This is a genomic window from Maribacter sp. (assembly GCA_020629415.1).
GTDB classification, from domain to species: domain Bacteria; phylum Bacteroidota; class Bacteroidia; order Flavobacteriales; family Flavobacteriaceae; genus Maribacter; species Maribacter huludaoensis.
Genome location: JAHDDL010000003.1, coordinates 1 through 57,671 on the forward strand (window position 1 = coordinate 1; position 57,671 = coordinate 57,671).

46 protein-coding genes and 1 tRNA gene (1 of these 47 running past the window's edge) are annotated in these 57,671 nt (G+C 38.3%); 21 read left to right on the forward strand and 26 right to left on the reverse strand.

Translation table 11 applies throughout. The annotated features are described in order from the left end of the window. Nucleotides 1-144: 144 nt before the first annotated feature. The 5 genes from QZ657_RS02105 to QZ657_RS02125 all read left to right on the forward strand — a co-directional run bounded on the left by QZ657_RS02105 (nt 145) and on the right by QZ657_RS02125 (nt 3,929). Nucleotides 145-855, forward strand: coding sequence for a heavy-metal-associated domain-containing protein (locus tag QZ657_RS02105; RefSeq protein WP_291964822.1), 711 nt, complete (start codon nt 145-147; stop codon nt 853-855). A 47-nt stretch (nt 856-902) separates the two neighbouring features. Continuing rightward, on the forward strand, nt 903-1,577 hold the full coding sequence (locus tag QZ657_RS02110; RefSeq protein WP_291964652.1) for a DUF2461 domain-containing protein: 675 nt from the start codon (nt 903-905) through the stop codon (nt 1,575-1,577). Between the two features lie 77 nt (nt 1,578-1,654). Beyond that, the gene (locus tag QZ657_RS02115) at nt 1,655-2,833 is read left to right on the forward strand and encodes an ImmA/IrrE family metallo-endopeptidase (RefSeq protein WP_291964653.1); all 1,179 of its coding nucleotides are present in this window, start codon (nt 1,655-1,657) and stop codon (nt 2,831-2,833) included. A 10-nt stretch (nt 2,834-2,843) separates the two neighbouring features. Then, nucleotides 2,844-3,320 carry a hypothetical protein gene (locus QZ657_RS02120; RefSeq protein WP_291964654.1) on the forward strand — a complete coding sequence of 159 codons (477 nt, stop codon included), beginning with the start codon at nt 2,844-2,846 and terminating at the stop codon, nt 3,318-3,320. A gap of 72 nt (nt 3,321-3,392) precedes the next feature. Continuing rightward, entirely contained in the window at nt 3,393-3,929 is a 537-nt protein-coding gene (locus QZ657_RS02125; protein ID WP_412759670.1) for a glutathione peroxidase, read from the forward strand. A 7-nt stretch (nt 3,930-3,936) separates the two neighbouring features. Here the strand turns inward: QZ657_RS02125 and QZ657_RS02130 are convergent, their stop codons facing one another. Together QZ657_RS02130 and QZ657_RS02135 are read right to left on the reverse strand one after the other, a co-directional pair. Then, entirely contained in the window at nt 3,937-4,572 is a 636-nt protein-coding gene (locus QZ657_RS02130) for a hypothetical protein (RefSeq protein ID WP_291964656.1), read from the reverse strand. A 24-nt stretch (nt 4,573-4,596) separates the two neighbouring features. Continuing rightward, nucleotides 4,597-5,073 (reverse strand): RNA polymerase sigma factor, encoded by a 477-nt coding sequence (locus QZ657_RS02135; protein ID WP_291964658.1) that lies wholly within the window; start codon nt 5,071-5,073, stop codon nt 4,597-4,599. A gap of 243 nt (nt 5,074-5,316) precedes the next feature. On the opposite strand from QZ657_RS02135, the gene QZ657_RS02140 reads away from it, so the two are divergent. After that, nucleotides 5,317-7,593, forward strand: coding sequence for an aconitate hydratase (locus tag QZ657_RS02140; RefSeq protein ID WP_291964660.1), 2,277 nt, complete (start codon nt 5,317-5,319; stop codon nt 7,591-7,593). An 89-nt stretch (nt 7,594-7,682) separates the two neighbouring features. Here the strand turns inward: QZ657_RS02140 and QZ657_RS02145 are convergent, their stop codons facing one another. Further along, complete coding sequence (locus tag QZ657_RS02145) at nt 7,683-8,183, reverse strand: GbsR/MarR family transcriptional regulator (protein ID WP_291964662.1); 501 nt, start codon at nt 8,181-8,183, stop codon at nt 7,683-7,685. Nucleotides 8,184-8,320: 137 nt separating this feature from the next. On the opposite strand from QZ657_RS02145, the gene QZ657_RS02150 reads away from it, so the two are divergent. Then, the gene (locus tag QZ657_RS02150) at nt 8,321-8,833 is read left to right on the forward strand and encodes a hypothetical protein (RefSeq protein WP_291964664.1); all 513 of its coding nucleotides are present in this window, start codon (nt 8,321-8,323) and stop codon (nt 8,831-8,833) included. 92 nt (nt 8,834-8,925) lie between these two features. Here the strand turns inward: QZ657_RS02150 and gcvT are convergent, their stop codons facing one another. Together gcvT and QZ657_RS02160 are read right to left on the reverse strand one after the other, a co-directional pair. Next, nucleotides 8,926-10,023, reverse strand: a complete 1,098-nt coding sequence (gcvT, locus tag QZ657_RS02155; protein WP_291964666.1) for a glycine cleavage system aminomethyltransferase GcvT — start codon at nt 10,021-10,023, stop codon at nt 8,926-8,928. Nucleotides 10,024-10,042: 19 nt separating this feature from the next. Further along, complete coding sequence (locus QZ657_RS02160; RefSeq protein WP_291964668.1) at nt 10,043-12,052, reverse strand: peptidylprolyl isomerase; 2,010 nt, start codon at nt 12,050-12,052, stop codon at nt 10,043-10,045. 77 nt (nt 12,053-12,129) lie between these two features. On the opposite strand from QZ657_RS02160, the gene QZ657_RS02165 reads away from it, so the two are divergent. After that, nucleotides 12,130-13,602 carry a hypothetical protein gene (locus QZ657_RS02165; RefSeq protein WP_291964670.1) on the forward strand — a complete coding sequence of 491 codons (1,473 nt, stop codon included), beginning with the start codon at nt 12,130-12,132 and terminating at the stop codon, nt 13,600-13,602. 97 nt (nt 13,603-13,699) lie between these two features. Continuing rightward, entirely contained in the window at nt 13,700-14,668 is a 969-nt protein-coding gene (locus QZ657_RS02170) for an AAA family ATPase (protein WP_291964671.1), read from the forward strand. A gap of 33 nt (nt 14,669-14,701) precedes the next feature. Here QZ657_RS02170 and QZ657_RS02175 read toward each other — a convergent pair whose 3' ends face one another. Both QZ657_RS02175 and QZ657_RS02180 read right to left on the reverse strand, forming a co-directional pair. Further along, the gene (locus QZ657_RS02175) at nt 14,702-15,352 is read right to left on the reverse strand and encodes a DinB family protein (RefSeq protein ID WP_291964673.1); all 651 of its coding nucleotides are present in this window, start codon (nt 15,350-15,352) and stop codon (nt 14,702-14,704) included. 285 nt (nt 15,353-15,637) lie between these two features. Beyond that, nucleotides 15,638-16,315 (reverse strand): hypothetical protein, encoded by a 678-nt coding sequence (locus QZ657_RS02180; RefSeq protein ID WP_291964675.1) that lies wholly within the window; start codon nt 16,313-16,315, stop codon nt 15,638-15,640. Between the two features lie 172 nt (nt 16,316-16,487). Here QZ657_RS02180 and QZ657_RS02185 point away from each other — a divergent pair, with 172 nt between their 5' ends. The 3 genes from QZ657_RS02185 to QZ657_RS02195 are packed head-to-tail and all read left to right on the forward strand — an operon-like array spanning nt 16,488 to nt 21,206. After that, nucleotides 16,488-19,229 (forward strand): transglycosylase domain-containing protein, encoded by a 2,742-nt coding sequence (locus tag QZ657_RS02185; RefSeq protein WP_291964677.1) that lies wholly within the window; start codon nt 16,488-16,490, stop codon nt 19,227-19,229. A 12-nt stretch (nt 19,230-19,241) separates the two neighbouring features. Further along, nucleotides 19,242-19,988, forward strand: coding sequence for a 3-oxoacyl-[acyl-carrier-protein] reductase (fabG, locus tag QZ657_RS02190; RefSeq protein WP_291964679.1), 747 nt, complete (start codon nt 19,242-19,244; stop codon nt 19,986-19,988). A 12-nt stretch (nt 19,989-20,000) separates the two neighbouring features. Continuing rightward, nucleotides 20,001-21,206: a hypothetical protein gene (locus QZ657_RS02195; RefSeq protein ID WP_291964680.1), complete on the forward strand. Its 1,206-nt coding sequence runs from the start codon at nt 20,001-20,003 to the stop codon at nt 21,204-21,206. A 317-nt stretch (nt 21,207-21,523) separates the two neighbouring features. Here QZ657_RS02195 and QZ657_RS02200 read toward each other — a convergent pair whose 3' ends face one another. After that, the gene (locus QZ657_RS02200; protein ID WP_291964682.1) at nt 21,524-24,625 is read right to left on the reverse strand and encodes a M4 family metallopeptidase; all 3,102 of its coding nucleotides are present in this window, start codon (nt 24,623-24,625) and stop codon (nt 21,524-21,526) included. Nucleotides 24,626-24,724: 99 nt separating this feature from the next. Between QZ657_RS02200 and QZ657_RS02205 the strand changes: the two genes are divergently transcribed. After that, the gene (locus QZ657_RS02205) at nt 24,725-26,629 is read left to right on the forward strand and encodes an AAA domain-containing protein (RefSeq protein ID WP_291964683.1); all 1,905 of its coding nucleotides are present in this window, start codon (nt 24,725-24,727) and stop codon (nt 26,627-26,629) included. Between the two features lie 695 nt (nt 26,630-27,324). On the opposite strand, the gene QZ657_RS02210 is transcribed toward QZ657_RS02205, so the two are convergent. The 4 genes from QZ657_RS02210 to QZ657_RS02225 all read right to left on the reverse strand — a co-directional run bounded on the left by QZ657_RS02210 (nt 27,325) and on the right by QZ657_RS02225 (nt 31,848). Continuing rightward, entirely contained in the window at nt 27,325-28,029 is a 705-nt protein-coding gene (locus tag QZ657_RS02210) for a DUF1573 domain-containing protein (RefSeq protein ID WP_291964685.1), read from the reverse strand. Between the two features lie 148 nt (nt 28,030-28,177). Then, nucleotides 28,178-29,080 carry a gliding motility-associated C-terminal domain-containing protein gene (locus QZ657_RS02215; protein ID WP_291964687.1) on the reverse strand — a complete coding sequence of 301 codons (903 nt, stop codon included), beginning with the start codon at nt 29,078-29,080 and terminating at the stop codon, nt 28,178-28,180. Nucleotides 29,081-29,996: 916 nt separating this feature from the next. Then, nucleotides 29,997-30,632 (reverse strand): DUF2490 domain-containing protein, encoded by a 636-nt coding sequence (locus QZ657_RS02220; protein WP_291964689.1) that lies wholly within the window; start codon nt 30,630-30,632, stop codon nt 29,997-29,999. Between the two features lie 10 nt (nt 30,633-30,642). Next, the gene (locus tag QZ657_RS02225) at nt 30,643-31,848 is read right to left on the reverse strand and encodes an acyl-CoA dehydrogenase family protein (RefSeq protein WP_291964691.1); all 1,206 of its coding nucleotides are present in this window, start codon (nt 31,846-31,848) and stop codon (nt 30,643-30,645) included. A 386-nt stretch (nt 31,849-32,234) separates the two neighbouring features. Here QZ657_RS02225 and QZ657_RS02230 point away from each other — a divergent pair, with 386 nt between their 5' ends. Beyond that, on the forward strand, nt 32,235-32,795 hold the full coding sequence (locus QZ657_RS02230) for a flagellar motor protein MotB (RefSeq protein ID WP_291964693.1): 561 nt from the start codon (nt 32,235-32,237) through the stop codon (nt 32,793-32,795). 95 nt (nt 32,796-32,890) lie between these two features. Here the strand turns inward: QZ657_RS02230 and QZ657_RS02235 are convergent. From QZ657_RS02235 to dnaE, 4 genes are all read right to left on the reverse strand, one after another. Continuing rightward, a tRNA-Asp gene (locus QZ657_RS02235) sits at nt 32,891-32,964 on the reverse strand. A 72-nt stretch (nt 32,965-33,036) separates the two neighbouring features. Then, nucleotides 33,037-33,966, reverse strand: a complete 930-nt coding sequence (locus QZ657_RS02240; RefSeq protein ID WP_291964695.1) for a DUF58 domain-containing protein — start codon at nt 33,964-33,966, stop codon at nt 33,037-33,039. A gap of 129 nt (nt 33,967-34,095) precedes the next feature. Next, nucleotides 34,096-34,413 (reverse strand): thioredoxin, encoded by a 318-nt coding sequence (gene trxA, locus QZ657_RS02245; RefSeq protein WP_024481982.1) that lies wholly within the window; start codon nt 34,411-34,413, stop codon nt 34,096-34,098. 179 nt (nt 34,414-34,592) lie between these two features. Then, complete coding sequence (dnaE, locus tag QZ657_RS02250) at nt 34,593-39,029, reverse strand: DNA polymerase III subunit alpha (protein ID WP_291964704.1); 4,437 nt, start codon at nt 39,027-39,029, stop codon at nt 34,593-34,595. A gap of 353 nt (nt 39,030-39,382) precedes the next feature. Here dnaE and QZ657_RS02255 point away from each other — a divergent pair, with 353 nt between their 5' ends. From QZ657_RS02255 to QZ657_RS02280, 6 genes are all read left to right on the forward strand, one after another. Next, nucleotides 39,383-39,946, forward strand: a complete 564-nt coding sequence (locus QZ657_RS02255) for a 30S ribosomal protein S16 (protein ID WP_276471454.1) — start codon at nt 39,383-39,385, stop codon at nt 39,944-39,946. A gap of 13 nt (nt 39,947-39,959) precedes the next feature. Continuing rightward, nucleotides 39,960-40,487, forward strand: a complete 528-nt coding sequence (gene rimM, locus QZ657_RS02260) for a ribosome maturation factor RimM (protein WP_276471455.1) — start codon at nt 39,960-39,962, stop codon at nt 40,485-40,487. Nucleotides 40,488-40,823: 336 nt separating this feature from the next. Continuing rightward, nucleotides 40,824-41,693, forward strand: coding sequence for a sensor histidine kinase (locus QZ657_RS02265; RefSeq protein ID WP_291964706.1), 870 nt, complete (start codon nt 40,824-40,826; stop codon nt 41,691-41,693). Beyond that, the gene (locus QZ657_RS02270) at nt 41,690-42,403 is read left to right on the forward strand and encodes a LytR/AlgR family response regulator transcription factor (RefSeq protein ID WP_291964708.1); all 714 of its coding nucleotides are present in this window, start codon (nt 41,690-41,692) and stop codon (nt 42,401-42,403) included. Before QZ657_RS02265 ends, QZ657_RS02270 begins: the two co-directional genes overlap by 4 nt. A 10-nt stretch (nt 42,404-42,413) precedes the next feature. Then, nucleotides 42,414-43,127: a tRNA1(Val) (adenine(37)-N6)-methyltransferase gene (locus tag QZ657_RS02275; protein ID WP_291964710.1), complete on the forward strand. Its 714-nt coding sequence runs from the start codon at nt 42,414-42,416 to the stop codon at nt 43,125-43,127. A gap of 55 nt (nt 43,128-43,182) precedes the next feature. Beyond that, a complete protein-coding gene (locus QZ657_RS02280; RefSeq protein WP_291961349.1) occupies nt 43,183-44,361 on the forward strand; it encodes an acyl-CoA dehydrogenase family protein in 1,179 nt (392 codons plus the stop codon). 139 nt (nt 44,362-44,500) lie between these two features. Here QZ657_RS02280 and QZ657_RS02285 read toward each other — a convergent pair whose 3' ends face one another. The 6 genes from QZ657_RS02285 to QZ657_RS02310 form a co-directional block, all read right to left on the reverse strand. Further along, on the reverse strand, nt 44,501-45,856 hold the full coding sequence (locus QZ657_RS02285) for a GH1 family beta-glucosidase (protein WP_291964711.1): 1,356 nt from the start codon (nt 45,854-45,856) through the stop codon (nt 44,501-44,503). A 16-nt stretch (nt 45,857-45,872) separates the two neighbouring features. Continuing rightward, nucleotides 45,873-46,871 (reverse strand): glycosyltransferase family protein, encoded by a 999-nt coding sequence (locus QZ657_RS02290; protein WP_276471461.1) that lies wholly within the window; start codon nt 46,869-46,871, stop codon nt 45,873-45,875. Then, nucleotides 46,868-47,731, reverse strand: coding sequence for a UDP-2,3-diacylglucosamine diphosphatase (locus QZ657_RS02295; RefSeq protein WP_291961344.1), 864 nt, complete (start codon nt 47,729-47,731; stop codon nt 46,868-46,870). The genes QZ657_RS02290 and QZ657_RS02295 overlap by 4 nt, the downstream gene beginning before the upstream one ends. A gap of 239 nt (nt 47,732-47,970) precedes the next feature. Then, nucleotides 47,971-50,268 carry an FdhF/YdeP family oxidoreductase gene (locus QZ657_RS02300; protein ID WP_291964713.1) on the reverse strand — a complete coding sequence of 766 codons (2,298 nt, stop codon included), beginning with the start codon at nt 50,266-50,268 and terminating at the stop codon, nt 47,971-47,973. Between the two features lie 82 nt (nt 50,269-50,350). Further along, nucleotides 50,351-50,716 (reverse strand): DUF7009 family protein, encoded by a 366-nt coding sequence (locus QZ657_RS02305; protein ID WP_276471464.1) that lies wholly within the window; start codon nt 50,714-50,716, stop codon nt 50,351-50,353. A gap of 263 nt (nt 50,717-50,979) precedes the next feature. After that, nucleotides 50,980-51,858 carry a nucleotidyltransferase family protein gene (locus QZ657_RS02310; RefSeq protein ID WP_291961338.1) on the reverse strand — a complete coding sequence of 293 codons (879 nt, stop codon included), beginning with the start codon at nt 51,856-51,858 and terminating at the stop codon, nt 50,980-50,982. A gap of 143 nt (nt 51,859-52,001) precedes the next feature. Here QZ657_RS02310 and QZ657_RS02315 point away from each other — a divergent pair, with 143 nt between their 5' ends. Then, entirely contained in the window at nt 52,002-53,354 is a 1,353-nt protein-coding gene (locus QZ657_RS02315) for a Gfo/Idh/MocA family protein (protein WP_291964715.1), read from the forward strand. A gap of 2 nt (nt 53,355-53,356) precedes the next feature. Here QZ657_RS02315 and QZ657_RS02320 read toward each other — a convergent pair whose 3' ends face one another. The 4 genes from QZ657_RS02320 to QZ657_RS02335 all read right to left on the reverse strand — a co-directional run. Continuing rightward, nucleotides 53,357-54,544 carry an AEC family transporter gene (locus tag QZ657_RS02320; RefSeq protein WP_291964716.1) on the reverse strand — a complete coding sequence of 396 codons (1,188 nt, stop codon included), beginning with the start codon at nt 54,542-54,544 and terminating at the stop codon, nt 53,357-53,359. 118 nt (nt 54,545-54,662) lie between these two features. Continuing rightward, the gene (locus tag QZ657_RS02325) at nt 54,663-55,853 is read right to left on the reverse strand and encodes a pyridoxal phosphate-dependent aminotransferase (protein ID WP_291964720.1); all 1,191 of its coding nucleotides are present in this window, start codon (nt 55,851-55,853) and stop codon (nt 54,663-54,665) included. A gap of 27 nt (nt 55,854-55,880) precedes the next feature. Next, nucleotides 55,881-56,384, reverse strand: coding sequence for a hypothetical protein (locus QZ657_RS02330; protein ID WP_276471469.1), 504 nt, complete (start codon nt 56,382-56,384; stop codon nt 55,881-55,883). Between the two features lie 28 nt (nt 56,385-56,412). Next, a protein-coding gene (locus QZ657_RS02335; RefSeq protein ID WP_291961332.1) for a TonB-dependent receptor crosses the window boundary here: on the reverse strand, nt 56,413-57,671 show its 3' portion. The gene runs 1,705 nt beyond the window's last position; only the last 1,259 of its 2,964 coding nucleotides appear in the window; its start codon lies beyond the right edge, outside the window — the gene reads right to left on this strand; it ends in the stop codon at nt 56,413-56,415.

Here is a 57,671-nt window from a genome sequence, read left to right on the forward strand (position 1 = left end):
AAGGCTTCTAATTTATATTTTTTCGCTTGGAAATTACCCTATGTGATGGCTATCGTTAATAATATATTCTAATACTGCACGGGCAAAGTTATAATGATATGATCACTCATAGAACTCCAAGACTTATCTGCGCGTTACAAGATGATGGAGTTACGGTATCAGATAGAAGGTATGACCTGCCAAAATTGTGTCAGAAAGGTCCAAAGTAAATTACAACAACTACCCGACGTGCTAGAGGCGCAGGTGCAATTATCTGCACCCCAAGCGACGATCTGGTTCCTAAAACAAACTGATCTGGATAAGCTCCAAAATGCTATACCAGCCTATCCTATAAAGGCATTCGAACAAACACCAACGCAAGAAACAGATCTACCTGCTCCAAGCCTCTCGACTTATAAGCCCTTGATATTGATCATCGGATTTATAGCTGGTGTTACCTTATTAGTGCAATATCCCTTTGACAGTTTTGATGGGATGCTATGGATGAGGCATTTCATGGCTGGATTTTTTATCGTTTTTTCTTTTTTTAAATTTTTGAATCTCTCAGGCTTTGCGGAGTCGTACAGTATGTATGATATCATTGCGGCTCGGTGGAAAGCGTGGGGATATATTTTTCCATTTGTAGAATTGGCGCTAGGGATAGCCTTTTTGATAGGCATCTATCCTCGCATGACATTATATATTACAATAGCTGTCGTGTCCATCGGCACTCTAGGCGTCATCCAAAGCAATCTTGATAAGAGAAAAATAAAATGTGCCTGTCTAGGAGATGTTTTTAATCTACCGATGACTAAGGTGACCATCATAGAGAATGTGAGTATGCTGATTATGGCTGCTATGATGTTAGTTCTTTGATTTACTTACTCGTTTAGTAACTTTATTTATTCTAAATAATTACGTGCATGTCTCAGCTATCTAAATCCTCATTTGACTTCCTCAAAAAACTTGAAAAGAACAACAATAGAGAATGGTTCAAAGAAAACAAACCAATGTACGATGCGGCAAATGAAGATGCCAAAGCCTTCCTCGGTGCTGTAGAGGATACACTCAATACTTTCGATCAGATAGAAAAGAAAAAGCTCTTCCGCATATATAGAGATGTTAGATTTTCTAAAGATAAAACACCCTACAGCACCAGCTTCAGAATGTCGCTGGGTCGGGAGGGTGCTTTCCGACGAGGTGGATATTATATCAAGCTAGAGCCTGGCGGAAGTATGATCGGTGGTGGATTTTATAATCCTAATCCTGGTGACATCAAACTAATACGCAGTCACATCGCTGCTGATGATAAGCCGCTCAGAAAAATACTGAAGTCCAAAAAATTTAAAGCTACCTTCGGCGAACTCATGGGCGATCAGGTCAAGTCCGCTCCCAAAGGTTTCTCCAAGGATCACCCCGCCATAGACCTGTTACGATATAAAGCGATGTACGTCTTCAAAGAGTTCTCTGATAAAGAAGTCCTTGCTCCGACTTTCCTCAAAGAAGTAAAAAATGTCTACAAGACCATACAGCCATTCTTTAATTATATGACAGAGATATTGACACATGATTTGGATGGGGTGCCTTTGTATAAATAGTTCAAATTAGGGTAAATTTACCTCGTATCTTTGATTGGAATTGTTTTTTGATATATTTTTAAGGTAAATTTACCTTTGTGAATATTGATGAACTTTTGAAGCAAAGCTTTAATGAGAAGAGATTATCTCTTAAATCACTTTTGATTAGTCAGTTAGAAGCCACTGGATTAAGTCGGACTCAATTTGAAAGATTGGTAAAAATTGAACGAAAGTCATTAGAGCACATTTTGAATAATACATCAAAGCAAACCGATGTTATTAAGCTTTTAAAAATTGGAGAGTTTTTAGGTTTATCTATTAACGAACTGCTTATTCTTTTTCTTCAAGACAGGCCAAAAGAAGAAATCTCCGAATTACAATCTGCACTTGAATTAACATTCATACACAAGTATTTCGATCTGAAAACTTTATCTGCAATTAACTTTATTCAAAGAGGAGATGATGTATCTACTATAAAGAATCGTATTGAAACTTTCTTTGGGCTTAGATCACTCTATGAATATGAAAGAGATTTAAACGAGGCTTTATATAGCAGAACTAAAAGATCTTTTGATGATAAAATGAAAGACTTCTGGATTAAGTCGTCCTACAAGTATTTCGAACTAATTGATAATCCTAATGAGTTTAATAGAGAAGCTTTGGTTGAACTTATACCAAAAATTAAACCGTATACGGCTAATATAAAAGATGGGTTGCTAACAGTTTTTAGAGCATTATTCTTTATTGGCGTAACTGTTGTATTCCAACCTTCACTACCAAAAACGCAGATTAGAGGGGCCACCTTCTTAGTTAATAATAAACCATGCATAGTGATAACAGACCTTTTGAAGAATTACGCTACGATCTGGTTTGCTCTTATTCATGAGCTTCATCATGTTTTGTATGATCTTGAAACAATATCGAAAACGCAATATCACCTAAGCGGTGAACCAGATCTATTCTTGATGCAAGAGGACAAAGCAAATTCATTTGCTAGAGAATATCTTTTTTCAGAGGATAAGCTAAAAAATATTGAGCCGTTTATCCACAACAGAATAATTGTTCAGAAGAAAGCAAAGCAATACAACGTTCATCCATGCATAATTTACGCTATGTTTCAACATTGGAAAAATGAACGTGGCGAGAATTATTGGGGAGCGTTTAAGAAGGAGTTTCCTAATTATGAAACTGCAACAAGATATTTGAATTATTCTAATTGGAATGCCGCAAGCATTAAAGAAACTGCGGATAAAATAAAGAATATACTAACAGTTTAAAATCAAAGGAATGGTAAAAAAAGTAGATAAAGAAAAGCTATCCAAAGAAGAAATGGAGAGGAGAGGGATTCTTGAAAAAGCTGAAGAGGCTAAAGAAGAACAACTTAAACTTGACATAGAAGAAGGAGTAGAGGCGGAAAATGAGTACTCGACATTGCTGGATAAAAGTATAGATGATCCAGTTCAAAAATTTCAATTGTACTATAAAGTTTTAAATAAGCTACTTAGGGCAAACTTGCCTAAAGGCAAAGAAAATGAGCCAATAAGGAGAATTATTTATGATGAAAAAAATATTCTAATAAATCGAGGGCATAAAAAGGATGAAAGAGGAATACGAGGAAGTGATGGAAGAATGGCATATATGGAAGATTTAGAACTTGCCATTGAAATTGTAATGAGTTGGATTTCTGCAAAAGGAACATTTCAGGATTTATATCTGGCATTTTGGAATAAGAACGAAGAGCTTAATTATGGACATCAAGACTGACATTTTTTTTGTTTCATTCAATTAAATAATTCATTGGGTTGAACATATAGACACATATTATCTTAATGTATTATGAAACTAATTCTATCATTACTCATCGGCATATCCTTCTTAGCATATAACAATATGATGGACACGATCTACGACTACCAGATACAAGCACTTAATAGCGAAGAAGTAATTGATTTCGCAGATTACAAGGGCAAAAAAATATTAATTGTCAATGTGGCATCTAAGTGTGGATTCACAGGACAATATGAGGGGCTGCAAAAACTGTATGAAGAGTATAATGAGGAATTAGTGATTGTCGGTTTTCCATGTAATCAGTTTCTATTTCAGGAATCTGGGTCTGAGAGTAAGATATCCACCTTTTGCCAGAAGAATTATGGCGTGACCTTTCCTATGACCACCAAGATAAAGGTCAAAGGAAAAGGTCAGCATCCCATATATAAGTGGCTCACCTCAGAAGAGCTCAATGGCAAAGGCGACTACAAAGTCAGTTGGAACTTCAATAAATTTTTGATCGATGAAAATGGAAAACTCATTGAGTATTTTGGCTCTAAGGTCAAACCACAAGACGAAGAGCTAGTGAGCCTGATAGAAGGGTAGTATACCTTTAGCTCAGTGTCTCCATCTTAGTAATATCCTCTTCTAATTTTTTAAGATTAGAGCCAAAAGCCTTTTCATTCATTTTATTACTGACAAAGTACATTAAGGGTACCAAGACGAATAGAGAAATTACCATGATTTTAAGTACTCTAGGATCAGTAAAACATTCTATGATGGATTCACCACGCATTACTCTTGCTATAAGTATTCCTAATATAACAGCTGGTATAAATGTGATCAGAGCCCAAGTTTGTTCCGCCGCCAGTACGCCACGGATTTGTTTATAATTGTCTTTCATGGATGTCAGTATGTCTTTGTCGCCGATGGCGGGGTTTATTTTTCTATAAGAGAATAACATCGCGATAGTACCTAAAATATAAGAGATGATACCTATACTAATGAGCTTAACCATTTCTGCATTATCCATCTGAAAAAGTAAGAATATTATAAGGCCCATTGTGATGGCGACCGCCCATCCGATCTTGATTTTAAGTCCTTTTTTAAGTTTGTTGATTGTCGATGTAGAATCCAATTTTATAGCTTCCATAATTTGTAATTTATCTTTTTGATTTTTGAATTTTTTGTCCTCTAATTGCTTCCATGCTTCTGCTAACACATTATCTAATTGTTCTTCTTTATTCATAAGTCCGATTTTGATCGAAAGTCATTATTGAGCGTCTTCTATTTTGAATCTTTCCGCAATGACCTTTTTTATTCTATATAATTTGACATTGATATGATTAGATGTCATACCCGTTATTTTAGCGATTTCTATATTTCCATAACCATCCAGATGGAGTGTGATGAGCATCTTATCGACTTCATTTAGTTCTTTTATTATGCTGTATAGTAATTCATGCTTCTCGGTGCTTTGATCTGATTCGTCTATGGTTTGGACCTCAGCTTGAGGTTTTTTCTTTTGATGATTGAGTACGGTATTAAGAGTCACTTTATATAGCCAGGTACTGAATTTTGATTGTCCCTTAAAGTGCGCATAGCCTTTCCATGCCTGACATAAGATCTCTTGTCGGACATCACGCTTGTCTTCGTCATTATCTATATAGAGACCAATAATCTTGTGGATAATGCCTTGATGCATCTCCACTTGATTTATAAATTCTCTTTCTTTTTCGTTTTCCTTCAAGTCTTTATCAATAGATTATCGAATACAACATATAGGTAGCGAATAAGCTCAAAAAATTACAGGCGATTCATATTATTTTTATCGTCACTTTTAATTAGTTGGTATTCAGATGATTATGGCGAAATTAATTTCTTTAAGAACTGCTTATTGGCATAGTTGTTATTATATATATAGCATCAGGGATATATAATATTTCTATCTTATTTTTGCACACATCAATTTTCAAAATAAAACTAACAGCACATGGCATTTGATATTGAGATGATCCGCAAGCATTACGATGCACTACCAGGAAAAATTCAAAAAATAAAAGACAAACTCCAGAGGCCCCTCACCTTATCTGAAAAAATTCTTTATGCGCACTTGCATGAAGATTCGCCTTTAGCTAAATATGAGAGAGGAAAGGATTATGTATTCTATGCACCTGATAGAGTAGCGATGCAAGATGCGACAGCTCAGATGGCTTTGTTACAATTTATGATGGCGGGTAAAAATAAAGTCGCTGTACCATCGACGGTCCATTGCGATCACCTTATCCAGGCCAAAATGGGCGCAGATGCAGATTTGCAAAATGCGATTAACACAAGTAACGAAGTATTCAATTTTCTAGAGTCTGTATCTGATAAATATGGTATCGGATTCTGGAAGCCAGGTGCGGGTATCATACATCAGGTGGTGCTAGAAAATTATGCATTCCCAGGTGGTATGATGATCGGTACGGATAGTCATACTGTCAATGCTGGAGGTCTCGGAATGGTGGCAATAGGTGTCGGAGGAGCAGATGCCGTAGATGTGATGGCAGGGATGGCTTGGGAACTCAAGAATCCTAAGCTCATAGGAGTGAAACTTACGGGTAAGTTATCGGGATGGTCATCTCCTAAGGATGTTATCCTTCGTGTAGCGGATATATTAACTGTCAAAGGAGGTACAGGTGCGATAGTAGAATACTTTGGAGATGGTGCGATTAACTTGAGTTGTACTGGTAAAGGAACCATTTGTAACATGGGAGCGGAGATCGGTGCAACGACCTCTACTTTCGGCTATGACGAAAGTATGGATAGATACCTGAGAGCAACAGATAGAGAGGATGTGGCTGATGCCGCCAAGGCAGTGGCAGAGCATCTGACGGCAGATCCAGAGTGTTATGAGAATCCAGAGAAATATTTTGATCAGGTCATCGAGATAAACTTATCAGAGCTAAAGCCATTGCTTAATGGGCCTTTCACACCAGATCTATCTACTGCTGTGGGTAGTAAGATGACAGAGAGAGCTAAAGAAAAAGGATGGCCACTTGAAGTAGAGTGGGGACTCATAGGATCATGTACTAATTCTTCTTACGAAGATCTTTCCAGAGCAGCATCTGTCGCAAAACAAGCTGTAGACAAAGGACTCAAGACCAAAGCAGAATTTGGTATCAATCCGGGCAGTGAGCAGGTCAGATTCACGACGGAAAGAGATGGTATATTAAAAATATTCGAGAATCTTAATGCGACCATCTTTACCAATGCTTGTGGTCCTTGCATCGGCCAATGGGCACGATATAACGATCCGATGAATGCACCTAAAAACTCTATCGTCCATTCATTCAATAGGAACTTTGCTAAAAGAGCGGATGGTAATCCTAACACACATGCCTTTGTGGCCTCTCCTGAAATGGTGGCTGCTATAGCTATATCTGGTCGATTGGATTTTAATCCGATGACTGATACCTTGACGAATGAGAAAGGAGAAGAGGTAAAATTGGATGAACCAACGGGATTCGAGCTACCACCTAATGGATTTGCCGTAGAAGATAGAGGATACAATGCACCCGCTGAGGATGGAAGTAGCGTAGAAGTCAAAGTTGACCCCAGCTCCGAGAGACTGCAATTATTGACACCTTTTACACCTATCAAACCATCAGATATGACAGAGATGCGTATACTGATCAAGGTGAAAGGAAAATGTACCACAGATCACATTTCTATGGCTGGTCCTTGGTTGAAATACAGAGGGCACTTGGAGAACATATCTGAGAATTGCTACACTGGAGCGATTAACTACTTTAACGAAAAGCCAAATCTTGTCATCAACTACGAGACAGGAGAATACGGCCCAGTACCTGATTCTGCCAGAACTTACCAAAAGGCAGGCATCGGTACAGTTGTCTTTGGCGAAGAAAACCTTGGGGAGGGTTCTTCTCGTGAGCATGCGGCAATGGAACCAAGATTCTTAGGTGTCAATGCTGTGATCGTTAAGTCTTTTGCACGTATCCATGAGACCAATCTCAAAAAGCAAGGTATGTTAGCACTGACTTTTGATGATCCTGCGGACTACGACAAAGTGAGACAAGATGATAAGGTCAGTCTTTTTGGTTTCGAGACAATGGCACCTGGACAACCTCTTATGGTCTATCTACAGCATCAGGATGGCACGGATGACTACTTCTTAGTCAACCATTCTTATAATCAAGCGCAAATAGATTGGGTCAGAGAAGGCTCCGCACTTAATAAGATAAGGAAGGATATGGGTGTGGCTTAAAGAGCCTCTATATCATTAAAAATAAATCTGTAAGGGATGTCGATTATATAATTGGCATCCCATTTTTATTTGAAGGGAGGATAAGAGGTTTACCTCATTATTTTCACCAAAGTATTGAGGAAGATGTTACTATCCGAGGTGATAAGTCTATCCAATGCATTATCTGCCGCAGAAGAAATGGCATCTAAGTCTTTAATAAATCTATTGAACTCATTAGAGTCTTCGGAATCTCCCTGTACATTGGATATTTTTTTGATCATGTCTAGCATGGGGTTGAGTTCCTTCTGCTTTCTTTTCTCCAAGGTCTTGCGGAAAACTTTCCATAGCTCTTTCTCTGCTACGAAATAATCTTTTCTATCACCAGCCTTAGATTGTCTATAGATTAGCCTCCAGTCGAGTAAGCCTCTGAGATTCATATTGGCATTACCCTTAGATATTTGGAGTTGATTGATAATATCTTCGGCACAGAGTGGCTTTGGACTTATTAATAGTAGGGCATGGATATGACCCATGGTCCTATTGATGCCCCAATTCATCCCAAGTTCTCCCCAGGTGGATATAAAATGTTTTTTAGCTTCCGAAAATTCCATTGTGGTACAGTGCAAAGAGTAAATGTCTGTAAGACAATAATGTTCAGTGCAAACACAAATAAATGAGCACTATATCCATTATTCCGATTATTATATCTGGAATTTCCTGAGAATCTTAGTATAAAATAGCAAACCAGATGTCAAAAAATGCGCATAAACAGGATTGTGTAGTGCGATCGTGGATAGTGATGGGTAAATCTGTAGTCTTCGACCCCTTTACATGGGTTGTTTTGCAGATTATGTTTGTATCAGAATTAAAGGTTAAAGTCATGAAAAATTTAATATTCAGTTTAGTAGTCTTCGTTTCGACAGTCACAACGGTACTCGGAAACAATTCTAATCCAGAATCTTCAGTAACCATAATGTCTAATGAAAAAGTGGAATGCACAATAGAGTCTTCAGAGAATTCTGAATTCTTACTGACAGCTGAGTACAATAGCAAATCAGAAGTTATAGACTTTAATACAAAAGATGAAGTCAGTTTCGTCCAGATATTTTCTGAGGATGGAAAGATGCAATACCAACTTCCTGTGATGTCTAATAAGATAAAGTTATCTCTAAAAATATTTGATGAGAATGAAAACTACAGGTTAGGATTTCTTATCAACAAAAATTCAAAAATTCATTTTACTACGCTAAAAGTCAATTAGCAAAAAATTCTCAATAAGGTTTTAACGTTTTAAGAGCTTCAACTTCTGGTTGAGGCTTTTTTATTTGGACCTATTCCTATTAGCCTTTGATTTTATGTAGGTTTTATCTTTACGAAAGGTAGCTTGGTAATCGTAGCGTGTAGGATTTTCTTTCTTGTTTTTATACCAATATCCTGTCCTCGCTTAGACATGGACTTTGGTACATAACCCATACCGATGGGTATATTGAGAGAAGGAGACATGGTGCCGGAGGTAACGACACCTACGACATTTTCATCTATATCTACGATCTCATACCCTTCTCGTGGTATTCTTTTATCATGTACTTTGAATCCCACTAGTTTCTTGTCGACGCCGTTTTCTTTTTGATCTATAAAGACTTTTTTAGAGTAAAAATCTTCTGTTTTGTCTGTCTTAGTGATCCATGAAAGTCCCGCTTCGATAGGTGATGTTTGGTCGTTTATTTCGTGACCATATAGGCAGTATCCCATCTCCAGTCTTAGAGTATCGCGCGCGCCTAGGCCGCAGGGTTTTATATTTTGTTCTTGTCCTTCTTTTATCAGAGCGTCCCAGATTTTGACCACGTCTTTATTCTTTAGATATAGCTCATATCCGCCAGAGCCCGTGTATCCGGTGGCTGAGATAATTATATCTTCTATATCGCAGACGTCGCCTATGGCAAAATAGTAAAAGGGTATCTGATCTACCTGAGTATTCGTGACTTTGCTTAGGACCTCTGTTGCCTTTGGTCCTTGTATGGCGAGTAGTGCGTAATCATCTGATAGGTCTGTAAGTTGCGCGTTATAGTCATTAGCTTGTTTGATCCAGTCGTAATCTTTTTGGATATTGGCTGCGTTGACCACTAACATGTACTTATTCTCTTCTATTCGATAGGTAATAAAATCATCCACGATTCCACCTTTATCATTTGGGAAGAAGGCATATTGTGCCTGTCCCACGACCAGTTTGGAGGCATCATTAGAGCTTACTTTTTGGAGTAGCTGTAGAGCCTCTGGACCCTCTATAAAGAATTGTCCCATGTGAGATACATCGAATAATCCGACATCATTCCTTACGGCTAGATGTTCTTCATTGATAGATGTATAACTCACTGGCATATTATAACCAGCAAATTCCATCATACGCGCACCCAGATTTTGATGTACCTGCGTGAGAGGTGTCTCTTTCATTTATATGGTTAAGTTGGTATTATTTAGTTAAGATGATATCTGTGATTTTATCACCGACTTGAATGTTATGTACGACGTCCATTCCTTCTATTACCTTACCAAAAATAGAATATTTTCCGTCAAGGTGAGGCGTCGGAGAATGTGTCACGAACCATTGTGTGGATTCTGTATCAGTCTGTTCCGCTCTGGCCATACCGACATATCCCTCTTCCGAGTAATATAATGGGCCGAGCTCTGATCTTATAGTATAGTCTGCACCTCCATAGACATCGTTGCGCGGACTACCTGTCTGGATTACAAAGTTAGGCACGACGCGATGAAAGATTCTGTCATCATAAAAATCGCTCTCTGACAATTCCAAGAAATTAATTACCGTCGCTGGAGACTCTTCTATCAGTAATTTTATTTTGAATATTCCTTTATTGGTTTTGACTATGGCTAGGTCGTTATCCAGATTTTTCTCCAAGATTTCCCAGTTTATTTCTTTAGGCGTCTGTGGAGATGTAAGGTTAGGTGTGTTGACACCGCGTACTTTGGCGATGGCTTTTTCCAGTAGGTTGATTGTTTCGATATGTTTAGATACTTGTAATCTATCTCTTGCGGCGAAGAGTAAGGTGGTGCTATCGACTAATGGGACAAGTTGAGTCTTCTCATTAATTATTCCATTGGCAATTTCAGCTAATATACCCTCATCACTACCTTCGAGCTGCTGCAATAGATAATCGAATATTTTTCTTCTATGGTAGCCAATATATCCTTGATAAGTTCCATTGAAATTATCGTGTGCTAATATTTTATTAAGCGCGGCGACGGCAGTCGTCGTCACTTTATCGTTATCAGATTTCTCTGCTTGATCTATGATCGTCTGATAACTGCCGGGGTCATTACCTAGTGCACTGATATAAGCCGAAATCACCTGAGGGTCTTCTTCTTGAGATAGTACTTGTTGTACCTGCCATCTGGTGGCATTGAGAGTTTTAGAATAATAATAAGGTAGAATATCAAAGATGGAACTATAGATGCTCGCCTTTACGCGCCAGTCAATACTATCATTGGCTATGCGTCTGTAGTATGGTACATCATCTTTAGATCCATTATTCTTCAAAAACTGAGATGCGCTAATGGCAATATGAACATTCTCATCTCTCAATAGGGCTGTTATTTTTTCAGCAGATTGTATATAATTGTAATAGGCGAGTGCTCTGATTATGTTGCATTTGACACGATAATCTATTTGTAAATCGAGCATGTCCAGAAGCGTAGTTTGAATTTCTGGATCGTTGGTATTTCTTAGAGCTAAGGCCAATGCCATTTTAATATCAGGATCGACTTCTTGAGTGAGTGCTTCGGCAATTTGAAATTTCACCTTTTCTATATCCAGATCTCTAGTGCGCGCGAGATAATGTGCTGCGGATAATCTTATTTGGTGACTGAGGACTGGATTCCTGACACTTTCTACGGCAAGTTTAGTTATATCTGCATTGTGGATTCCACGCAAAGAAAAATTATAAAAACTACGCATCCGACCCTCTAGCAACAAAGTATCACTATCCCGATATCCTTCCGCGTCTATCATAAACTCTGATAACTTGGCATTACCTAACTTACCGATGGCTGATAGTATTTCCGCATTGGCAGAATTATCCGTCGACATGGTGTCTTTCTGTCGGAATCCTTTGATAAGAGAAGACTCTGATGATTCGTTTTGCATCTGTCCGATGGCATAAGCGGCCATCGCACGCACCTTGATGACAGGATCGTCTAATAACCAATAGAGGCTATCAAGTGCCTTACCATCATGATGCGAAGCAAAAGCTCTTGCCGATAAGTATCTATAAGTAGGGTCGGGATGAGTAAAATAGGATAATAGACTATCCGTTTTCTCTTGATTTTGAAGTTCAATTATTTTTCTGAATTCTGGATCAGCTATTTTTATATCGACCTCGGTCAATGTCTTTTTAGATTCTGGGACACATGCGATGAGTAATACAAGACAATAAATAAGAGCAATCGATCCAGAACTTTTCATGTATAGTGATATGGTCTTCCAAAAGTATTTCAATTCGAAATAAAATTGGTAGTTATATTTAATCTAAATTCTTACTTATGAAACATTCTCTACTGTGTATTGCCTTCTTATTCAGTATCATGTCCCAATCCCTTGGTCAGATTGTCACGGATGTACAATTATTGGATTCATATAGTGCTGTGGAAATATCATCAGCGGTATCTTTTGTAAGAATCGCAGAATACGCCGTCGACATATACAAGGTCAACTACCTGACGCCTGATGTACAAGGAGAATCTTCCGTGGCATCGGGTATCATCTGCATTCCTAGAGATAATACATCGTCTTTTCCTCTGGCTTCTTATCAACATGGTACAGTCGGTGGACGTGAGGATGTTCCATCCAGATTAGGTAGCAACAATTACGTCTTGCCTCTTGTATTTGCAGGGGCAGGATTTGTGACTTGTTCGGCAGATTATTTGGGATTAGGGGATTCTTCTGGAATACATCCTTATGTCCATGCGGCGACAGAGGCCTCTGCGTCTCTTGATCTTATGCGCGCTGCAGTGGAACTGTCTAATGACCCAGATTTCGCCACCTTGTTCAATCTTAATGATCAAGTATTCGTTGCGGGATACTCGCAAGGAGGACATGCGACCATGGCCTTGCAAAGAGAAATAGAACTCAATGCCAATGATGAATTTCAGTTAGCCGCAAGTGCGCCTATGTCTGGCCCTTATAGTGTCTCAGAGAGTATGGTGGATTTTACGTTGGGTGATGATAATTATGGTTTTGTGGCTTACGTGGCATGGATAACCTTGGGTTACCAAGCGGCATATCCTGAGACTTTGGGTATGATGACCTTAGAAGATGTTTTTAAAAGCCAATACATAGATCACATAAGAGAATTCGAAGCGGAAACGATTAATCTGTGGACGCTCAACAACTTGTTAGCCCAGACGCTGATAGATGAGACTGGTGGACAACGCCCTAAAGATATGTTCCATGACTCCATTGTCAATTCTATTTTGGCCAATCCGACCAGTCCTTTTGCGGTTGCTTTAGCGGATAACGATACTTATGATTGGACACCTGAGGCAACGACTTATCTATGCTATTGTCATGGAGATGAGCAGGTTACTTTTGAAAATTCCCTACTAGCAGAGCGCGTTATGAGTGATAATGGTGCAACCACTGTAGAGCTGATAAGAATGGATACAGATGATGCACCATTGGATCATTCTGGTTGCGGTATACCATGTCATCTGGAAACTTATGATAGATTTAAGGCACTGAGTAATATAACCAGTTCAGTCACTGATTTAGATGTCGACCAGGTAGTCAGATTTTCTTACAATGATGGTTCGCTTATTACAGAATTAACGGAGACAATGCGTTTTGACTCTTATGAGCTGAGACTATACAATTATACAGGCCAGTTATTATCCAAACATACTTTGGCAAACAAAGAGAATCAGGTCAGCGTTAATCACCTGGACCAAGGGTTGTATATCGCAGAGTTAGCGGGATTAGATAATAAAATATCTACTTTCCGATTTTTTAAAGATTAATCAGCCTAATTACTCGATCATCAAGGTGGAGGTATGATGCAATTGTATTGGCGTATGTGTATTTTTGCATCTTTTTATAAAACAATAGACAAAGAGAATGGGATTAAATTTTCAAAACGATAAGGAAGCAGTGGATAGCTTGGCGGGAGCGTATGAGAAACTGAGAAAAGAAATAGCCAAGGTTATAGTAGGTCAAGAAGAAGTAGTTAAAGCCGTATTAATCTCATTATTCAGTAATGGTCACAGTCTACTTGTTGGTGTTCCAGGATTAGCTAAGACTCTATTAGTAAGTACGATATCTGAGGTGTTGGATTTGGAGTTCAAAAGGATACAATTCACACCCGATCTTATGCCGTCGGATATTACTGGATCAGAAATATTGGACGAAAGCAGATCTTTCAAATTTAACCCTGGACCATTATTCGCTAATATCGTCCTAGCGGACGAAATCAACAGAACACCACCTAAGACACAAGCGGCACTGTTAGAGGCCATGCAAGAGAGATCGGTAACCGTGAGTGGACATAGACATCTATTACCTAAGCCATTCTTTGTATTAGCAACTCAGAACCCTATAGAGCAAGAGGGAACTTACCCTTTACCTGAGGCTCAGTTAGATAGATTTATGTTTAATATTCCTCTGGATTATCCATCTTATGAGGAAGAAATACAGGTCGTCAAAGAAACAACCACAGATAAGAATACTGAGCTAGCTAATGTCCTGACAGCAGAAGAAATCTTAGCATACCAACAACTGATAAGAAAGATTCCGATTGCGGATAACGTATTAGAATATGCGGTATCCATTGCCAGCAAAACCAGACCTAATACCAAGATGGCCACTGGTGAAGTGAACAACTATATTGCATGGGGAGCTGGCCCAAGAGCATCTCAGTACCTCGTATTAGGTGCCAAAACACACGCAGCGATCAACGGCAAGTATTCGCCAGACATAGAAGATGTACAAGCCATTGCTAATTATGTATTAAGACACAGAATAGTACGTAACTACAAAGCAGAGGCTGAAGGTATAACGGAAGAGAATGTTATTGCCGGGCTGATGTAACGATATACATCATCACCTTGATAACTATATTTCTTATCCATTCGTATGCAGTCTACTTTTCAGGTATTTGATCTGACCATTATGGTTTGATTCGTGTTCTGCGACATGAAACCACTTGCAATAATTATTGGTCGGACTTCCCCAGAACTGGGTATCCACTACTTCCAACCAACCATCATCATACTTGGCTAATTCTTTTAGACTGAATTCTCTGCATGCTTCGAGTTTGTCTAGATAGTAATCTAATTCTTTACCCTTAAATGTCGCTCTACCCGCATCACCAAGGTTGGAGGCGGCTCGATACAACTCATCATTGTCACCACCAGGCTCAAAATGAACGCTTCCCTCAAATGTGTTTTCCTGATAAAATCGCTCCGTCGCAACAAGGTGCATGAGCATTGCTCCGATAGAATTAGATTTTGCATCATGGAGATAATCGAGATCTTTTTGTGACATGCCATGTACTGGTCTCAGCATGGTGTTACGCATCCAATTCATCATGGATACCAGTGTTCCAATTTCAGGGGTGTATCCAGCTTTGGGTCCAACGATATTTATGCCGTTGACCTGCTGATTGAGTATATAATTTGATTGGACAGGCTTTGGGGAGCTGGTCATTATTCCAGTCGCTAGAGATAGAGCCGCTGTCTTTTTGATGAAGTTTCTTCTGTTGTCTTTGTTCATAGTTTTGATTCTGATTTTATTATTTGGCCTTCTTTGACCATATTTCCTTATATAAAGTAATACTGCGATATAAGAAGAAAGTTACAGTAAGGGTAAGAAAAGCGATTTTTACAAATAGGTATTCTTTAGATTGAGAGCTTGTATGCCAGCCTGCGTTGATGGTATTAGGTAAATACATGCAGAGGTTATATATAACCCATGTGCCGATGATAATTGTTGATATAAGTTCGATAATGGGTTTTTTCATATTGTAGTATCTCACTCTAAGAAAGCACAATTTTTAGATTAGTAAATCTCAAGCTTTACTGGAGGAAATTTATGTAAGACGTTCCCGCATATTTCACCATTATCTGGGTATTTCGTGGGAGAAATTAATAGTTCAAAGGTTTTGTATTTTTCCAACTTTTCAATGAATCTTAGAAGCTGACTGCCATCTTTCTTTATATCGAATTGTTGTTCTTTTCCTAAAGTAGATTTTATTCTGATCCAATCAAGTGATATTTCTTCTTCGTTTTTTACATTGACAAATCTGATACTTTTGTCGGTCAGGGAGGATTTCTCTATTCGATAAGCGTATTGTGGGAATCCAAACTCAATCTTAAATTTTCCCAAGTACAATTCAAAATCTTTGAATCCATGCAATTCATAATTATCGTAATCCCAACCAAGGAAATAACAATCTGGTCGGTATTTTATGTTTCCTCCTGTTAGCTCATTTGGCAATATTCCTTTTAGTCTTTTATATGTAGAATCTGGCATTATGCATTCACAAACCATAATAGTTTCGCAGATTTCGTCATAAGCAGGTAATGTTAGTATAGTATCCCTAATGATCTTTTGTGCGTGACCAGCTAGATGAAACAAGAAAGCAATTGTGAATAGTAAAGTCCTTTTTGATATTTCTTGTTTTGATTTCCAAAATCTTGACCATTTATTGATCAATTTGAATTGTGAGTTTTGCACTTGGATAGTTATTGATTTGTTGACAATGCATTAATGTAACCATGAATCTAAATTCTTAATTGCCCAGACTAAGAACTTTTAACCAAGAACTAGGAATCTCATATTCACTATTGTTGGTAATCCATTTAATACATACTATATTGGAATCTTGTGATAATACCAACGTATTCTATTGGAAGAACCTAGAAAATATCGAATCTTAAGATGGTTGGCTTATGCGGCTTGGGTGCTGTTGTTTTTGACGATGGTTATAGTCGCGAGGTTTATTATTCAGACTAATAATTCCGATATACCAGCCTTTAGTGAACTCGAAAATCCGCAGTATAACGAGGCCAGCATTATCTATGATGAGAAAGGCAGATCATTCGGTAAGTACTATGTGGAAAATCGTGAGAATATAGATTACGAAGATTTATCACCTAACATATTAAAGGCCTTATTAGCCACTGAAGATATTCGATTCTTTGATCACAATGGAGTTGACCTCAAAGCCCTTTTTCGTGTAGCATTCAAAACTATTTTGTTGCAGAAAGAGAGTGCGGGTGGTGGTAGCACCATCAGTCAACAATTGGCCAAGCTATTATACAAAAGAAAGAGTCTATCAGGTCTGTCTAAGATACAGAGAGGCGTGGAACTTATCCGTACTAAGGTCAAAGAATGGATAACGGCGATCAGACTAGAGAAGAGCTATACCAAGGAAGAGATCATATCCATGTACCTTAATAAATTTGAATTTATCAATGGAGCACATGGTATACAATCGGCATCGGAGACTTACTTTAATGTAGACCAAGAAAACCTCACCATAGAGCAAGCGGCACTCCTCGTCGGCATGCTCAAAAATCCCAATCTTTATAATCCTCTTAGATTTCCTGAGAATGCGACTGGACGTCGTAATCTTGTAATCAATCAAATCGAACGGTATTATGATGACGTCGATAGTGAGTTATTGGATTCTATACGGAGTACCGCTCTGGATATGAGTCGATTTGAGAGGGATTCTCATGATACGGGACCAGCACCATATTTCAGATCAGAACTGACGAAGTGGTTGAGAGGAATATTCAAAAAGGAGAATATCACCAAAGCAGATGGTGAGGAATATAACGTCTACACAGATGGGCTGAAGATATATACCACTATAAATCTGGATTATCAGAAGTATGCAGAAGAAGCTGTCAAAGAGCACATGCAGTTTTTGCAGGCTAGATATTGGGAAGTGTGGAAGAATAGAAACCCCTGGACCTATGAGGCTGACAGTTTGCAGAGGATTATAAGAAGTAATACTTTAGAAAGAAAAATTAAAGAATCAGAGAGATATCTGAGTCTTCATAATCAGTACCTAAGTGCGGACAAAACCAAAGCTCAAGAAAAATATGGAAATATACCGCTCAATGAAAATGTACTAAAAGAGTTATCGCGGATAGAGTCAAAAGCCACTTCCTGGTCTAATGTTATCTATAAAAAGATTATATCTAAATCCAACAGGTCTAAGTACGAATCCCTACTAGGAGATGATGAGATATGGCCTACACTAAAAAATCAATTTCAGAAATTACAAAAGGATTACAAAGAGGTTTTCAAAAAGAAAATCTCTATGGAGGTCTTCGATTATAACGAAGAGGGGTATAAGGTGATAGAGATGAGTCCTAGAGATTCTGTCCGTTATCATAACCAACATTTACAAGCGAGTCTGTTGGCCGTACATCCCATTACTGGTCATATCAAAGCATGGGTAGGGGGACCGGGCTTTAACTACTTTAAGTACGATCATGTCAATTCTCGTAGACAAGTCGGTTCTACGATTAAGCCCTTTGTCTACGCAACTGCTATAAGTCTGATGGGATTATCGCCATGTCAGACATACAAGGATATACAATACACCATAGCCCCTGGTGATGATAATTTATTCGTCGATAAAGAATGGTCTCCTGCCAATGCCAACGAAAAATTCACTGCCAACGACTATAACCTATATCAAGGTCTTCTTTATTCCAAAAACTCCATTACTGTCAGACTAATCAAAGAAATGGGGAGTGTGGATGTGATCAGAGAGTTACTGGATAATGTTGGAATAGAGAAAGATAGAGAATACCCCAATGGGCAACTCGTCGTGCCAAGAGTGCCTTCGATATGTCTCGGTGCCGTAGATCTCACGCTATACGAGATGGCAGGGGCGTATACGACATTTGCTAACGACGGAGTCTATACTCAGCCTATATTCGTAAGTAGAATAGAGGATAAAACGGGGAAGGTGATCTACAAAGGATTGCCAGAAACCAAAAGAGCCATCAATCCACTTTATAATGGTGTGATGGTTGATATGCTAAGGAATAATGTACAAGGAGGATTTGGCCTGGGAGTGAACACAGATATCGGAGGTAAGACAGGTACAACTAATGATTATGCTGACGGTTGGTTTATGTCTGTTGCTCCAGAACTTGTAACAGGTGTGTGGGTAGGTGGAGATGATAAGTGGATACGTTTTCTTAGTCTGGACGATGGTCAGGGTTTTGTTATGGCGAGACCAATTGTTCAGAAATTTTTATCAGGAGTGGAGAAGGATTCCACCATAGCTTTTAAGTCTGATACGCCTTTTCCGACACCGCCGCCAGGTATACTGGAGTTTTTGGATTGCGACAAATACAAACAAAAGTCTGTAGAAGAAGAACAAGATCTTAATAAACTAAATGTCAGAGAGGACATTATGGATGATGAGTTTGATGAAGAATTCGGTGATGATTTTGGCGATGACTTCGGAGACGAATTTGAAGATACATTTTCGGACGAATCGGATATTGAAAATACGGAATCGAAAACAGACTCAAATATTATTAGTACGAATAAGCCTACGCCAGACTCTATTATTCAGCAGATTATGCCTATAGATACTTCTGGCGGTGATGGTCGATAAATTATAATATTGATGAAATTATTAGAAGGTAAAAAAGTAATTATAACTGGTGGCTCTCGAGGGATCGGAAGATCTATAGTCCGATCTTGTATAGAGCAAGGTGCTGATGTGGCTTTCACTTATAGGTCATCGGCGCAGCAGGCAGAAGACCTCATCACCGAGATCAATGTCTCACCAGAAAGAATAAAGGCTTATCAATCAGACGCCAGTCTATATGAGGCGGCAGGTCAGTTGGTGGATTCTGTGCTAAAAGATTTTGGTAAGGTCGATGTGCTGATTAATAATGCCGGTATAACTAATGATACACTCATGTTACGTATGAGTGAGGACCAATGGGATAAGGTCATAGAAGTCAATCTCAAATCCGTATTTAACCTGACCAAGCACATACTCAAACCGATGCTCAAAAACAGAGCAGGATCTATTATTAATATGAGTTCTGTGGTCGGTGTATTCGGTAATGCAGGACAAGCCAACTATGCGGCGTCTAAGGCTGGTATTATAGGATTTACTAAGTCCATTGCCAAAGAGGTGGGATCTCGTGGAATCAGATGTAACGCCATCGCTCCAGGCTTTATAGAATCAGAGATGACAGAAACTCTGGATGATAAAGTCAAAGAGGCTTACATCAGTAATATTCCACTCAAAAGATTTGGCAAGGGGATGGATGTGGCTAATGCTTGTGTTTTTCTTGGCTCTGACTTATCTACTTATATATCGGGCCAAGTACTCAGTGTCTGTGGAGCCATGAATACTTAAGCTAGGATATAGATGATACGATTAGCGTCACTATGGTTTTTAGTATTGATTTGTTTTTCGTGTAGCAATAGGTTGCAGGTTCTTTCTATCAAGGATGTATCTCAATTAGATAACATACCGATATCTGTCAAGGACAAAGGTTGCAGAGACCCACTAAATCATGTCCCTGATGAATATACGGTTACTAAGTCCATCAAGGTTAACGTACATATTATAGATGACCTTGTAGGAGACAAAAATTTCTCCTTAGAAGCAGGACAAGATTTTATGCAGAAGATGATCTGGGATGGAAACAAAAGACTAAAGAACAACAAAAAGATGAACCTTCCCGAAGGGAATGATACACCCGTACTTAATCCTAAATATAGATACGATGTCAGAGGCGTACTTAATAAGGATGACAATGGATTCTACAAACACCTAGAAGAAAATGATCCTTATTATATCGCCCATGGAAAACATAGGAACAACTACAACAGAAAAATCTTAGAAAAATATAATATCGGAGCGGACACGGTATTAAACATATTTGTTTTTCCACACCATCCAGATAGTCTCAGATCTAAAAAATATAAAGCAAGACGTACAGGAATCGCCCTAGGGACCTCTCTTAAGATGGCAGGGATGATAGAAGATGGCAAAGAGCCATGGACTTATGCGACTCTGCTCAATCACGAAATAGGGCACATACTGGGACTCAGCCATTCTTGGATAACTAATGACAGATGCGATGATACACCTAAACATCCTAACTGCTGGGATACCACAGGAAAGAAACCTTGCGAAGGATCACATTCCAACAATATGATGGATTATAATAAGAGTCAAATGGCTATTACGCCATGTCAGCTAGGTATAATCCATAAGGGATTTAATACTATTAATGGTAAAACACGGAAACTTCTCAATCCGAATTGGTGCAAATTGAATACTAAGGATACCATTACTATTGATTCGGAAATAAAATGGCTAGGAGCAAGAGATGTAAATCAGCATATCGTCGTAAAATCTGGTGCGACACTCGAAGTACACTGTAGATTATCTATGCCAGAAAATGGAAAAATTACGGTAGAGCCTGATGGTAAACTTATACTCTTCGATGCTCTTGTGCATAATTCTTGTGGGAAAACATGGGATGGTATAGAGTTGCAGTCTTACAAGAAAAGGAGAGCCATTATAGAGTCCTATGGAGATACGAATATTGAAAATGTAAAATAGCTTACAATTTTAATAAAACGATACGGCCTTAGTTCGATGATTGAATATAGTTTTTATTTTTATGAAAAATAATCGAGAAAAAAAATCGCCGTTTTCTCATAACCAATGATCTCTTCCTTACATTAATAGGCGTAGCTCCAAAAAATCATTCATTTTAGAAGATTTATAAGTAGCTAAGGAACTCAATAGAACAACTTTAAGAAGAGTTCCGACTAAATTTTGGGTAAACACTTTTGTAATATTCTTGCATGACAAGGTGCTTTGACTTGATCAGAGTATAATTCGGAATGTATGTCCGAGCCTCGTCATGCATTTTTTTATTCCTTGATTAAAGGAAGTGTATCTATGATTTTTCCGTCTCGTAAGAAAGATATATAGTAGATGCCAGATGCCATTCCAGAGCAATTGATACGCCTTATTCCCTTCAGCTTATTTCTGGACATGACAAGTTGACCTATACTATTGAATATGCTGAGGTCAAATTCTAACTCAGGATTTTCGTTTTGTACGTAGAGAAAATGAGATGTGGGATTGGGAAAAATAACAAACCCTTGCTCGCTGAATTCCTGATTTTGGTCTATACCTTCTCTTAGAGTTGTATTATCAAAAAATGCAATATCTCGATCCGTAAAGAAGTCGGCAGCTTGCGCGCCAAGTGCACCTCCTGATTGCGTTAGCACCTCTATGATAAGGGGACCCTTATAACCAGAGACAAGATCAAACTTTCGTTTATAGACAACGCCTTCTTCCTGACCATATATAAGTGGGAAGGTGGTAGAATCGGTTTTGACTTGCACGATAGTACCGAAACTCTCGTCCAATATGACATCGAATCTATTTTGATTAAGGAATTGTGCCAGATTGAATTCAAAAATAGGTCGACTCATATCAGATGCATCTATACAGTAGACTATTTCGCTTGTTAAAGAGGTAGAGCTAAATATTCCTTCTACATCAGGACAGGCTCGGTAGAATACGTCATCAATAGCGGCTATAGCTAATCCGTTATTTTGTTGCCAACTTATAATAGTGTCCGTATCATAGGAATCAAAAACAGTATTGATTTCATAGTAATCTCTTCTATGCGTCTCTTCATATTTTTCTAAGTATCCTTTCACTATATGTGTGATTCCGCTATAACTATTTTCTTGCTGATCGTTATCCTCATTTATATCAGAAGAATGCCTTATAGTCACATTATAATCTTTGATTCCGTCTGGGATTTCGATATCAAAAAGAGAAGCCGAGCCGCCATAATAGTTCAGAGGTAATACGGCCGACTGTAGAGGACGGATTATTGTAAAATTCCCTTTATCGGTTTTAACATCAAAGAATATTGTATCGCCTGCATCCAAAATTTCACATCCTCGATTTCTATAGCCGTATATATAACGTGTAGGAGATGTTCCTTCACATAGAGTTCTATTGCTTAGGCTAAAGTTGCTTAGCTCTAAGTCTAGACCTTGTATCTCGGACATAAAAATATTGCCAGTCACCCTATTGTTAAGTCTGTTATTATCCACTTCCCAAACTTCTATTACGTATGTTCCGGCGTTATCCGGATTTAATTTTATAGGAGTTTTAAAAGTATAAATTATAGAATCTCCAACTGCAAGATCTAATGGTACAGATAATGACTCCTGGATAGCCGTAGTTCGGTTTTGGACAAATCTTATGATTATACTATCTGTCATGGGATAAGTGGACCGCCCCTTATTTCTAATTATCACACTGGCGAAGTGATCAGTTGTCGTATCACATATTGTTGTGATACCCGATTCTAGTTCTAGTCCCAAATCTAAATTATCTATATCTGGATAAAGACCTACAGCTTTCCATGATTCGAGCACGCTACGATATTGATCAGATTCTTCACCAAAAAGATCAGCGGTCGCCTCTAGGGTCGCATACATACAATCAAAATAATTGCTGCTCTCTGTAAGGTATCCTGTCTGTGATACAAACACTATGTCCAATGCATCTTTCCATCCTATGGAAGCCACGTTATATTCTTCTGGTGTTTCGTTTGTGCCAGCTCCCCCTTCTACTAATAAGTAGAACCAATAATTGAATACGCCGCTATTAGTATGTACGCCTCCATTATCAGCTGTTCCAGTTCGCCAGTAGTCACCACCATAATATTTAGGATCTGATCGCTCATGTGGATTTTCTAATGACCTGAAATAATTCACCTCTTCTGATAACCTAAAACGATCTCCTATGTACCAATTGAAATTCTGAGGATCGGCGTAGTGCTCCAGACCTTTGCCTATGATGTCACTTATGGATTCATTCAGCGCTCCTGACTCGTTGCGATAAATCAAATTAGAGGTACTATTCGTCCAGCCATGAGCAAACTCATGTCCTACAACATCAAGAGTAGTTAGCGGACCATATCTATCACAATCTCCATTTCCATAGTTGGTCCTGCTTCCATCCCAATAGGCATTGACATAATAGCGTCCTCTGACATGCACTACCGATACTAGTTCGCCACCTTGACCGTCTAATCCATCCCAATCAAAATATTCTTGCATCATATCATAGTATTTGGAGGTGCAATAATGCGCATCGTGAGCCACTTCGTCACGTTGCTCATTGAATGTATCCCATATATTATCGCTGTCCCAAAAAGTATCTCTGTCTGTATTCGCATCCAGCGTAATAATGCCTTGTCCCCTTGTTAGGTCTCTGAGTAGATAGCGGTCTGGCGCAATGGAATCAGTAATAATTTCTTGCTCTCCATAGTATAGAGTTTTGGCGCGTGCTTTTGTAGCATGACCTTGTATTATAGAGAAGCTGTTACTTATTTTACCATTATGTGCATCAAAGTATACCAGATGTTTGATCGGCTCTTCGAAATCGTATGAACTGATTTCGTAACCATGAGCAAGTGCGTAATTGCCAGAAAACTCTGGATGACTTTTATCCATGATTACCGTTTCTTTATATGAGGATGACCATGAGACATGAGTGATATCGTCTATATCCTGATCTTGTATTAGTTTGGATTCAAATTGTTCTTCGATTCCCTTTGCAAATGTTTTTTGAAGTGGTGCATTAAGAATGTCGACCTTTTTGATAGGAAATATATTTCCAGTCGATTTTATTATGCGGCCATCTTTTTCGTGCAATGTGTAGACTGCACCTTTTACCTTGATGTCCTTATGATATTGTTGGTATTTCAGTCTAGCGTATCCTGACTTATCTGGTCGATCCGATATGAGTAAGAATTTGTCTTGATCCGAAAGATTTAATTCGGCTCTTTTCTTAGCGAAAAAATTTGATCGATCTAACGAAAGATCCTTATAATATCTGATTTTATTATTCTGGAATTGCTCTAGCGGTGTGGAGATATTGGCTTGACTAATTACTATAAATGGCATTACCAGAACAAGCAAAAACAAGATAGGTCGCATAGACAGCCGATTTTAGATGACAGAAAATTAAGAAACTCTTGATAATTATTGTGTCTTATTATGCTCATATAGACCTATTATATTATCCTTGTACACAGTATGTCGCAAGAACAAGATAGGTACGATGTCTTACTGCAAGCCATCGAATTAGAAAGAAAAGAAGAAGAAAGATATTATCAGAGCCTAGCTGCCGATAGAACGGTCAAAGAGAAGATAGAATCTGGTATCCTATATTATCCTCTGCAGGTCTTATCCCAACATTACACCGTCGGTGAAAAAATAGAAGTGACTCTAGAGCGATATAAAAATGTCAATCAACCTCACAAACTAAAATCTGGAATAGCCGCCATACTTTTTGCCCGATCTGGTAACGAACAACATTTATCTACTAAGGGCGTAGTATCTTTCGTGAGAAAGAATAAGATCGGAATTATTCTGGGCGATGAGATGATCACTCTGGATCAGCTACAAGAAATGAAAGGCATGATAGGTATAGAAATGATCTATGACGAGCGTCCTTATCGTGTCATGAGAGAGGCCATAGAGAATCTGAAGATAACAGATCGACGACATATAATAGAATTACGAGAAGGCATAAGGAAAAAGAAAGATCTCGATTATGTTATTCCTCAAGAGGTACATTATGTGCCGCCTCACCTTAATGAATCTCAGGCTGCCGCTTTGCGTGGGTGTATACAATCTCACAGTCTAAGTATTATACATGGACCTCCTGGGACGGGAAAGACAACCACACTGGTTTCGTTAATCAAGGAATTGACTAAGAATGAAAAACATATTCTCGTATGTGCTCCGAGTAATAATGCAGTAGACTTATTAGCCTATCGCTTAGACCAAAATGGTATACCCACCATCAGGGTAGGTAATGTCACCCGTATAGGTGATAATCTGGTACATCTGACACTAGACGAAAAGGCAAGAAATCACGAAGAATGGAAGCATATAAAAAAAATAAAGGTGGAAGCCATAGAAGCGTCCCGACAAGCCAAGAAGTATAAAAGATCATTTGGACAGAAAGAGCGGAGTGAGCGCAAAATGATGTACAAGGAGTCCAGAGAGCTACGTAAGTGGGCAAGAGATATGGAACACAAACTTATAGATCGCCTACTCCATGAAGCCAAAGTGATATGCAGTACATTGATAGGCGTTAGTCACAAGACGATAAATGACTTGGAGTTTGATACCTTGGTCATAGATGAAGCGTCTCAAGCTCTTGAGCCAGAATGTTGGAATGCCATACTCAAATGCAAACGAGTCATATTAGCAGGCGATCATCTACAGTTATCGCCAACGGTAAAGTCGCCACAAGCCGAGAATCTTGGTTTGTCCGATACATTATTGCAAAGATTATCGGATCGGATTACATCCAGTTTTTTGCTCACGACCCAATACCGCATGAATGATAAGATACTTTCTTTCTCTAATGCACAATTCTATAATAACCAATTAAAATCTGCGGAAGGCATTAGTAATTGGACTCTAGAAGGTGATGGTACACCATTAGTTTTTATAGATACAAGTGGTTGTGGTTTTGAGGAAAATTATAATCCCAAAACGAGAAGCCGATATAACGAGGGGGAGTTTTTTATCCTAAGGGAACATTTTTTACAACACAAAGAAATATATCAAAATCATACTATTGGTATCATCAGTCCTTATGCCGAACAGGTTAAATTCCTCAAAAGAAAAGTAGAAGTTGACGATTGTTTTCGTGACACATTGATAAGCATTAACTCCATAGATGGTTTTCAGGGTCAGGAAAAGGATGTGATTTATATATCTCTTGTCAGGTCTAATAATGCTGGGGATATAGGCTTCCTCAAAGACGAAAAAAGACTGAATGTCGCCATGACGCGCGCACGGAAAAAACTGATTATAATTGGAGATATGAGCACTCTAAGCCTTTACCCATTGTACAACACCCTAGCGGATCATATCGAGAAGGAAGGGTCTTATAAGTCGGCTTGGGAGTATATGTCTTATTGATCGTTGCTAAGACTGGTAATTATTGGACTCGCTAAAGACTTTCGAATGACAAATTAGATATCGCAATTTGATTAAATAATTATCGTTAGTTTGCTAAATAGCAAAAGTGAAAGTGTTTATAATGTTATTTCTCTGTATTCCTTTTTTCTATCTGAATGCGCAGAGATATCTCCCCGTAATAGAAGATAGCATTACCTTTTGTCATAAGTGCTCTAACAAACACGTAATTGATAAGGATTGGAAGTGGGAGAACCTGAGTGATGGATATACCAAGATCAGATCATCCAATTTTGTGTATGAACTCAATAGATTAAGCGATTCGACATACAATCTTAAGAAGTATGACGACGGTCGTATACTAGCTAAGGGTAAGATATTATTAAGAGAGAATAACTTAGTCCGTAGAGATACGGTGTCTTGTCATCATTGTCATCCGACGGATTTATGGAAAGAGATAGTCCTTATTCATTCATTTGTTAGACCTATAAATATTGGTATTTGGGAGATAGTGGATGAAGAAGGGAGAATTATGGAATGTAACTTTGGCAGAAAGGGCCTAAAGAAAGAGTCGTGCAAAAAAGGTTAACGCCAAGAAATAATAGCCAATGAGATATGCTCATAAACTAAGCATATCACCTGGCTACTAATCAAATATTCTAAGGTTACAATTAACTCCAAAAAGAACCTGAGGTTATTTATCTGACTACCTTGAATTGTTTCGCAATTCTATTGTTGTTTTTTAGATTGATGGACATTGTATAGAGACCTGGCGTATATTGTTGTACGTTAATCTCGGTTGGTGCCTCGTTAACTTTTTCGATATAAATAGATTCCATTCTTTGACCTAAAGAATTATATATCTCGATATTGGCTTCTTCGCCTGGATTGTCCTCTATGGTCAAGTTGACGATGCTAGAAGCTGGATTAGGGTAGATATTGATTGATTCAGCCATTATATCAAAGTCATCAAATCGCTGTAATAATTCATCAGTTTTTTCTGGTACAGTGACTTTACCTTTTATGGTAAGATATGTAATGGCGGGATCTGTATTGGTTGTAATAGTTACTCGTTTGGATTGTAACCCTTTTTTGTTCTTGCTATCAAACTGAACTAATAGGCTAGCGGTTTGGCCTGGCGCAATGGGTTCTTTAGGAAATCTTGGAACTGTACATCCGCATGAACCTTTAGCATTGATAATTATAAGTGGTTCTTCTCCAGTATTCGTGAAATAAAATACATTTTGGATTTTTTCGCCTTGTGTAATTTCTCCCCACTCAAAAGTCTCTTCTGCAAAGTTAATTGTCGTTGTGGCAATTGACTCTTCTTTGGTTTCTGTAGATTGTGCATAACTACTCAGGGCAAATAAAAATATGCCCAACAATGTAAATGTTTGTTTCATCTATTTCACTTTTTTGGTAATTGATTGATTCTAATGCTCATAATAGAAATGAAGGTCTGACCTAAGATATTTTTGATTAAGATGGTTATTCTATGAATAGATGAAATTGAAGGATAAAATGGTGCAAATGATAGATGACCAATCGTTACTATCTCACTACTGTAATATCCCCAGTTTCTACTATGGTCTGATTAGATGGGTCGATGTATTTTAGTATATATAGATATACGCCCTGTTCCACAGCTTTGTTCTTTCTATTTCCAAACCAAATTTCATCTTGATTAATGCTTCTAAAAACGGGTGCGCCCCATCTATCGTAAATGGATAGTTCGAAGTTATTAAGCCTACAAGAGGATAGCACTTGGAACCCTCGATCCTTATCTTGCAGCGATATTATATTAGGGTAATATATATCGCAGGTATATTCTATGTTGATAAGGTATTGTATTTGGCATCCTCCATCATCTGATACGGTTAAGGTATATTCGCTAATATTTTCAATATTGGTCAAAGCTGGATTAGGGCAATCCGCACAGCTTAATCCTGATATAGGATACCATTCCACATTGAGATCAGAAGGAATATTGTTTCGGAATGTATAAGTCTCATTATTGATGATCTCGACTGTAGTTTCCACTTCTAGGTCTGGAAAATCAATTCTTTCTACATAATAGGTAATGGTAGAATCGCATCCCTTGGCATTAACTACTACATCACTGATTGTGGTATCTCCTGACACCAATTTTCCAAATAAATAAAATTCGTCTTCAGAGCAAAAACTTGTATCGGTTTCGTAGTAGGAAGGTGATTCATATACAAAATCTACGACCACTACAGAGTCACATCCAGCAGTAGTCAGGAGTCGTTCTTCGCCAGATGTATTGGTTTCGTTGTATTCCGTTGTCCCTATTGTCTCAGTATAGCCATCATTTTGACAGCCTTGATAATTGCGGTACTCATTTATTTGTCCTTCCACTTCTAGAGTCGTGTTGATTATCGAGTCGCAGCCATTAATAGTCAACAGGTCCGATGTATATAGCCCCGTGGTCATAACATTTCGACCATCTGGCAGTTGGTACGACTGACCTTGGCATATTGTAATCTTTTCATCTTTGATAAAGGAGTTGTCTGCAATTTGGCAACCAAGGGCAAAGATGTTACAGGCAAGAATATCATTGCTGTTTGATATATTGGGACTATTAGTTACGAGACCTGCCGTGTTACATATTATACCTACATCAGACATGATTATATCATTAGTCTCATTATCAAGTACAATGGTGGGGCGCCCAAAATTATCAACTGAAAGAACCTCTGCGCCTGTGGATGCTAACTGACTAAAGTTGGCTTGAAAACTACCTCCTTGGTCAAATTCCGTAAGTTGTCCAAACGGCCCATCAAAAATATTGAGTGTGTCATTGCCATTGGGTAAGTTGGGATTTGCATTGTCGTTTTCTACTTCGTAGCCCCAGATTTTAGATTCTCCTTGGAATAGAATTACAAGATTCTCTTTGCACTCTAAGGACCACTCACGTATCGTTAGCAATAATGAAGTGGATAATGTAGTGCCAAAACCCGCATTATTATCAGCGGCGAAATTTCCTATCAATATAATGTCACATTTTTGATCTTCTATATCTTTTACAGAGTTGATGTTTCTTAATGGAAGGGGAGTGACAGCACAGGGTACGACGCCACTATCTCCGAATAGCTGAGAATTATATAGCTTCTGTCGGATGCCCCGCATGTTATTACCATCGAAAGTGTAGTTGCAATTAGAAAAAATACAATAATCATCAGTGGATGTATAACATAGAATGAGTCTTGTATCATCATCACAACAATCTTGGCAAATAATGCAAGTGGAGAAGAGACTGAATAGAAATATAATGGTTCTGTATGACATAGCTTTATAGAAGTCTTATAAAGTTAGTATTCCTAAGAGAATAAGATCTACAAAGTCAGTCTTACATATTATAAGCGGCCGTGGTCACTATAATCCACTGTGTAAACTGTGAATCAAGATTAGCTCTGTCTTGTTTCCACAGTGTCAGGTTGAATGACCAATCATTGGTGATCTTTATATTAGAACCTATTAAATGGCGCGTACGCTGCAACTCATTGACACCATCTAATCGAAAAAATAATTCTGTACCAATATATGGAGTAAATCTACCTTGCGTTTTGAATGTAAAGGTTGGATGCCATCGCATAAAATTTGGGTCATCTATCTCGATATCCTGAGCAATGTGCCATCGTATAACATTGGACATTCCTATATTATTGGATAAGTTGGCTTTGTGCTTAATATCAAAAAACCAAAAGTTCCGATTGACGCCATTCTGCAACCACCAGTATCTCTCAAGGATTGCCATAGAAAACCCTTTGCCCAAATTAAAAGCTATGGAGATATCTATGGAAGAATTGTCATATTCCGAGAGGTCGTTGCGATGTCTTATTATGGGTCTTATGGCGTAAGATACTTCGTCATTGATCTTGCTCGATAATTTGATCGATGTCCAGGATTGCAAATCGGACTGGGCTATGCCGCTATCAGATTGGCCTAAGAATATCAGGATAAGTAGTAGAGATAATTTTCTCATTGACTCGTGATTACTTAAATGCATTGAGGCCAGTTACGTCCATGCCTGTTATTAATAAATGGACATCATGTGTTCCCTCATAAGTGAGTACTGTTTCGAGGTTCATCATGTGGCGCATACAAGGGTATTCGTTAGTTATTCCCATGCCTCCATGTATCTGACGGGCTTCTCTTGCTACCTCTAGGGCCATGTGTACATTGTTTCTTTTGGCCATAGATATCTGAGCTGGAGAGGCTTTTCCTTTATTCGCTAATGATCCGAGCCTCCATGCCATTAACTGTGCTTTAGTGATTTCTGTTATCATTTCGGCTAGCTTCTTTTGAGTCAACTGAAACTGGCCTATTGGCTTGTCAAATTGTATGCGCTCCTTACTATATCTAAGAGCAGAATCATAGCAATCCAATGCGGCTCCTATAGCACCCCAGGCGATTCCATATCTTGCTTTTGATAGGCAAGAAAGAGGACCTTTGAGTCCGACGACATTCGGAAGTATATTTGATTTTGGTACGCGTACATCTTCGAATATCAACTCTCCTGTAATGCTTGCTCTTAACGACCATTTGCCATGAATCTCTGGAGCGGAGAAGCCCGGTGTTCCTTTTTCTACAATGACACCTTGTATCTTTCCTTCTGGGTTTTTAGCCCATACTACAGCTAGATCGGCGACGGGACTATTAGTGATCCATAACTTAGCGCCGTTAAGGATTATGTCATTGCCATCTTCCACAAAAGAGGTAATCATTCCTCCTGGGTTAGAGCCATGATCTGGCTCCGTCAGTCCAAAACATCCTATAAATTCTCCCGATCCTAGCTTGGGTAAATACTTTTTCTTTTGTTCTTCACTACCAAATCTATATATGGGATACATCACCAGAGATCCCTGTACAGAAGCCATACTGCGCACGCCAGAGTCTCCTCTTTCTAGCTCTTGCATTATAACGCCGTAAGCTATTTCGTCCATACCGCCTCCGCCATACTCTGCGGGTAGACTTGGTCCATAGGCCCCTATCTCCGCAAGCCCTTTGAATAATTGGGTAGGGCATTCTGCTTTCTCCGAGTATTCTTCTATTATGGGGCTTACCTCCTGTTTTACCCATGCTCTTACAGCCTCTCTGGCAAGAAGGTGATCTTCGCTGAGTAATTCGTCTATGTTATAGTAATCATGGTGTTGGAACTTATCCACTCTGGCCGTTGTAGGTGTACCGTTTTGTATCATTAGATGTCTGATTAGGAGGGTCAAAGGTATGATATATATAGTAATATCTCCGTAGAAATTAGCACACAGAAATTGGGGTAAATACCTAAAATAAAATCATGGATTGCCCCAATTGAAGTACGCTCTACTTGCTTTTAGTTTTATATGAAAATAAAGAACACATGATCAGACAAGCTATTATAACCACGCTAACCCTCATCCTCCTTTCTTCTTGCCAGTTTGACCAGAAGAAGTTAATCAACCAACAATTAGAAGAAAAGCAAGATGTCATAATGGAATTGCAAGACCAAATAGATCATCTGCAATCAACTAACGACAATCTACTAGATAGAATGGCCGACCTCTCAGTCATCAATCGAAATGATGCCGAAAGCATCAGAGAATCCATGCGATCTCTCAATAGACAATTTGAATATATAGAGGAATTATCTGACGAGGTAGAGCGAAAAGATTCTATCAATCAATTGCTGGCGGCAACGCTTAAAAGTTCTCTTATAGATTATGATGATAGTGATATACAAGTGGAGGTCAAGGGAAATGCTGTGATGGTTTCGCTGTCTGATAAGATGATGTTCAGCACAGGCAGTGCGCGGATCAATAAAGCGGCTTACGAGGTACTGGGTAAGGTTGCACTTATCATCAATGAGCAATCTGATATGAATGTACTCATAGAAGGACACACCGATAACGTTCCCATCAAAAACAGAGTCTATAGAGACAACTGGGACCTGAGTGTACACCGTGCTACCGCCGTCGTCAGATTATTACAAAACAACTTCCAAGTCGATCCTCAACGATTAACCGCTGCTGGTAGATCAGAATATTTACCCAAATCAAATAATGACAGTACCACAGGAAGAAGAAATAATAGACGTACCGAAATTACTATTACTCCGAGATTAGATGACTTTTTTAAGTTACTGGAGGTGTCAGCTGAATTGAGTTAGTGAGGTTTGCAGTAGTACTGGACTTTAGAGAAGCATTATCCTCTTCGTAGAATATAAAAATCCCCTCAAATCAATGACTTGAGAGGATTAGTGAGCGGTCTGGACGGGACTCGAACCCGCGACCCCCTGCGTGACAGGCAGGTATTCTAACCAACTGAACTACCAGACCGTGGCGTTTAGCGAGTGCAAATATATGTGGTTTATTTAATTGCACAAACATTTTTTTTACTTTTTTTTAAATCTAGAGAAATTTATTTCTTTCTACGAGGAAAGTATTGAGCACCGTTGAGAAATCTCTGTGTATGTCTATGTCCACATATTTAATTTTATATTGAGCGCATTTCATTTTAATATCAGATAGATACGTAGTAATTCGTTCGTTATATGCTTCTTTGATATTGTCTGCGTAAAGGTCTAAATGCTCTCCTGTTTCTACATCAACAAATCTTTTGGGCGTATTTTCAAAATCGAAAAATAATTCATGTTGCTTGTCCATCGGATGAAAAAGAACCACATCATGCTTGTTGTATTTTAAATGACGTAGTGCTTCAAACAGTTCATCATCTTTTTTTTCAGTTTGAAACATGTCGGTAAACAGAAAAATGAGACTTCTTCGCTTTATATTTTCTGCTATTTGATGTAAGTAGGTATAAGTGTTGGTCTCTTTTGGAGGATTTTTGGCCTTGCTAATCTCACTTAATTGTGCCAATAACATTTGAAAATGACGTTCACTTCCTTTTTCAGGGGCATAATAATTATAAGTGTCAGAATAAATGCTTAAGCCTACGGCATCTCGCTGCCTTTTAAGCACGTTCATGAGCGCAGCAATCGCTAGGACGCTGAATCCTATTTTGTTCAAAGAATCTATGCTTACATTATCAACCTCTGGATAATACATGGAAGCGGAATTATCCAATATCATATGGCATCTTAAATTGGTCTCTTCTTCATATCGCTTTGTGTAAAGCTTATCGGTTTTCGCAAAGAGTTTCCAGTCTATGTGTTTGGTGCTTTCGCCATTGTTATAGATTTTATGTTCTGCAAATTCTGCAGAAAATCCATGGAAAGGGCTTCTGTGTATTCCACTAATGAACCCTTCTACTACTTGATTGGCAAGTAGCTCTAGGTTAGAGAATAATGATGATTTATTTAATTCTGATTGTAAATTCACAATTCTAAAGATACTAAAGACGGTTTAACTTTAAGGACGCGAAGAATTAAAATTATCCCAAATAAAAAATCCTGCTAAAAGCAAGATTTTTTAAATTTTATATTCCCCTTTTGGGAGTTAAGCGGGCTTTTACAAAGCTGCGTCTATAGCATCTGTGTAAACTTTCTTAGGTGATACACCTACTTGTCTGCTTACAATTTCACCACCTTTAAATACCAATACCGTTGGTATGTTACGTACACCGTATTTAGCGGCAAATTCTTGATTTGCATCTACGTCTACTTTTCCTACAACAGCTTTACCGTCATATTCAGTACTAACTTCGTCAATGATAGGACCTACCATACGACAAGGACCGCACCATGCTGCCCAAAAATCAACTACTACTGGTTTATCGCTTTTTAAAACTACCTCGTCAAAAGTAGCATCTGTTATTTCTAGTGCCATTTTAATATCTTTTATTGATTATGCAAATTTAGTCAATTATTCTTCTGTTTCCTTACAGGCTGGTAATTCGTTTTACCTATTAAGGTATCAAGCTAATTTATTTGTTTATATAGTTCTTTTCTTACATCTACAACTAAACAAAAGTAAATTTTAATTAGCGTAGCATAGTACTTAAGATTCTAATTCAGTTTAAAGTGAACGTCTTGTTTTTCTAAAAGTTGTAATAACTCTGTAGAAATATTGACTTTTTGTTTTCTACTATTTAATGTCACCTTAATTTTCTCTTTCATTTCATACACAATAAAGTTGACCGGGTGTTCCCCTTTATGATTTGTAAAGGTGTCTTTTAAGGTTCGTACATTTTCCTCTTTTAAATCGGCAATGTTCAATTTTATGGTAAGTTTTCTGGCGTAGGTCTCCATCACTTCTTGTAAAAGCATAAAGCTATTGAACTGCATTCTAGGGTCTCCTTTTTTTCCGGTGTCCTTATTCATCCATCCATCGCGAACAAATAATTTAACGTAGGCAAACGAATTGACCATTAAAAAATGCCTGAATTTTAGATACTCTTCCCCAAAAATCCGGAATTCATAGGAGTCCGTATAATCTTCCATGGTAAATGCCGCCCAGCCTTTTCCGTTTTTAGATACTCTGTGCTGCACATCTGTAATTACCGCAGCAAAGGTGAGTTCCCTATTAACGTAGGTGGGTAGGTCATTTACGCAAGCTATGTTGGCGTTACAGAATGCTTTCACTTCCGTTTTAAAATCATCTAACGGGTGACCTGAAATATAAATGCCTACAACTTCTTTTTCGCGACGAAGTTTTTCCATGGTACCCCATTCTTCACATGGCGGCACCACAGGTTCCGGTATTTGCACTTCACTGGCATCTCCGAACAAACTTACTTGGCTAGAGTTTTCGCTTTCTTGGAATTTAGCACCATATTTTATGGTTTTTTCCAAAAAGGTAACTCCGTCTCCTTCACTGTGAAAGTATTGGGCCCTGTGTGTATCGCCAAAGGAATCAAAGCCTCCTGCGACGGCCAAACTTTCAAATGCTTTTTTGTTGGCTGCGCGAAGGTCTATACGCTTTGCAAAATCAAAAACGGATTTATACGGTCCGTCTTCTTTTCTGTTTTCAACGATGGTTTCTACAGCACCACGACCAACACCTTTTACGGCGCCCATGCCAAAACGTACGGCACCGGCATCGTTCACGGCAAACTTGTAGTAAGATTCGTTTACGTCTGGACCAAGAACTTCTAGGCCCATACGCTTACATTCTTCCATAAAGAAGGTAACCTGCTTAATGTCGTTCATATTATTGCTCAGTACCGCGGCCATATACTCGGCAGGGTAGTGGGCCTTGCAATATGCGGTTTGGTAAGCGATCCAGGCATAGCAAGTGGAGTGCGATTTGTTAAAGGCATAAGCGGCAAATGCTTCCCAGTCTTTCCAGATTTTTTCCAGTTTGTCAACGGCATGCCCTTTGGCCGAAGCTTGTTCAATGAACTTTGGCTTCATCTTGTCCAGTACATGCTTTTGCTTTTTACCCATTGCCTTACGCAAGACATCAGCTTCACCTTTTGTAAAGTCTGCCAATTTCTGCGATAGCAGCATCACTTGCTCTTGGTATACGGTAATGCCATAGGTTTCCGCTAAGTATTCCTCACAGGCATCAAGATCATATACAATTTCTTCGGTACCGTGCTTACGGGCAATGAAACTTGGTATGTATTCCATAGGACCAGGTCGGTACAAGGCGTTCATGGCAATAAGATCCGCAAATACCGTTGGTTTCAGCGATCTCATGTGCTTCTGCATTCCGGGAGATTCATATTGGAAAACACCTACCGTTTCTCCTCTTTGAAAGAGCTCGTACGTTTTTATATCGTCTAAAGGAAAATTTTCAGGGTCTAATTCAATACCATGTTTCGCTTTTACAATTTTAACGGTATCCTTGATCAGGGTCAGTGTTTTCAGTCCCAAGAAATCCATCTTCAGTAATCCCGCATCTTCCACAACAGAGTTGTCAAACTGCGTACAATACATTTCTGAATCTTTCGCTAGGGCAACGGGAACGAATTTGGTGATATCATCTGGCGTAATTATGACCCCGCAGGCATGAATACCGGTGTTACGAACCGAACCTTCTAAGATATAGGCCTGATTTAAGGTTTCAGATTCAGGACCATCGCCTTCGGAAATTGCTAAAAGTTCGTTTATCTTTTCTAAATCTTCTGACCTGAATTTTGAACGTAATACCTTTTCATCTACCCCAATAATCTTTTTTAGCTTGGACATGTCTGGTATCAACTTTGCCATGCGATCAGAATCTTGCAATGGCAAATCTAAGGCACGTGCCGTATCTCTAATAGCAGATTTTGCGGCCATGGTGCCATAAGTGATAATTTGAGCTACTTGGTTTGCACCGTATTTATCAATTACGTAGTCCATTACACGACCACGCCCTTCATCATCAAAGTCAATATCAATATCGGGCATACTTACACGATCCGGATTCAGGAAACGCTCAAAAAGAAGGTCGTACTTAATTGGATCTAAATTCGTAATCCATAAGCAATAGGCAACGGCGGAACCTGCGGCGGATCCACGACCAGGGCCTACGGATACATCCATGGTCCTTGCTGCCCTAATGAAATCTTCCACGATCAAGAAGTAACCTGGATAACCGGTTTTTTCGATTACTTTAAGCTCAAAATCTAAACGCTCGTCAATTTCGGGAGTAATTTCCCCATATCTTTTCTTGGCACCTTCATAAGTAATATGGCGTAAAAATTTATTCTCGCCGCGTTTACCACCGTCTAGTTTGTCTTCTTCAAATTGAAATTCTTCTGGTATATCGAACGCAGGTAACAATACATCACGTGCCAAGGTAAAAGTTTCTACCTTATCTATAATTTCTTGAATGTTGATGATGGCTTCGGGAATATCCTTAAAAAGCTCCTTCATCTCTTCAGATGACTTAAAATAGTATTCTTGGTTGGGCAGCCCGTAACGGTATCCGCGACCACGGCCTATGGGTGTAGCCTGTTTTTCACCATCTTTTACACAAAGAAGAATATCATGTGCATGGGCATTTTCTTTTTCTACGTAATACGTGTTGTTGGTGGCTACCAACTTTACATTATGCTTTTTTGCAAATTTTATCAATACCTGGTTTACACGGTCTTCATCTTCCTGTCCGTGACGCATGATTTCTATGTAAAGGTCATCGCCAAAAGTTTCTTTCCACCAGATCAAGGCTTCTTCTGCCTGGTTTTCACCAACGTTCAATACTTTGCTAGGAACTTCACCATATAAGTTTCCTGTAAGTACCATTACATCTTCCTTGTACTGCTCAACAATTTTTTTATCTATACGTGGTACGTAATATTTACCGCTAACAAAAGCAATTGAGGACATTTTTGCCAGATTCAGATATCCTTTTTTGCTCTTGGCGAGCATTACAATCTGGTAGCCGTTATCTTTTTGGGACTTATTGGTATGATCCTCGCAAACTTGAAATTCACATCCTATGATCGGTGTAATTTCCTGTTCAGGTTCCGGTAATTCGTTTAAGGGTTCCTGGCCTTCTTCAAGTGTACCATTTTGGGTGGCTTCAAATCTTTTTTGGTTGGCCTCGTTTCTAGAAACCACTCCTTTGTTGTGGTTCAAAACTCCGTTTACAAAGTGAAAGGCACCCATCATATTTGCGTGATCTGTCATGGCAACAGCCGGCATATTGGCTTTTGCCGCTGCTTTCACCAAGTCAGGTACGCTTATGGTAGATTGTAATATGGAGAATTGTGTGTGATTGTGTAAATGTGCAAAACTTGCATTCTCTAAAGTAGCTAAGTTTTCTTCTATCTCTTCTTGAGAAACACCGCCTGTATCTTTTGCCCAAAGTGCATCGGCAATTTTTTTCGATGCTTTCTTGAGGTTAATGTGCTTTAAGCCGATAAGTTGAATCTCTTGCGGATTTGCTTCCGAGAAATTCTTAAAATAATCGGGCTGAACGTCTAACTGTTCTTTGGTGTATTGTTGCTTACGAATAAGCTCTAGAAAACAACGCGTAGTTGCCTCAACATCGGCAGTTGCATTGTGCGCTTCACCAAATGGTTCACCGAACAAAAACTCATGAAGTTCCGTTAATGTCGGTAGTTTAAACTTACCACCACGGCCACCGGGTATTTGGCATAATTGAGCCGTATGCTCTGTACAAGTGTCTAGAACAGGTAATTCTTGCAACGGATTCTCAACCCCTAAACGGTGAAATTCCGCTCCCATAATATTAACATCGAACCCAACATTTTGCCCAACAATGAATTTTGTTTTGGACATAGCTATGTTGAATTTCTCTAAAACCTCTGCAAGAGAAACACCTTTTTGTTCGGCCAGTTCCGTGGAAATACCGTGAATTTGTTCGGCATCGTATGGAATATTGAATCCTTCAGGACGAACCAGATAATCTTCATGCTCAATACAATTTCCCATATCGTCATGTAACTGCCATGCAATCTGTATACAGCGTGGCCAGTTGTCAGTGTCGGTTATAGGTGCGTTCCAGTTTTTAGGAAGACCGGTAGTTTCGGTATCAAAGATGAGGTACATATTGTGTATTCTGTGTGTTCAAAAGCGGTCAGGTATTTGACCTAAAAAGTGCGTATAAAATTACGAAAAAGTAGGTGTTGCAAAAAACGTAGTTGCTAGGAGTTATTAACGGTTAAATTTTTAGTTATTTTGCTTAGGGCTATTCCTGATTTAAAGGATTGAATTTGAGTGTTTTTAAACCTTGAAAAGATTTTCGGGTTAGTTGATTCAAATAACTTTAAAACATTGTTGCCAATTCAGCATTTTAAATTATATTTGCACCCGCTTTCAGATAAGCTTTTTTACTGATGGCGAACGATTTTAAAAAATAGAATTAATAATCAAGGGTCGGGCACCCTACAAATTAATGTGATATGCCAGTAAAAATTAGATTACAAAGACACGGTAAAAAAGGTAAACCATTCTATTGGGTAGTTGCTGCAGATGCAAGAGCAAAAAGAGATGGTAAATTTTTGGAAAAATTAGGTATCTACAATCCTAATACAAACCCTGCAACAATTGAGCTTAATGTTGATAGTTCTGTAAAGTGGTTACAAAACGGAGCACAGCCAACAGATACTGCAAGAGCTATTCTTTCTTATAGAGGTGTTCTTTTAAAGCATCATTTATTAGGTGGTGTTCGTAAAGGTGCATTGACCGAAGAGCAAGCTGAAGAAAAATTCAACGCTTGGGTTGCTGAAAAAGAAGCTGCAATTGCCGATAAAGTTGGTGGATTGGACAAAGAAAAAGCTGAAGCTAGAGCTGCTGCACTTAAAGCAGAAAAAGAAGTAAACGACAAGCGTGCCGCTGAAGCTGCCGCTGCTGCTTTACCAGAAGTTGCCGAAGGTGAAGACGCTGAAGCTGAAGTAGAGGCCGTTGAAGCTGCTGGTGAGCCAGAACAAGCTACCGAGGCTCCTGCTGAAGATGATAAAGCATAAATTATAAGAAACGATGCGCAAGGAAGATTGTTTCTACCTAGGTAATATCGTTTCAAAATATAGTTTCAAAGGTGAGGTACTGGTAAAACTAGATACTGATGATCCCGAGATTTACGAAAATATGGAATCAGTATTCGTTTCTTTAGGAAACAATCTGGTTCCATTTTTTATTAAAAGATGCCGACTTCATAAATCTAACTTACTTCGTATAGATTTTGAAGAGGTAAAGTCTGAATCTGATGCAGATCGCATCATGAAATCCGGACTTTATTTGCCCCTTACCATGTTGCCCAAACTTACAGGGAATAAATTTTATTACCACGAAATTATCGGTTTTACCATGATAGATTCCGTTCACGGTGATATTGGTATTATACAGAGCGTAAACGATACTACGGCCCAAGCGCTTTTTGAGGTAGAAAAAGACGGTGCTCAATTATTGATACCTATAAACGATGATATCATTACAAAGGTAGATCGGGAGAATAAACGTATTCTTGTTACTACACCAGAAGGTCTAGTAGATCTATATCTCTCATAATTATTTTGCATTACAAAACCATTTTTTGAATTATTTGGTACGAAAGCGGACAACCATGCTTTTATAGAATTACAATTATCCAATTGTGTATTGCTTGGTTAAAAACACTAATTTTCCAATGTGGATGTTAGATTAAGAAAGTTTTTACGCAGACCAAATTTTTTAGGTACAACAGATATTAAACCTTGGCACCATATTTTATTCTGGTTGGTTTACTTCGTCTTCAATACGTTTCGTTGGACGTTTATTCATGATGACTTTTTATTATCGTTACATACCAATTTAATCGGTTTTCCCATACACATTTTTTTGGCTTATTTAAATGCATATTATTTAATGCCCAAATTTATATATACCAAAAAATATGTTCAATATACGGTGTGTATACTTTTGGCTTTGGTATCAATGCTCTTGGTCAAGTACAATCTAACGTATTATTTGGTAAGTAAAGATGTAATGCCCGAAGCGCAAGAGGTTATAGATTCATTGACAATTGGGTATGCGGTGCAAACAATGATCGGGGAGGTGTATGTAATATCGTTTTTTACAGCTATTAAATTGACCATAGATTGGTTGCGTGAAAGTAGTAAACTGCATAATCTTGAAAAACGGCAACTTACTACAGAACTTCGTTTTTTAAGATCACAGGTATCTCCGCATTTTTTCTTTAATACCTTAAATAATATTTACGCTTTAACTTTGGAAAAATCTGACCAGGCGTCCGAGGTTATTTTAAAGTTGTCTGAATTAATGCGATATCTGCTGTATGCCACTAAAAAACAGCGTCAAGATTTAACAAGTGAAATTAATTGTATTAGAAATTACATAGATTTGGAGCGTATTCGGTTTAATGATGCGTTAGAGGTAGATATGAATATTTCTGGCGATATTACTAATTGTAAAATACCACCAATGCTTCTGATCCCACTTATTGAAAACTGTTTTAAGCACGGGGCAAATAAAAATATTGGCGAAATGAAGATCAGTATCAATGTAGAGGTGTACGACCGTTTTATGGATTTTAAAGTATCTAACTCCATTCCACCGGTAAATAATGACTATGGAGATATTAAGGAACAAGGTGGCATTGGGCTCTCTAATGTAAAAAAACGGTTAGAGTTAGGGTATGGTAAAAACGATTACGATCTAAAGATTTTTGAAGAGGATAATATGTTCAATGTTTTTTTAAAGCTTAAGGTGATATGATTTTGAAAGTTATAGTTGTAGATGACGAGCCGTTAGCAATAAATGTGCTTAAAAATTATATTGAAAGAGTAAAGGAGCTGCAGTTAGAGCGTACTTTCTCTAACGCCATAGACGCATCTTCTTATGTAAGGGACCATCAAGTGGATATTTTGTTTTTGGATATCAATATGCCCCTACTTAACGGCTTGGAGTTTTTAAGCACCTTACAAACCAAACCATTTGTAATTATGACTACGGCACATGAAGAACATGCTTTAAAAAGTTTTGAGCTACAAGCTATAGATTACTTGGTAAAACCAATATCATTGCCTCGTTTTTTTAAAGCTGTAGACCGTGTTATCGATTTAAAAAGAGGTTCTGACAGTAATATATCTGCTAAAGACGTAAAAGCATCCATCTTCGTTAAAGTGGATAAAAAGAAACTGCAGAAAATCTATCTAGACGAAATTATGGTGATAGAAAGCCTAAAGGATTATATTAGAATAATTACCCCTTCTAACAAATACATTATTCATAGGACTTTAAGTAGTTTTACGGATGAGCTTCCAAAAGATAGCTTTATTAGAATTCATCGTTCCTATACTATCGCCGTAGATAAGGTAAGCGTGGTTGAGGGCAATAGTGTAGAAATTGGTGGTATTAGATATACCATAGGTAGAAGTTATTTAACGGATGCAAAAAGTAGGATTTTAAATAATTTAACTGATTAGTACATTTATATTGAGCAAGCTATTTAAATTTAAACAATTCAGTATCAACCAAGATCGCTGTGCTATGAAAATTGGTACGGATGGCGTATTGCTTGGTGCGTGGACCAGTATACGGCACAATCCAGATTCTATTCTTGATATTGGAGCCGGTACGGGAGTTATCGCCTTAATGCTGGCACAAAGAAGCAACGCCGAGGTAATAGATGCAATAGAGATTGATGCGGATGCCTATGAGCAATGTGTTGAAAATTTTGAAATATCGCCTTGGGGAGATCGTTTATACTGTTATCATGCCGGTCTAGACGAGTTTGTTGATGAGATTGAAGATCAATATGAATTGATCGTTTGCAATCCGCCATTTTATTCTGAAACCGTTAGTTCAGGTAATGTGCAACGAGACCAAGCACGACAAAACGAGTTTCTTCCTTTTAATGAATTGTTAGAAGGCGTTTCAAAGTTGTTGGCAGAAAATGGGTTGTTCTCTACCATTATACCTTTTAAGGAAAAAGATGCTTTTGTAAAATTGGCGGCAGATGTAAACTTGTTCGTTAACGAATGTTTGCATGTAAAAGGAAATTCTAACGCAGATACCAAACGTGTTTTATTAGCTTTTTCCCGTAAAGAACAAGATTATAAAACATCAGAATTAATTATTGAAAGTAGTAGACATCAATATACCATTGATTATGTGAATTTAACCAAAGCATATTACTTAGATATGTAACTTTAACCTTGTGTAATGTTATATTTCTTTATTTATCTTTGAGAAAAGCATTGTTATGAAACCAGATCTATTTGAAGCACCAGACTATTATAACTTGGACGATTTACTATCAGAAGAACAATTGTTGGTTCGTGATGCCGCACGCCAATGGGTAAAGAGAGATGTATCTCCGATTATAGAGGAATTTGCCCAAAAAGCGGAATTTCCGAAGCAAATTATTAAAGGTTTGGCGGAGATCGGTGCTTTTGGACCATACATTCCTGAAGTATATGGTGGTGCCGGACTGGACCAAATAAGTTACGGACTTATTATGCAAGAAATTGAAAGGGGAGATAGTGGTGTTCGTTCAACGGCATCCGTACAGTCTTCCTTGGTTATGTATCCTATCTATACCTATGGAACCGAAGAACAACGTAAAAAATACCTGCCTAAGTTGGCTACTGGCGAATGGATGGGGTCTTTTGGGTTGACAGAACCAAACCATGGTTCTAATCCTAGTGGTATGGAAACCAAGTATAAGGACATGGGAGACCACTATCTTTTGAACGGTGCCAAACTTTGGATTTCCAATTCGCCATTCTGCGATATTGCCGTGGTGTGGGCAAAGAATGAAGAAGGTCGTATTCATGGTTTGATCGTGGAACGTGGTATGGAAGGTTTTACAACTCCTGAAACACATAATAAATGGTCCTTGAGAGCTTCGGCTACCGGTGAATTGATATTTGATAATGTAAAGGTCCCTAAAGAAAATCTGTTACCCAATAAATCTGGTTTAGGAGCGCCACTGGGATGTTTGGACTCTGCCAGATTCGGTATTTCTTGGGGTGCCATAGGTGCTGCTATGGATTGTTATGATACCGCATTAAGATATGCCAAAGAACGCATTCAATTTGGTAAACCTATTGCGGCAACACAATTGCAGCAAAAGAAATTGGCAGAAATGATTACGGAGATTACCAAGGCCCAGTTATTGGCTTTTAGACTAGGTCAATTAAAAAACCAAGGCAAGGCAACTTCTGCCCAAATATCTATGGCAAAAAGAAATAATGTAGAAATGGCCATAAAAATAGCACGTGAGGCTAGGCAGGTTTTAGGTGGTATGGGTATTACCGGCGAGTATAGTATTATGAGACATATGATGAATTTAGAAAGCGTAATTACCTATGAGGGTACACATGATATTCATTTGCTGATAACAGGTGCCGATATTACAGGAATGCCAGCTTTTCAATAACGTAACATTTTGGTAGTTTACCCTTAACATCAATACAAAAAACGACTGCTATCTTTGTCTTGCGCTAGTAAGATGTGTACATGTTTTTTGGATAAAAGCTTAAGCCGATGGGAGCATCGGCTTTTTTTGTGCCCTTATTTTAGCTTGATAGAAAATTGGAAAACCATTTTCCCGATTCTTTAATTGTTCTCTTCAATGTTTTAAAATCTATGTGTACCAATCCAAATCTAGGATGGTAACCTTCTGCCCACTCAAAATTATCTGTAAAGGTCCACACAAAATAACCATGGATATTCAACCCTTCTTGTTTTGCCTTTAGTACTTGACTTAAGTACCGTTTTAGGAAATCTTTACGTTGGGTATCGTCAATTTTTTTTTCGAACATGGTATCCTTAAAAGCGGCCCCGTTTTCTGTGATGATTATTTTTTTGATTTGGGGGTAGTCGTTATATTTTTTGATCATATTGTAAATGCTGGGCGGGTACACTTCCCAATCCATCAATGTGGTTTGTACGTTTCTCTTACTGGCCTTAACAATTTTAGCTTTTATATAGGGTACAAAAAGGCTGTATTTTACCTTCTCCCGTGTATAGTTCTGGATACCGATAAAGTCAAAATTGAACTGGCAATCTTCCATATCGGTAGATTGGATGTAAGGCTGAAGTTTCTTTAGAACCGGAGCTTCGTTTATGGGATAACCTAACCCAAGCGCGGGCTCAATAAATAAACGATTAAGCAAAGCATCGACCTGAACGGCTGTTTTTCTATCTCTTTTATTGTTTCTGTAAGGTGTAATTTGTGAACATGAAAATGTAGTGCCTATATGCGCTTTAGGTACAAGTTTGCGAAGTAATCTGCCGCCTTCCGCCTGGCACAAAACTGCATGATGTGCTGCTGGCAGAAAATTTTTAAGTCCTTTTTTACCAGGTGCATGAACGCCTAAAAAGTATCCGGCGCCTATAAAAACCATAGGTTCGTTCAATACCATCCAGTTTTTTACCCGATCTCCAAAAGCGTTTGCACACACTTTAGTGAATTCTGAAAACCAATTTAAAATGTCTCTATTGGTCCACCCGCCTTTTTCTTCTAAGTTTTGTGGCAGATCCCAATGATACAAAGTAACCCAAGGGGTTATATTTTGATCTAAACAGAAATTGATGACATCATTATAAAATTCAATTCCTGCTTTATTGATAGCTCCTGTACCGTTGGGTAAAACCCTTGGCCATGAGATCGAGAAACGATAGTTGTCAATATTCATCGATTTCATTAACAAGATGTCTTCTTTGTATCTATGGTAAAAGTCACATGAAACATTTGCATTGTCCCCGTTTAAGATTGTTTTGGGTGTAGCGGTAAATTTGTCCCAAATAGATGGTCCTTTGCCATGAAGATCATATGCGCCCTCAATTTGGTATGCTGCGGTAGATACTCCCCATATAAAATCTTCACCAAAATCTGATGCGTTTAAAATGGCTTCTTTATATGTTTTCAATGAAATACGAGCTTTTTTAGCGTAGTACTAAAGATTCTTCTAAAAGTTTTGAAACTATTTTATCGGTAATATCCGGGTATTCCACTGGTACGATAGTATCTGTGTTTAACCAATGTTTTACTTTGTCCAGATGTTTTTTCTTTAGTGATTTTATAACCGGAACACCCATTTCTGCCAATGCAGCTGCATTACATTGTTGTTCATACTGACCTTTCATAGGTACTACGAGCAATTTTTTTTGCATATAAAGACTTTCTGCAGGCGCTTCAAAACCGGCGCCGCATAAGACGCCTTTACTGGTAGCCATACTCTTTACAAAAGCTGTGTTTGTAATAGGTTTTATATGAATGTTTTTGTTGAAGTATTCATAGGTGTTGTGTTTAGAGAAAACTTCCCATTTGGCACTTTTCATCTTGCTTAAGAAATTCAGGAGTTTTTCATCACTATAAGAGGGAAGGTAAACTGTGTAATGTTCACCTTGGGAAATTGATGCTGACCTTATATCATCTCTTATTATAGGTGTGTAAATATTGTCTTCATAGGATTTAAAATGTAATCCAAATTGCTGACTTGTTGGGGCATAGTTGTTTAAAATCCATTTGCCCATTCTATCTTTCTTCTTTGGTTTTGGCGCCAAACTAGATAGTACCGCCGCCTGGTGGCTGAGACTGAAACATGGTTTATTTTTAAGTTTACATGCCCAGGCCGTAACAGGCTCAAAGTCATTTATGATCAGGTCGTAATCTTCTACAGGTATACTTTTAATTTCTTTCTGTAAGCGCATAGAATTGGCTCTGTAGTAGGTTTTCCAAACATCTACGCCACCTTTTTTGCCAAAAATAAAACTTAACCCTTTTAATTGATACTTAATGGGGTAGGGTAACTTAATATCAGCTTGTATGCCGCTTACTAAAATATCCAATGATATATGATGCTTTAATAATGCGGGTATAACATCTCTTGCTCTGCTCAAGTGTCCGTTTCCGGTACCTTGTATTGCGTATAGTACTCTCATTTACTCTGCTGTGTCATTCCACTAATTCTAAACTCCTCTAGTAGGCTTTGAAATAGTTCTGCTTTTTCTAAGACAAATGTTTCTTCTTTACTATCTTCCTTGTGGTCTATGGTGAGTTGGTCTTCTAGATATGAATATAATTTCCATTGCCCGTTATGATATTCCAGTGCGGTTAAATTCTCGATCCAATCTCCAGAATTTAAATAGATGACCTCTCCTTTATCCGTTTTTATCTTTCTGATTTCAGGTTGGTGAATATGTCCACATATTACATAGTCGTACCCATTTTCTATGGCAATATCTGCTGCAATATGCTCAAAGTCGTTAATGAACTTAACGGCAGACTTTACACCGTTTTTAATTTTTTTGGACATGGAAATAGGTCCTTTTCCTATTTTTTTGCTGATGAAATTAATGGCTCTATTCAAGACAATTAAAAAGTCATAACCTTTTGCTCCAAGTTTGGCTACCCATTTAGAATGTTGCATGGTTACATCAAAAACATCGCCATGAAAAATCCATGCTTTTTTGTCTTCTAGAGGAATTACCATTTTATTGACAATACTTAAAGAACCCATTCTATTGCCTGTAAACTTGCGCAATAGTTCATCATGGTTTCCGGTAACATAGTGTACGGGAATTCCTTTTGCAACCCAATCCAATAGAAGTTTAACTACTTTCATGTGAGATTTAGGCCAATACCGCTTACTAAATTGCCAGATATCCACAATGTCGCCATTAAGGATTACTTCTTTTGGCCTTATAGATTTCATATACTTTAGAAGCTCTTTGGCGTGGCAACCATATGTGCCTAAATGAACATCGGAAATGACCACAATGTCTACATGTCTTTTTTTCATAAAATATGTATAGGTTTCTTTCTTGAAAACCTTAAGAAAGTACTATGGGGTAGTTTTACCTCTAATTCAGTATAATAGGTGGTAGGGGTAGTTGAAGTCAAGGTCAATTCAATAGATTTCATATAGTGAAACTTATAGTCGTAAAGTTTCAAAAAATATGCGCGTGGGTAGGTTACTGGTAACTTATTTTTTAGTTACCAGATTGTTATGTAATTGAATTTCAGTATAATGTTGGTTAACTATTTCTTTACCAACCTTACCTTTACCGACTTACTGATCGGTGTTTTACTACGATCTGCAAAATGATTGAAGGGTACCAAAACATTGGTCTCCGGAAAATAAGAAGCCAGATTTCCCGATGGAATATTATATGGAACGATCTTAAAATTATGGGCGGTTCTTACAATGTCATCATAAGTGCTGGTGATGTCAACTACATCTAACTTGTTAAGACCAACAGCTTTCATGTCATCTATATTCATGAAGATGACCCGTCTTGCGTTATAAACGCCTCTGTAACGGTCGTCTAAACCATAAATAGTTGTGTTGAACTGATCGTGAGAACGTATGGTCATAAGCATATATTCATCTTTTGCCAAAGTGTGTTCAGGTAGTTTGTTAATTGTAAATTGTGCTTTACCGTTTGGTAACATGCTAAAATCCAATTCGCGAACATTATTTGGCAAGTAATAGCCTGCGCCTTTTGAACGTTCTTCGGTATCATTAAAACCTTTTGCAACTTGGTCGATTCTTTTTCTGATCAATTCATAATCTTCACCTAAAGATTTCCAGTTCATAGGATGTTCTTCGCCAAATAAGGAATGCCCTAGATTGGCAATAATTTCCGGTTCGCTCATGATGGCCTCCGAGGCTGGTTTTAAAATCCCTCTTGATTGTTTTACCCTTCCCATACTATTTTCAACGGTAAAATGACGGGGCTTGCCATTTTTCAAATCTTTTTCAGACCTTCCAATAGTCGGTAAGATCAAAGCGGTTTTTCCGGTGATTAAATGTGTACGGTTTAATTTGGTACTGATCTGTACCGTTAAATCGCAATTTTGAATTCCCTTTGCGGTATATTCTGTATCAGATGCCGCCATTAAAAAATTGCCGCCCAAGCACATAAATACTTTGGCGTTACCTTCATACATTGCTTTTAATGTACCTACGACATCTATCCCTTCATGGTTAGGTGGTGTAAAACCTAGGTGTTCTTTAATACGGGTATTTAAACCCTCATCAACAAAGTGTTGAATGCCTACGCTACGATCACCTTGTACATTACTGTGCCCACGTACCGGACATGTACCTGCATTTGGTTTTCCAATGGCTCCTTTCAACAATAGAAGATTTATGAACTCTCTAATATTTTCTACGCCATTCTTGTGTTGGGTAAGACCCATTGCCCAACACACTATAATTTTAGATTTATTCGCCAATAATGTAACCGTGTCGTTTATTTTTTCTTCGGATACGCCAGTTTGCGCCAATAGGTCTTCCGCATTGTAATTTTTTAAATCAGAAATCAAGGACTCATAACCATCTGTATATTTTTCAATAAAAACGTGGTCAAAAACTGTATTTCCTTTTTCTTCTAAGGCAACTAATTTCTTTAAAATTAACTTTACCAGAGGTATATCTTGGTTAATGTTGACCGCCAAATGAATATCTGCCATGTCTTCACCACCACCGATCCATCCGCCAATATGTTGTGGATTTTTAAAATTCACCAATCCTGATTCTTCTAACGGATTTATACTAATGACCTTACCACCGTTCTGCTTGCATTTTTCTAATGCGGATAACATTCTAGGGTGATTGGTGCCTGGGTTTTGCCCGGCTATTAATATGACTTCTGCTTCGTATAAATCCTCTAAAGTGGTTGATCCCTTGCCTATGCCTAAGGTTTCTCCCAAGGCAACACCACTACTCTCATGGCACATATTAGAGCAATCCGGAAGGTTGTTGGTGCCTAATGCACGTGCAAACATGCCATATAAAAAGGCAGCTTCATTACTGGATCTACCAGAAGTGTAAAAGATAGCCTCGTCCGGATTGTTCAACTTTTTTAATTCAGCTGCAATCAGATCAAACGCGTCCTGCCAAGAAATTGGTTCGTAATGAACGTTGCCGGGTCTTAATACCATAGGTTCAATTAAGCGCCCAAATTTGTTGAGTTCATAATCGGTAAGTTGTGAAAGTTCTTCTACAGAATTATTTTTGAAAAAATCTGCACCAATATGTTGTGTGGTAGCTTCATCACCTAAGGCCTTGGCTCCATTTTCGCAGTACTCAGCTACAGGTGATGGGTGTTCGGGATCGGGCCATGCACAACTTGGGCAATCAAAACCGTCTTTTTGATTCATGCTCAGCAAGGTGCGCATTGATCGTAATACGCCCATTTCTTTGAACGTATGTTTTAGGGCTTCACGTACGCCTAAATAACCTGCTGCATGAGTTACAGGTTCTTTTACTTCAATATCAAGAAATTCCTCAGACCCTCTAAAAGAGACGTTACGTTCGTTTTTTGCGTTCATGCAATAAACTTAAGAAATGTAATAGTAACGTTTGTAATCATTTCAATTAAAACTGTAACCCAAATGATTAAAATAGGGGATTTTAACTCAACTTAGGGTTGGGGTAATTGTCAGATTGGTCTTCTATAGTATTGTCCAAGCAAGTAAAATCTTTTTCCAACAACAGGTAAAGGTTATTGCCGGCTGTAGTTTTCAAGGTATGGTCAAAAGTTATGATGTCATTGGTAAACCAGGATCTGCCATTGGCCTCTGGCATAAAAAGGGTAATTCTATTGTTTTCAAAATTGATATGTAATTGCTCAATATCGCTCTTTAATACTACACCATAGTTAAATTTTGTAGTTCCAAAATTTGTACTGTCGTAAATTTCTCCATTTTCCGATAATGTTTTCACTTCAGATTGGGTTAATCTAAACCGTACAGAATCACCTTTTATTCTAATTTTCATAACTATAGATTCAGTTCACAACAAAAATAGCGCATCTGACAACAAAATATGGGCGATTGACATCAATTTGTTTCCAATATTTAACCTTACCTATATATTTACAATGTAATTAAAAACGAATTAAATTTTTTCATTTTCATATAGTGTTCTCGTAAAAGAGTCCGGTCTGATAAGATCGGACTCTTTTTAGTTTTGGTCTGTTTTGAGCATAAAAAAACCCATTAAATCAATATCTAATGGGTTCTTGTATTTGATGAAAAGGCTTATTTCCAAATAGGCGCAGGGTACTTTCCAGAATCGGATTTTTCCTTTAAACTGTTCATTGCTTTTTCCTTATCACTGGCATATGTTACACCAAACCAATCTCCACCAGAAGGTATACATTTAACCTCAATTTCGTTGGCCTGTAACATTTCTTGTATCATTAAAGGAATGTAAAGTTCGCTGTTGGCGATACGGTCATCATCTTTTAAGAATATTCTAAATTCAGATTCAATCTTATCAAAGATAGATGGTCTACAGACCCAAAAGTTCATACTGGCCTGTTCATTACCTGTAAATTCTAAATTAGTATCCTCATCAATAATCTTATCTCCCTGTTGTACCAGTTTTAATCGCTCTTGTACAGATACAAGGTTATCTCCATTTACTTCGCAAACACCTCTAGACACAGAACCATGCTCAGATAAAGTGTCTTTAAGGGTATAGCCTAAAAGTGCATAGGCACTATCATCCGATTTCATGAAATCCGCCGCTTTTTTGTAGGCAGATTGACCATAAAAATCATCTGCGTTGATCACTACAAACGGTCCGTTGATCACATTTCTTGCCGTCCAAACTGCATGAGCGGTACCCCAAGGTTTTTTACGTTCACCTGTAAAAGTAACTCCGTCAGGTAAATCTGTAAGTTCTTGAGCAAGAACGTTCAATTGAATATTGCTAGGAATTCTTTTTGAAAGATGTTCCTCCAAAAAAGAAACATTTTCTTTTTTGGTAATAACTACTATCTGTTCAAAGTTATTCTGAATTGCATCATATATGGCAAATTCCATCAAAAACTCACCATTAGGACCTAAATCATCAAACTGCTTTAATTTTCCATATCTACTACCGCTACCGGCAGCCATTAATAGTAATGTCATAATTTTCTGTATTTACGGGGCAAAAATAACGAATGTGATTAAAATTTATAGAGATTAATGAATGTAACCGCTATAAACTTGATGATTAGTTAATATGAATGGGTAAGTTTTTATAAATTCAAAGTCATAAACTTCATAAACAAATGGCATCAAGAAGAAATTTTATTAAAAATACATCACTGGCTGGTTTAGGGCTTATGGCAGTACCTAGTTTTGCCCGTAAAAATTTTAGCCTTGAGGATAAATTGAATGTTGGGCTAATAGGTGTAGGGCTAAGAGGGACCAATCATTTGCAAAATTTATTACTTAGAAATGATATAAACGTAACGGCTATTTGTGATATAGATGAAAATAGGATTGCCATTGCCAAAAAGTATATTGCAGATGCAAATGGTAAAGAACCTAAGGTTTTTGGTTCTAATGATCTGGACTATAAGAACCTGTTGGCCCTAAAGGATGTTGATGCGGTAATCATTGCGACCCCGTGGTTATGGCACACCAGAATGACGGTGGATGCCATGGAAGCGGGAAAGTACGCAGGCGTGGAAGTTTCTGCGTCTAATACTTTGGAAGAGTGTTGGGATCTGGTGAATACGCATGAACGTACCGGTACCCATATGATGATTCTTGAGAACGTAAATTATAGGCGAGATGTATTGGCCGTTCTAAATATGGTAAAGCAAAATGTATTTGGTGAAATGGTTCATTATAGATGCGGATATCAGCATGATTTGCGTCATGTAAAGTTCAATGATGGTAAAACGGCCTATGGTAAAGGTGTTGAATTTGGTGAAAAGGGTATTTCTGAATCTAAATGGCGAACGGAGCATTCTGTAAAGAGAAATGCCGATGTTTACCCAACACATGGCTTGGGGCCGGTTGCTGTAATGGCAGATGTCAATAGAGGTAATAGATTTGTATCTATGACTTCACATGCCACGAAAGGTATTGGCTTGCATAATTATATTGTTGACCAGGGAGGAACACAACACCCAAATGCAAAAATTAAATTTAAACAAGGTGATGTTATCACCACTACCATTAACACGGCCAACGGTGAAACCATAATCATTACCCATGACTGTAATTTACCAAGACCGTATTCTTTAGGTTTTAGGGTGCAAGGTGCAAACGGCCTTTGGGAGGTTGACGGAAGCCGTATTTATGTGGAAGGCAAGTCTGAACCACATCAATGGGATGATGCAAAACCATGGTTAGAACAATATGATCATCCACTTTGGGAAAAGTATGGAGCGTATGCCTTAAATGCAGGTCATGGCGGTATGGATTTTTTTGTGCTAAATTCTTTTGTAGAATCCGCTAAACAGAACATTGCACCACCATTAGATGCGTACGATGCCGCGGCATGGAGTGCTGTAACACCACTCTCGGAAGTTTCGATCGCCAATAATGGCCAACCCCAGGATTTCCCTGATTTTACTAGAGGACTTTGGATAAAAAGGAAGCCATATCACTGGATGAAAGAAACGTACTAAATCTAACTTGCCTTAGCTTCGTTAAAGGTCTTCCTATCATCAAATTCGCCCTTTGCAATCGTCATTTTAGATTTCTTTTTTGATAATCTGCGAGCTATTTTACGTTCTCTATCAGCTCTGAAACTGGTAGCTTTAAAAATATCCGGAGCAAAAGAGATCGCTAAAACAATGGCGCCCAATCCAAGTAGGGTAATAGGGTTTATAAAATACTCGCTGAATGAAAATATACCTATGATCAAAAGCGTTGAATAGGGTAGGGAGCAGGCCAATATGTTCAAACCGAAGTTAACATCAAATGTTGGGTTTGGCTGTTCATCTTTCTCTTCCATAGACTGTATGGCACTCATATGAGCAAATGGCCAAAAGCTACAGGCACTTTGTGGAAATACTACTAATAATAATATCATAGCCGGCGTCATAGCTGGTATGGCATAAGCAAAAATGCCGCTGAGTAAAAATGCCAGACCCATTCTACGGAAAAGCATAGAGATGATCAATTTAAACTCTCCTTTGTTAATTCTTACCGCCATACCAATGAATAAGAGTACTAGCGGAGTCATCAAATCTTTAATACTTAGCGCTGTATTTTGAAAAAATGCTGGTAATGACGATAAATCTAACCCAAAACCTAGCATTAACAACCCTACTACGATTACTATGTTTATAGGTTCATTGATCAAGGATATGAAAAGACCTTTTAGCTTGGCAGAAGATGATTCATTTTTTTCAATTACAGCATTTTTACGATACCAATGCATGGCCAACATGTAAAGCAAAATCAAAACAAAAATTTTGTTTCCAATATCTGCAAGTGCGGCCAAAGCCAAGGTGTCGTCACCTAAATAAGCTACGATAAACGGAAAACAGGAAAGACCAGGTGCAGTAGATGGTAAAAGCATCATCAAGGTCCTTTTTTTACTTTTTTCCTCTTTATGTAAAGAGGCCGCCAAAAAATATTTTGTTGCCAATAACATAAGAAGATTGAATGTTAAGGCGGCTAATGGGAACACAAGCAAGGTTCCGTTAAGTTCTATTTTTAACAAGGCTACAAATATAGTAGCTGGTAGTGCTACGCTTAAAATAAGAACCTTAACACCTTTTAAATCTTGCTTTGCCACTTTCTTCTGTAGTAGTACGCCAAGACCTATTATGAGTATTAATTCTAGGGTTTTTTGTAGTGCAAAATTCATCTTTGGAGTGTTTTGGTTTGAGGTGGATCTATAAACTATGAATAGTCCGTAGGAGTTGATTCAGGATTTTTGTGTCAAGGCAATTATCCAATCTTCCAACTCCTGGACTAATTCAAACTTAAACTAGCACTTTTTCAAGGGCAGCTGTAAACAGCTTCATTTCGTCCATGGTACCCATGCTTACTCGGCACCAGTTTTTACCATAGATTTCAAAAGCTCTAACGCCAACACCTTCGGCGGTCATTTTTTCTAAGAAAGGCTTACCGTCCATTTCTATTGGGAATATGATAAAACTTGTAGAAGACGGTACATACTCGAAACCTAATCTATCAAGATTTTCATACACATATTCCCTACATTCCTTATTCAGTTTTCTGGACTTATTCTTGAATTCAATATCTTCCATACTTGCCATTGCCGCATATACGGATGGAAGCGATATACCCATACCGCCACGCGTAATTTTTTGGATAATGTCCAAGGTTTCCGGTTGGGCAACTACATAACCTACACGTAGACCTGCCATACCTTGGATTTTAGAAAATGTACGGGCTATAATAACATTTTTACCTTCGTTGATAAGCGATACCATACTCTTTTTTGCTGCATCGTCCAAAAAGCCCAAATACGCTTCGTCAACAAATATTGGAGTCTTTTCAGATACACGTGAGCAGAAATCTATTAGTTCTGCATGATCCGTCATGCTACCCGTTGGGTTATTGGGGTTACAGATATAAACCAATTTTGTGTCTTCATCTATTGCCGCTTCCATTGCCGCTAAATCATGAGACCAATCTTTTTTTAGTGGAACTGGTTTCCACGTAGCGCCGGTTGCCTGTGCCACTTTAATCAAAGACATGTATGCCGGGTCCGCAGAAACAATGTTTCCTCCATTTTGGAAAAATACCATAGCGGTTTTTTCCAAAAGATCTGAGGAACCGGGACCCATCATAATATTCTCTTGTTTTACACCTTCTTCTACGGCTATCTTATCCATAAGCTGGTAGAGCTCTTTCCAAGCATATCGGTTTCCTTTTGGTGCATATTTTTGCATGGCGGAAACGGCCATTGGCGAAGGTCCGTATGGATTTTCATTTGCATTCAGTTTTGCTGCAAGTTCCAATGGTTGTGATGGTGCGTATGGTAAATACTCTTTAAAAAACGGAGTGTATGGTATGTTGCCTTTTGCATCTAACGCAATAGGTTCTGATGGGAAAGCACCATAGGTCAAATAAGGTGCCGCCATTACACCTGCGGCGGTAAGAACCCCTTTTTTAAGCCAATCTCTTCTGTTTACATTTGTTTTCATAATGTGCTATGTTTAAGTTAAAAGTTTCTAGTTTGTTTCAACAGGAACGGCATTTGCGCCAATATTTCCTTCAGCTACCACAGTACTGTCTTCTGGACTTAAAGAAATGCTTACGTGAGCATCCAATGAATCGATTGTATCGTAGAACGAGGAGTCTGCAATAAGAAAAAACTTGTTTGCCGCCAACTCTCCGGTAGATCCGTCTACGTCATCCAGTGAAATAGATACTGTACTACCCATGCCAACGGCACCATCAATTATAACGGCCGGGTGTAGCGTATCTTCAATAGTGTTGTAAAGTGATATTTGTACCAAGGTCTGGTCCAGGTCAGTTTTCCAAAAAACGATCCTCCCGTAGACATTGGAACCCATTGGGTCAGTTGAATCTATGGTATATGCAGTGTAGGTGTCCAAAGTGCCACCACCTTCGGCTACCTCTTGAGCTGAATCTAATCGCTCTAGATCACATGAACCGAATGTTATTAAGATTACAGTTAGTACACTTAACTTTTTTATATATGTCTTTATCATTTTCTTAATTTTTAATATTAAACATCAATTAGAAGCTTAGTGTAGCCCTTACTGAATAAAAAGCACCTAGAGAACCTTGCTGAGCATTACCATATAGGTAAAAACCTCTTTCTTCTGATCGATATAGATCTGGATAATTATTGAAAATATTTTGTCCGGTAAGGGTAAAGGCCAAATTTTCAGAAGCTTTATATGTTAATCCAAGGTCAGCGGTAAGCTGGGCTGAAAATGTTTGGTCAGAATAACCTTGTTCTCCAACATTTGGGAAGTTGGCATCGGTCAAGGTGCCAATTCCGTCATCTATTCTAGCAATTTCCCCAAAATAGTTACCTCTTAACATTCCTGACCATTTTCCTAAGCTATAGGTAGCCGATGCAATAAACTGCGTATTTGGTACACCTTGCTCATATGCACCTATTACGGCACGGTCAATATATAGGTCTTCTAGTTCTTGATCGGTCAATTCCGTATTCAGGTCAGGAACGTTTGCGCCTTCAAAGGTTCTGTCCGATAGTAATCCGGAAACGTTTAAATTCAACATTCCTTCGCCAACTCTATCACTGTAATTGGCTACTATTTCTATACCTTTTGTACTGATATCACCACCGTTGATCCTAAAACTTGCCAAACCAGAACCTATTAGTGGTTCTAAAACCGGGGCATCAGATGCGCTGAAGTTACCAGTGCTGAACAAACGGTCTTTAATATCAATTTGAAAGGCATCGATACTAAGATCCAATTTTTTAAAAAGCTTTGCGGTAATTCCCAGACCAATGTTGGTAGATCTCTCTTCTTGCAGCTGCTGAATGCCAATAGTTTTTGCGACTTGACTACTATTTGGATATAGAGTTCCATCAAACGGTTCTAAATCAACAAAAAAGGTAAATGTATGTGAGTAATTTAATTCTTGTAATGAAGGTGCTCTAAAACCATTACTGATAGATCCCCTAACTGATAAGTTATCCGATATAGAGTAACGAGTGGCAAACTTTCCTGTAAAAACCCCACCAAAGTCAGTATATTGTTCAGTACGAAGTGCACCACTTACAAACCATTTGTCCGTAACATCTAATTCCAGGTCTAAATAAAGACCGGTAACCGATCTAAACGCATTTGCCTCGTTCTCAGGTGCAAAACCTCTAAAACATTGGCAATTTGGACTGTATTGTAATACAGGATATGAGCTAACACCTGCAAATGGTAATACAAGAGGTGCGCCATTGGCATCAACAAGTGGACTTCCGTCCAAACCTTCCAACGGGAAACCATCAGGTCCTATAAGTGGTT

Excerpts from the sequence above, each read along its gene's own strand:
- QZ657_RS02105 (WP_291964822.1), top strand. The coding sequence starts at position 145 with ATGGAGTTACGGTATCAGATAGAAGGTATGACCTGCCAAAATTGTGTC.
- QZ657_RS02110 (WP_291964652.1), top strand. The coding sequence starts at position 903 with ATGTCTCAGCTATCTAAATCCTCATTTGACTTCCTCAAAAAACTTGAA.
- QZ657_RS02120 (WP_291964654.1), top strand. The coding sequence starts at position 2,844 with ATGGTAAAAAAAGTAGATAAAGAAAAGCTATCCAAAGAAGAAATGGAG.
- QZ657_RS02125 (WP_412759670.1), top strand. The coding sequence starts at position 3,393 with ATGAAACTAATTCTATCATTACTCATCGGCATATCCTTCTTAGCATAT.
- QZ657_RS02130 (WP_291964656.1), bottom strand. The coding sequence starts at position 4,572 with ATGAATAAAGAAGAACAATTAGATAATGTGTTAGCAGAAGCATGGAAG.
- QZ657_RS02140 (WP_291964660.1), top strand. The coding sequence starts at position 5,317 with ATGGCATTTGATATTGAGATGATCCGCAAGCATTACGATGCACTACCA.
- QZ657_RS02145 (WP_291964662.1), bottom strand. The coding sequence starts at position 8,183 with ATGGAATTTTCGGAAGCTAAAAAACATTTTATATCCACCTGGGGAGAA.
- QZ657_RS02150 (WP_291964664.1), top strand. The coding sequence starts at position 8,321 with ATGTCAAAAAATGCGCATAAACAGGATTGTGTAGTGCGATCGTGGATA.
- gcvT (WP_291964666.1), bottom strand. The coding sequence starts at position 10,023 with ATGAAAGAGACACCTCTCACGCAGGTACATCAAAATCTGGGTGCGCGT.
- QZ657_RS02160 (WP_291964668.1), bottom strand. The coding sequence starts at position 12,052 with ATGAAAAGTTCTGGATCGATTGCTCTTATTTATTGTCTTGTATTACTC.
- QZ657_RS02165 (WP_291964670.1), top strand. The coding sequence starts at position 12,130 with ATGAAACATTCTCTACTGTGTATTGCCTTCTTATTCAGTATCATGTCC.
- QZ657_RS02170 (WP_291964671.1), top strand. The coding sequence starts at position 13,700 with ATGGGATTAAATTTTCAAAACGATAAGGAAGCAGTGGATAGCTTGGCG.
- QZ657_RS02175 (WP_291964673.1), bottom strand. The coding sequence starts at position 15,352 with ATGAACAAAGACAACAGAAGAAACTTCATCAAAAAGACAGCGGCTCTA.
- fabG (WP_291964679.1), top strand. The coding sequence starts at position 19,242 with ATGAAATTATTAGAAGGTAAAAAAGTAATTATAACTGGTGGCTCTCGA.
- QZ657_RS02195 (WP_291964680.1), top strand. The coding sequence starts at position 20,001 with ATGATACGATTAGCGTCACTATGGTTTTTAGTATTGATTTGTTTTTCG.
- QZ657_RS02200 (WP_291964682.1), bottom strand. The coding sequence starts at position 24,625 with ATGCGACCTATCTTGTTTTTGCTTGTTCTGGTAATGCCATTTATAGTA.
- QZ657_RS02205 (WP_291964683.1), top strand. The coding sequence starts at position 24,725 with ATGTCGCAAGAACAAGATAGGTACGATGTCTTACTGCAAGCCATCGAA.
- QZ657_RS02210 (WP_291964685.1), bottom strand. The coding sequence starts at position 28,029 with ATGAAACAAACATTTACATTGTTGGGCATATTTTTATTTGCCCTGAGT.
- QZ657_RS02215 (WP_291964687.1), bottom strand. The coding sequence starts at position 29,080 with ATGACCACGGGGCTATATACATCGGACCTGTTGACTATTAATGGCTGC.
- QZ657_RS02220 (WP_291964689.1), bottom strand. The coding sequence starts at position 30,632 with ATGAGAAAATTATCTCTACTACTTATCCTGATATTCTTAGGCCAATCT.
- QZ657_RS02225 (WP_291964691.1), bottom strand. The coding sequence starts at position 31,848 with ATGATACAAAACGGTACACCTACAACGGCCAGAGTGGATAAGTTCCAA.
- QZ657_RS02230 (WP_291964693.1), top strand. The coding sequence starts at position 32,235 with ATGCGATCTCTCAATAGACAATTTGAATATATAGAGGAATTATCTGAC.
- trxA (WP_024481982.1), bottom strand. The coding sequence starts at position 34,413 with ATGGCACTAGAAATAACAGATGCTACTTTTGACGAGGTAGTTTTAAAA.
- dnaE (WP_291964704.1), bottom strand. The coding sequence starts at position 39,029 with ATGTACCTCATCTTTGATACCGAAACTACCGGTCTTCCTAAAAACTGG.
- QZ657_RS02255 (WP_276471454.1), top strand. The coding sequence starts at position 39,383 with ATGCCAGTAAAAATTAGATTACAAAGACACGGTAAAAAAGGTAAACCA.
- rimM (WP_276471455.1), top strand. The coding sequence starts at position 39,960 with ATGCGCAAGGAAGATTGTTTCTACCTAGGTAATATCGTTTCAAAATAT.
- QZ657_RS02265 (WP_291964706.1), top strand. The coding sequence starts at position 40,824 with ATGCCCAAATTTATATATACCAAAAAATATGTTCAATATACGGTGTGT.
- QZ657_RS02270 (WP_291964708.1), top strand. The coding sequence starts at position 41,690 with ATGATTTTGAAAGTTATAGTTGTAGATGACGAGCCGTTAGCAATAAAT.
- QZ657_RS02280 (WP_291961349.1), top strand. The coding sequence starts at position 43,183 with ATGAAACCAGATCTATTTGAAGCACCAGACTATTATAACTTGGACGAT.
- QZ657_RS02290 (WP_276471461.1), bottom strand. The coding sequence starts at position 46,871 with ATGAGAGTACTATACGCAATACAAGGTACCGGAAACGGACACTTGAGC.
- QZ657_RS02295 (WP_291961344.1), bottom strand. The coding sequence starts at position 47,731 with ATGAAAAAAAGACATGTAGACATTGTGGTCATTTCCGATGTTCATTTA.
- QZ657_RS02300 (WP_291964713.1), bottom strand. The coding sequence starts at position 50,268 with ATGAACGCAAAAAACGAACGTAACGTCTCTTTTAGAGGGTCTGAGGAA.
- QZ657_RS02305 (WP_276471464.1), bottom strand. The coding sequence starts at position 50,716 with ATGAAAATTAGAATAAAAGGTGATTCTGTACGGTTTAGATTAACCCAA.
- QZ657_RS02310 (WP_291961338.1), bottom strand. The coding sequence starts at position 51,858 with ATGACATTACTATTAATGGCTGCCGGTAGCGGTAGTAGATATGGAAAA.
- QZ657_RS02315 (WP_291964715.1), top strand. The coding sequence starts at position 52,002 with ATGGCATCAAGAAGAAATTTTATTAAAAATACATCACTGGCTGGTTTA.
- QZ657_RS02320 (WP_291964716.1), bottom strand. The coding sequence starts at position 54,544 with ATGAATTTTGCACTACAAAAAACCCTAGAATTAATACTCATAATAGGT.
- QZ657_RS02325 (WP_291964720.1), bottom strand. The coding sequence starts at position 55,853 with ATGAAAACAAATGTAAACAGAAGAGATTGGCTTAAAAAAGGGGTTCTT.
- QZ657_RS02330 (WP_276471469.1), bottom strand. The coding sequence starts at position 56,384 with ATGATAAAGACATATATAAAAAAGTTAAGTGTACTAACTGTAATCTTA.